At 64.4% G+C, this 57,671-nt stretch carries 48 protein-coding genes and 1 pseudogene (2 of these 49 cut by a window edge); 29 read left to right on the top strand and 20 right to left on the bottom strand.

Annotated elements, in window-relative coordinates:
* The 14 genes from bcsB to FQ755_RS14815 form a co-directional block, all read left to right on the top strand.
* A protein-coding gene (bcsB, locus tag FQ755_RS14880) for a cellulose biosynthesis cyclic di-GMP-binding regulatory protein BcsB (RefSeq protein ID WP_260858589.1) crosses the window boundary here: on the top strand, positions 1 to 2,283 show its 3' portion. The gene continues 234 nt to the left of window position 1, outside the view; the window shows 2,283 of its 2,517 coding nt (coding positions 235-2,517); its start codon lies beyond the left edge, outside the window; its stop codon occupies positions 2,281 to 2,283.
* A 13-nt stretch (positions 2,284 to 2,296) separates the two neighbouring features.
* Entirely contained in the window at positions 2,297 to 6,376 is a 4,080-nt protein-coding gene (locus FQ755_RS14875) for a cellulose biosynthesis protein BcsC (protein WP_186308530.1), read from the top strand.
* A 52-nt stretch (positions 6,377 to 6,428) separates the two neighbouring features.
* A complete protein-coding gene (locus FQ755_RS14870; protein WP_144155396.1) occupies positions 6,429 to 7,079 on the top strand; it encodes an SGNH/GDSL hydrolase family protein in 651 nt (216 codons plus the stop codon).
* A gap of 55 nt (positions 7,080 to 7,134) precedes the next feature.
* Complete coding sequence (locus FQ755_RS14865; RefSeq protein WP_144155394.1) at positions 7,135 to 7,827, top strand: alginate O-acetyltransferase AlgF; 693 nt, start codon at positions 7,135 to 7,137, stop codon at positions 7,825 to 7,827.
* Positions 7,828 to 7,981: 154 nt separating this feature from the next.
* Positions 7,982 to 9,391 (top strand): MBOAT family O-acyltransferase, encoded by a 1,410-nt coding sequence (locus tag FQ755_RS14860; protein ID WP_144155392.1) that lies wholly within the window; start codon positions 7,982 to 7,984, stop codon positions 9,389 to 9,391.
* Between the two features lie 5 nt (positions 9,392 to 9,396).
* Complete coding sequence (locus tag FQ755_RS14855; RefSeq protein ID WP_144155390.1) at positions 9,397 to 10,572, top strand: alginate O-acetyltransferase AlgX-related protein; 1,176 nt, start codon at positions 9,397 to 9,399, stop codon at positions 10,570 to 10,572.
* Positions 10,550 to 12,211, top strand: coding sequence for a glycoside hydrolase family 44 protein (locus FQ755_RS14850; RefSeq protein ID WP_144155388.1), 1,662 nt, complete (start codon positions 10,550 to 10,552; stop codon positions 12,209 to 12,211). The genes FQ755_RS14855 and FQ755_RS14850 overlap by 23 nt, the downstream gene beginning before the upstream one ends.
* A gap of 193 nt (positions 12,212 to 12,404) precedes the next feature.
* Positions 12,405 to 13,277, top strand: coding sequence for a MaoC family dehydratase N-terminal domain-containing protein (locus FQ755_RS14845; protein ID WP_144155386.1), 873 nt, complete (start codon positions 12,405 to 12,407; stop codon positions 13,275 to 13,277).
* Positions 13,274 to 14,506 carry a CoA transferase gene (locus FQ755_RS14840; protein WP_144155384.1) on the top strand — a complete coding sequence of 411 codons (1,233 nt, stop codon included), beginning with the start codon at positions 13,274 to 13,276 and terminating at the stop codon, positions 14,504 to 14,506. The genes FQ755_RS14845 and FQ755_RS14840 overlap by 4 nt, the downstream gene beginning before the upstream one ends.
* Before the next feature lie 54 nt (positions 14,507 to 14,560).
* Positions 14,561 to 15,391, top strand: a complete 831-nt coding sequence (locus tag FQ755_RS14835) for an HpcH/HpaI aldolase/citrate lyase family protein (protein WP_144155382.1) — start codon at positions 14,561 to 14,563, stop codon at positions 15,389 to 15,391.
* 16 nt (positions 15,392 to 15,407) lie between these two features.
* A complete protein-coding gene (locus FQ755_RS14830; RefSeq protein WP_144155380.1) occupies positions 15,408 to 16,205 on the top strand; it encodes an SDR family NAD(P)-dependent oxidoreductase in 798 nt (265 codons plus the stop codon).
* 212 nt (positions 16,206 to 16,417) lie between these two features.
* The gene (locus tag FQ755_RS14825; RefSeq protein WP_144155378.1) at positions 16,418 to 18,028 is read left to right on the top strand and encodes a GMC family oxidoreductase; all 1,611 of its coding nucleotides are present in this window, start codon (positions 16,418 to 16,420) and stop codon (positions 18,026 to 18,028) included.
* 69 nt (positions 18,029 to 18,097) lie between these two features.
* Entirely contained in the window at positions 18,098 to 18,463 is a 366-nt protein-coding gene (locus FQ755_RS14820) for an NIPSNAP family protein (RefSeq protein WP_144155376.1), read from the top strand.
* A 29-nt stretch (positions 18,464 to 18,492) separates the two neighbouring features.
* Entirely contained in the window at positions 18,493 to 19,281 is a 789-nt protein-coding gene (locus FQ755_RS14815; RefSeq protein ID WP_144155374.1) for a 3-hydroxybutyrate dehydrogenase, read from the top strand.
* 52 nt (positions 19,282 to 19,333) lie between these two features.
* Here FQ755_RS14815 and FQ755_RS14810 read toward each other — a convergent pair whose 3' ends face one another.
* A complete protein-coding gene (locus FQ755_RS14810; RefSeq protein WP_144155372.1) occupies positions 19,334 to 20,491 on the bottom strand; it encodes a MaoC family dehydratase in 1,158 nt (385 codons plus the stop codon).
* A 110-nt stretch (positions 20,492 to 20,601) separates the two neighbouring features.
* The gene (locus FQ755_RS14805) at positions 20,602 to 21,546 is read right to left on the bottom strand and encodes a LysR family transcriptional regulator (RefSeq protein ID WP_144155370.1); all 945 of its coding nucleotides are present in this window, start codon (positions 21,544 to 21,546) and stop codon (positions 20,602 to 20,604) included.
* A 363-nt stretch (positions 21,547 to 21,909) separates the two neighbouring features.
* On the opposite strand from FQ755_RS14805, the gene FQ755_RS14800 reads away from it, so the two are divergent.
* From FQ755_RS14800 to FQ755_RS14740, 13 genes are all read left to right on the top strand, one after another.
* Entirely contained in the window at positions 21,910 to 23,142 is a 1,233-nt protein-coding gene (locus FQ755_RS14800) for a CaiB/BaiF CoA transferase family protein (RefSeq protein WP_409937515.1), read from the top strand.
* Between the two features lie 29 nt (positions 23,143 to 23,171).
* A complete protein-coding gene (locus FQ755_RS14795; protein ID WP_260858588.1) occupies positions 23,172 to 24,662 on the top strand; it encodes an aldehyde dehydrogenase in 1,491 nt (496 codons plus the stop codon).
* A 50-nt stretch (positions 24,663 to 24,712) separates the two neighbouring features.
* Complete coding sequence (locus FQ755_RS14790) at positions 24,713 to 25,522, top strand: SDR family NAD(P)-dependent oxidoreductase (RefSeq protein ID WP_144155365.1); 810 nt, start codon at positions 24,713 to 24,715, stop codon at positions 25,520 to 25,522.
* Positions 25,523 to 25,583: 61 nt separating this feature from the next.
* Positions 25,584 to 26,570, top strand: a complete 987-nt coding sequence (locus FQ755_RS14785) for a quinone oxidoreductase family protein (RefSeq protein WP_144155363.1) — start codon at positions 25,584 to 25,586, stop codon at positions 26,568 to 26,570.
* Positions 26,571 to 26,613: 43 nt separating this feature from the next.
* The gene (locus tag FQ755_RS14780) at positions 26,614 to 27,363 is read left to right on the top strand and encodes an SDR family NAD(P)-dependent oxidoreductase (RefSeq protein ID WP_144155361.1); all 750 of its coding nucleotides are present in this window, start codon (positions 26,614 to 26,616) and stop codon (positions 27,361 to 27,363) included.
* 154 nt (positions 27,364 to 27,517) lie between these two features.
* Positions 27,518 to 28,705 (top strand): ABC transporter substrate-binding protein, encoded by a 1,188-nt coding sequence (locus FQ755_RS14775; protein ID WP_144155360.1) that lies wholly within the window; start codon positions 27,518 to 27,520, stop codon positions 28,703 to 28,705.
* Between the two features lie 20 nt (positions 28,706 to 28,725).
* Positions 28,726 to 29,598: a branched-chain amino acid ABC transporter permease gene (locus FQ755_RS14770; RefSeq protein ID WP_144155358.1), complete on the top strand. Its 873-nt coding sequence runs from the start codon at positions 28,726 to 28,728 to the stop codon at positions 29,596 to 29,598.
* Between the two features lie 2 nt (positions 29,599 to 29,600).
* A complete protein-coding gene (locus FQ755_RS14765; protein WP_144155356.1) occupies positions 29,601 to 31,574 on the top strand; it encodes an ABC transporter permease subunit in 1,974 nt (657 codons plus the stop codon).
* Between the two features lie 15 nt (positions 31,575 to 31,589).
* Positions 31,590 to 32,312 (top strand): ABC transporter ATP-binding protein, encoded by a 723-nt coding sequence (locus FQ755_RS14760; protein ID WP_144155354.1) that lies wholly within the window; start codon positions 31,590 to 31,592, stop codon positions 32,310 to 32,312.
* Positions 32,313 to 32,334: 22 nt separating this feature from the next.
* The gene (locus FQ755_RS14755) at positions 32,335 to 33,120 is read left to right on the top strand and encodes a 2-keto-4-pentenoate hydratase (RefSeq protein ID WP_144155352.1); all 786 of its coding nucleotides are present in this window, start codon (positions 32,335 to 32,337) and stop codon (positions 33,118 to 33,120) included.
* A 66-nt stretch (positions 33,121 to 33,186) separates the two neighbouring features.
* Positions 33,187 to 34,857, top strand: coding sequence for an MFS transporter (locus tag FQ755_RS14750; RefSeq protein ID WP_144155350.1), 1,671 nt, complete (start codon positions 33,187 to 33,189; stop codon positions 34,855 to 34,857).
* A gap of 313 nt (positions 34,858 to 35,170) precedes the next feature.
* On the top strand, positions 35,171 to 36,295 hold the full coding sequence (locus tag FQ755_RS14745; protein ID WP_144155348.1) for a zinc-dependent alcohol dehydrogenase family protein: 1,125 nt from the start codon (positions 35,171 to 35,173) through the stop codon (positions 36,293 to 36,295).
* 59 nt (positions 36,296 to 36,354) lie between these two features.
* Positions 36,355 to 38,037 (top strand): MFS transporter, encoded by a 1,683-nt coding sequence (locus tag FQ755_RS14740; protein ID WP_260858587.1) that lies wholly within the window; start codon positions 36,355 to 36,357, stop codon positions 38,035 to 38,037.
* 112 nt (positions 38,038 to 38,149) lie between these two features.
* On the opposite strand, the pseudogene FQ755_RS14735 reads toward FQ755_RS14740, so the two are convergent.
* Together FQ755_RS14735 and FQ755_RS14730 are read right to left on the bottom strand one after the other, a co-directional pair.
* Positions 38,150 to 38,464: pseudogene (locus FQ755_RS14735) on the bottom strand (fatty acid desaturase); the annotation flags it as partial.
* A gap of 273 nt (positions 38,465 to 38,737) precedes the next feature.
* Positions 38,738 to 38,992 carry a hypothetical protein gene (locus FQ755_RS14730; RefSeq protein WP_144155344.1) on the bottom strand — a complete coding sequence of 85 codons (255 nt, stop codon included), beginning with the start codon at positions 38,990 to 38,992 and terminating at the stop codon, positions 38,738 to 38,740.
* 344 nt (positions 38,993 to 39,336) lie between these two features.
* Here FQ755_RS14730 and FQ755_RS14725 point away from each other — a divergent pair, with 344 nt between their 5' ends.
* Positions 39,337 to 39,810 (top strand): hypothetical protein, encoded by a 474-nt coding sequence (locus FQ755_RS14725; protein ID WP_144155342.1) that lies wholly within the window; start codon positions 39,337 to 39,339, stop codon positions 39,808 to 39,810.
* 41 nt (positions 39,811 to 39,851) lie between these two features.
* On the opposite strand, the gene FQ755_RS14720 is transcribed toward FQ755_RS14725, so the two are convergent.
* From FQ755_RS14720 to FQ755_RS14675, 10 genes are read right to left on the bottom strand one after another with little or no spacing between them, the layout of a single operon-like run.
* A complete protein-coding gene (locus tag FQ755_RS14720; protein ID WP_144155340.1) occupies positions 39,852 to 40,871 on the bottom strand; it encodes an XdhC family protein in 1,020 nt (339 codons plus the stop codon).
* A 6-nt stretch (positions 40,872 to 40,877) separates the two neighbouring features.
* Positions 40,878 to 41,570, bottom strand: coding sequence for a hypothetical protein (locus FQ755_RS14715; protein ID WP_144155338.1), 693 nt, complete (start codon positions 41,568 to 41,570; stop codon positions 40,878 to 40,880).
* Positions 41,567 to 42,217, bottom strand: a complete 651-nt coding sequence (locus tag FQ755_RS14710) for an NTP transferase domain-containing protein (protein ID WP_144155336.1) — start codon at positions 42,215 to 42,217, stop codon at positions 41,567 to 41,569. The genes FQ755_RS14715 and FQ755_RS14710 overlap by 4 nt, the downstream gene beginning before the upstream one ends.
* The gene (locus FQ755_RS14705) at positions 42,214 to 43,299 is read right to left on the bottom strand and encodes an XdhC family protein (RefSeq protein ID WP_313957457.1); all 1,086 of its coding nucleotides are present in this window, start codon (positions 43,297 to 43,299) and stop codon (positions 42,214 to 42,216) included. The genes FQ755_RS14710 and FQ755_RS14705 overlap by 4 nt, the downstream gene beginning before the upstream one ends.
* A gap of 8 nt (positions 43,300 to 43,307) precedes the next feature.
* Complete coding sequence (locus FQ755_RS14700) at positions 43,308 to 44,507, bottom strand: vWA domain-containing protein (protein ID WP_144155334.1); 1,200 nt, start codon at positions 44,505 to 44,507, stop codon at positions 43,308 to 43,310.
* Positions 44,501 to 45,394, bottom strand: coding sequence for an AAA family ATPase (locus tag FQ755_RS14695; RefSeq protein WP_144155332.1), 894 nt, complete (start codon positions 45,392 to 45,394; stop codon positions 44,501 to 44,503). The genes FQ755_RS14700 and FQ755_RS14695 overlap by 7 nt, the downstream gene beginning before the upstream one ends.
* Before the next feature lie 15 nt (positions 45,395 to 45,409).
* Positions 45,410 to 46,042, bottom strand: a complete 633-nt coding sequence (locus FQ755_RS14690) for an SRPBCC family protein (protein WP_144155330.1) — start codon at positions 46,040 to 46,042, stop codon at positions 45,410 to 45,412.
* Between the two features lie 45 nt (positions 46,043 to 46,087).
* Complete coding sequence (locus tag FQ755_RS14685) at positions 46,088 to 48,499, bottom strand: aerobic carbon-monoxide dehydrogenase large subunit (RefSeq protein WP_144155328.1); 2,412 nt, start codon at positions 48,497 to 48,499, stop codon at positions 46,088 to 46,090.
* 16 nt (positions 48,500 to 48,515) lie between these two features.
* A complete protein-coding gene (locus FQ755_RS14680) occupies positions 48,516 to 49,040 on the bottom strand; it encodes a (2Fe-2S)-binding protein (RefSeq protein WP_144155326.1) in 525 nt (174 codons plus the stop codon).
* 33 nt (positions 49,041 to 49,073) lie between these two features.
* Positions 49,074 to 49,940: an FAD binding domain-containing protein gene (locus tag FQ755_RS14675; protein ID WP_144155325.1), complete on the bottom strand. Its 867-nt coding sequence runs from the start codon at positions 49,938 to 49,940 to the stop codon at positions 49,074 to 49,076.
* 415 nt (positions 49,941 to 50,355) lie between these two features.
* On the opposite strand from FQ755_RS14675, the gene FQ755_RS14670 reads away from it, so the two are divergent.
* Positions 50,356 to 51,171 carry a LytTR family DNA-binding domain-containing protein gene (locus FQ755_RS14670; RefSeq protein WP_144155323.1) on the top strand — a complete coding sequence of 272 codons (816 nt, stop codon included), beginning with the start codon at positions 50,356 to 50,358 and terminating at the stop codon, positions 51,169 to 51,171.
* 76 nt (positions 51,172 to 51,247) lie between these two features.
* Here the strand turns inward: FQ755_RS14670 and FQ755_RS14665 are convergent, their stop codons facing one another.
* The 6 genes in view from FQ755_RS14665 to hyfB are tightly spaced (at most 3 nt apart) and all read right to left on the bottom strand, a layout consistent with a single transcriptional unit that may run on beyond the window.
* Entirely contained in the window at positions 51,248 to 51,775 is a 528-nt protein-coding gene (locus FQ755_RS14665) for an NADH-quinone oxidoreductase subunit B family protein (protein ID WP_144155321.1), read from the bottom strand.
* A complete protein-coding gene (locus FQ755_RS14660) occupies positions 51,775 to 53,322 on the bottom strand; it encodes an NADH-quinone oxidoreductase subunit C (protein WP_144155319.1) in 1,548 nt (515 codons plus the stop codon). The genes FQ755_RS14665 and FQ755_RS14660 overlap by 1 nt, the downstream gene beginning before the upstream one ends.
* Positions 53,323 to 53,325: 3 nt before the next feature.
* On the bottom strand, positions 53,326 to 54,786 hold the full coding sequence (locus FQ755_RS14655) for a hydrogenase 4 subunit F (RefSeq protein ID WP_144155318.1): 1,461 nt from the start codon (positions 54,784 to 54,786) through the stop codon (positions 53,326 to 53,328).
* Positions 54,779 to 55,438 (bottom strand): formate hydrogenlyase, encoded by a 660-nt coding sequence (locus FQ755_RS14650; protein ID WP_133893182.1) that lies wholly within the window; start codon positions 55,436 to 55,438, stop codon positions 54,779 to 54,781. Before FQ755_RS14650 ends, FQ755_RS14655 begins: the two co-directional genes overlap by 8 nt.
* Complete coding sequence (locus FQ755_RS14645; protein ID WP_144155316.1) at positions 55,439 to 56,389, bottom strand: respiratory chain complex I subunit 1 family protein; 951 nt, start codon at positions 56,387 to 56,389, stop codon at positions 55,439 to 55,441. It abuts the gene before it with no gap.
* A protein-coding gene (hyfB, locus tag FQ755_RS14640; protein ID WP_144155314.1) for a hydrogenase 4 subunit B crosses the window boundary here: on the bottom strand, positions 56,386 to 57,671 show its 3' portion. The gene runs 724 nt beyond the window's last position; the window shows 1,286 of its 2,010 coding nt (coding positions 725-2,010); its start codon lies beyond the right edge, outside the window — the gene reads right to left on this strand; its stop codon occupies positions 56,386 to 56,388. Before hyfB ends, FQ755_RS14645 begins: the two co-directional genes overlap by 4 nt.

The following is a 57,671-nucleotide window of genomic DNA, read 5'->3' as shown; positions in this document are numbered from 1 at the left end:
GCATCCGCCACGTCCGCCACATCCGGCGCATCCGGCGCATCCGCGCAGCCCGCTGACGGTGCGACGCCCGCTGCCGCCACGGCTGGCACGGCGGCTTCATCCACCGTGACCTACACGCTGCAGCAATTGGGCGCTCAATACGCCCTCAACCTGCGCGGTGTCGACGGCAGCAATACGCTGCCGGTCGGCGTGCGGGACGATCAGGTGGTGAGCGGGGCGCGGCTGAATCTGCGCTATGCCTATTCGCCTGCGCTGCTGGCCGATGTGTCGCACATCAACGTGCTGGTCAACGACCAGGTGGCCGCCTCGATCGACGTGCCGAAGAACACGGGCGGTACCGCCCTGCAACGCACGATCACGCTGCCGCCATACCTGTTCACCTCGAACAGCAAACTGCGTCTGCAATTGATCGGCCACTACACCACGCAGTGTGAAGACCCGTTGCATTCGAGCCTATGGGCCAACATCAGCAACAACAGCACGCTGAGCATCGACACCCAGCCGCTGTCGCAGCCCAACGACCTGGCGCGTCTGCCGCGGCCCTTCTTCGACGGCCACGACATCCGCCGCCTGAATCTGCCGGTGGTGTTCGCCGGCAACCCGGATACGGCCGCGCTGGAGGCAGCCGGCGCCGTGTCGTCGTGGTTCGGCGCATTGGCGAACTATCGCAGTGCGGACTTCCCGGTGTCGATCGCCACCGTGCCTGCCAGGGGCAACGCGGTCGTCATCGTCGAAGATCCGGCGCAGGCGGGTTTGGCGGGCGCCCCGCTGCAAGGTCCGACGCTCGCCGTCGTGACCAACCCCAACGATCCCACCGGCAAGCTGTTGCTGGTGATGGGCCGCAACGGCAAGGAACTCAAGCAGGCGGCCGACGCCCTGGTTACCGGCAGCCAGACACTGTCGGGTTCGAGCGCGCTCATCACGCAGTTCGCCGACCTCGTGCCGCGCAAGCCCTACGACGCGCCGCGCTGGCTGCGCACCGACCGGCCTGTGTCGTTCGGAGAACTGATCGATGTGAAACTGCTCAACGTGTCGGGCTACAGCCCGGACCTGATCCGCATCAACACGCAGGTGCCGCCCGACCTGTTCGGCTGGCACGCGCCGAACGTGCCGATCGATCTGCATTACCGCTACACGCCGCAACCTTATATGGTCAACTCGTCGCTGCTGTTCAGCGTCAACGACCAGTTCATGAAGTCGGTGCCGCTGTTGCCGCTCGAACGCATCGAAGGCGGCAGCAAGCTGCGCGCCGAAGTGCTGCCCGACAGCAGCCTGCCGCGCGAGGCGAAACTGGAAGCGCCGCTGGAAACGCTTCTGCAGCCGAATACGCAGTTGCAGTTCCGCTACATGTACGACTACATCAAGCAGGGCGAGTGCCGCGACATCATCATCGACAACGTGCGCGGCGCGATCGATCCCGAATCGACCATCGATCTGTCGCAGTACCCGCACTACATGGCGATGCCGAATCTGGCCGCGTTTGCCCAGGCCGGTTTCCCGTTCACGCGCATGGCCGACCTGTCCACGACGGACGTCGTGTTGGGCGCCAACGCGGGTCCCGCGGAATATAGCGCGTATCTGGCCGTGATAGGCCGCATGGGCGATTCGACCGGTTATCCGGCGCGCGGCGTGACGGTGCTGCGCGGTCAGCGCATCGACGCGATGCCGCCCGGCAAGGATCTGCTCGTGATCGCCTCGGGCGCCGACCAGGCCTGGCTCAAGGATTGGGCGCAGTACATGCCCGCCGCGTATGAGCACAACGCGCAGTTCTCGGTGTCCGATCTGCCGGGCCGCGTGCTGGGCTGGTTCCATGCCAACCCGCGTCTCGATGCCGATGCGAGCCGCCTGTCGCTGGCCTATACCGGGCCGGGCGTGAGCGCCGTGCTGGCGGGCTTCGAGTCGCCGGCGGAAGAGGGCCGCAGCGTGGTGATGATGGTCAGCAACCAGCCCGACGGCCTGCAGGACGCGGTCTCCGCGCTGCTGGACGTGCCGAACTACGACAAGCAGCCCATCCAGGGCAGCCTCGTTTCGATTCGCGGCAAGGAGGTCGATTCGCTCGTCAGCGAGCACTCGTACTACGTCGGCCATCTCGGCATCTGGCGCGGCGTCGACTGGTGGCTGGCGTCGTTCGGGCTGTCGCTTGCCTGGGTGCTGAAGGCGCTAGGCCTCGTCGCGCTCGTGCTGATCGTGCTGGGCCTGTTCTCGTTCTTGCGGCGCCGTCAGGCCCGGCGCGATGCTGAAGCCCTGGAGCGGCTGCGGGCATTGCAGCAACAACAATCATAATCAGGGAAAGTTCATGTTAGTCAGCCGCAGCCGCAACCGGGCATGGATTATCGGACTGATGGTCGCCACCGTGGGCCACCCGGGATGGGCGCAGGAGGCGACGTCCAACATGCTGCTGGAACAGGGCCGCTACTGGCAGGCGCATGACAAGCCCGATCTGGCCGCGCAGTCCTGGTCGAAGCTGCTGCTGACCGATCCGAAGCAGCCCGAGGCGCTCTATGGCATGGGCATGATCGCGGTCGGCCGGCAGCAGTTCGCGGCGGCGAACGACTATCTGGGCAAGCTGCGGGCGGCCGCGCCGGACAGCCGCTTCGTGCCCTTGCTCGAACAGACCGTGCGCCTCGCGGTCGAGCCGGGCAAGTCCACGCTCGCCAGGGCGCGTCAGATGGCGCAGGACGCCGTCAACCAGAACGATCAGGCCGCGCTGTCGGCCGCGATGGCGGAATACAACAAGGCGTTGGGCGGGAAAGCGCCGCAGGGCAGCGTGGCGCGGGAGTATTACAGCTATCTCGGCTATACCAACGGTGGCATCGATCAGGCCATCCAGGGGCTTGGCCGCCTGAACGCCGAGACGCCCAACGATCCGAACACCCTGTTGCCGCTCGCCCAGCACATGGTGCGCGACGAACAGCAGCGCGGGGCCGGCATCGCGATTCTGGAAAAGCTGGCGGCGCGTCCTGACGTCGGCGGCGAAGCGACGGAAGTCTGGCGCAACGTGCTGACCTGGGTCACGCCCACGCCGAAAAACCGCGCGTGGTTCGAAGACTATCTGAAGCTGCATCCCGACGATGACGAAATACGTCATCAGATGACGGCGCCGCGTCCGCTGGCGACACCCGGTCCGGTGGTGGATCCGCGCCTGACACGCGGTTTCGCGGCGTTCAAGGCGGGCGACATCACCACCGCCGAGCAGTCCTTCACCGACGTGTTGCGCGACAAACCCGACAACACCGACGCGCTGGGCGGGCTCGGCCTCGTGCGCATGCAGCAGGGCGATCTGGCGCAGGCGCAGACGCTGCTGGCGCGGGCGGTAGCGCGTCCAGGCGCGGGCGCCAACTGGGCCAAGGCACTGCAATCCGCGCGCTACTGGCTGCTGGTGAACCAGGCCGAGGGCGCGCAGAACGTCGGCGACTTCGCCGCCGCGCGCCGCGAACTCGATCAGGCGCTGCGGCTGGATCCCGCCGAGCCGGGCGGCCGCGATGCGTCGGCGCGCCTGTATGCGGCGCAGGGCGATCTGACGCGCGCCGAAAAGCTGTATCGCGATGTCTTGGCCACGAGTCCGAATAATCGCGAGGCGGTGAGCGGTCTCGTCGAGATCCTCGCGCAGACCGGACGGGCCGATGAGGCGCAGAAGTGGATCGACGGCATGTCGGCCGAGCAGAAGGCCGGCATCGGCGGCCTCGACCGGTTGCGCGCCACGGTCGCCGCCGGCCGAGCCGATGCCGCTGCGCAGCGCGGCGATCTGGCCGCGGCCCGGCACATCCTCGAAGACGCCCAGCGGCTCTCGCCCGACAACCCGTGGATTCGTCTGGAGCTCGCACGCTACGACCTGAAGCAGGGACACGCGGACGAGGCGCGGCAGCTCGTCGACGGCCTGCTCGTCACCAATCCGGACAATCCCGAGGCGCTTTATGCGAGCGCCCTGCTGGCCATGCAGATGGGCGACTGGACCCGCGCTCAGGACACGATGACGCGCATCCCCAGCGCCTCGCGCACGCCGAACATGGTGGCGACGGCGCAGCAGATCGATTTTCAGGTAGCGGTGAAGCAGGCGTCGCAACTGGCGCTCGAAGGTAATCTGGACGACGCGCGCAACATGCTGGCGAGGCTCGAACCGGCGGCGGGTCAAGATCCGGCGAAGGTGGGCGCGCTGGCGCAGGCTTATGTCGACGCCGGCAATACGCCGCGCGCCATGAGCCTCATGCATGGGCTGATGCCGAACGGTCCGAAGGGCGCCGGCCCCGATGTACAACTGGCCTATCTGGGCCTGTTGCTCAAGACCGGCCAGAACGTCCAGGCCGGCAACGCGATGCGCGAGTTGCACGGCGAGACACTGACCGCCGATCAGCGCCAGCAACTCGACGATCTGAACTATCTCTACACCGTGCGGCTCGCCGACCAGCAGCGTCAGCAAGGCGACCTCGCGCTGGCCTACGACACGCTGGCGCCGATTCTCGCCAGGCGGCCCAACGACAGCCTCGCCACGGCGGCGCTGGCGCGCATGTACGCCGCCGACGACAAGTATGACGAGGCGCTGATCTATTACCAGAAGGCGCTCGCCAACGACCCCGGCAATCCAGGTCTGCAACTGGGCGTGGCGTTGGCGGCGGTGCAGGCCGGCAAAAACAGCGTGGCGGACGCGGCATTGAAGCAGGCCGTCGCCCAGGCCCCCAACGATCCCGACGTGCTGGCAGGGGCCGCGCGCATCTACGTCATGCAGGGCAAGACCCGCGAGGCGCAGCCGCTGCTGGAAGCGGCGATTGCCGCCAAGGAAAAGCGGCTCGGCGTGCAGGCGCAGGATACCCACGTGGCGGGCAATCCGTTTGTTCACGACGACGCTGCGCGCCGGCGTCTCGCCCGCAATAGCCGGCCGCCTGCTGCCGATACTTTCGCTGCACAAGCCGCCACCTCGGATGGCGCGCTAGCGGGCGACGGCGCGGCTTTCGGCTCCTCCGCGGCTCCGGCTCTGGTTGCGACTGCGACTGCGACGGCCGCTGCCGCCGGTGCTTCAGGTTCGACCTCGACATCCAGATTTGCCGCCGACCATTCGCCGTCCAACGCGGCATCCGGTCTCCCGACCGTGGCGGGCACGCCGCTCGGCGGCCCGGCGCAGGCGCCGCAAGACACGGTCGCGACGAGCGAGCCTCAGGACGGTTCGCCGTCGCTCGAGGAAATGCGCAGCGAGCTTCGCGATCTGCGCGCGCAGCGGTCGCCGGAAGTCGTGGGCGGCCTGTTCGTGTCGTCGAACAACGCGGCACCCGGCGCCGGGCAGTTGACGAGCGTGCAGGAACCGCTGGAGGGTGTGGTGCCGCTCGACAACGGCAAGCTCTCCATCCGTGTCACGCCGGTCGAGCTCGAAGGCGGCACGCTCGGCACCGACGTCTACAGCGCCAGCCAGTTCGGCGGCGGCCCGGCTGCCACGCGGGCGCAGGAGGCCGGCCGGGTCGCGACATTGGGCAAACAGACCGCTTACGGCGTGGGTCTCGGTTTCGGCTACGCGCTCGGCAACTGGATGGCCGACATCGGCAGCACGCCGCTGGGCTTCAGGTACGACAACGTCGTCGGCGGGGTGACGTTCAGGAACACCATCGACGCCAGCGACGGCAGCTGGTTCAACGTCGGTGCGTCGCGCCGCGCGGTGATGGACAGCATCACCTCGTTCGCCGGCTCCGCCGATCCGCGTTCCGGCCTGAGCTGGGGCGGCGTGACGGCGACCGGCGTGCATGGCGCGATCGGTCTCGACAATCAGGATTACGGCGTCTACGGCTACGGTTCCGGCAAATATCTCGACGGTCATAACGTGCAGTCGAATCTCGGCGCCGAGCTTGGCGCGGGAACGTACTGGTATCTGCATCGCACCAGCGACAGCATGCTGACCGCGGGCCTGAACCTGAGCGGCATGTTCTACGAACACAACGAGAACAACTTCACCTACGGCAACGGCGGCTATTTCAGTCCGCAGCGTTTCTACGCGTTTAATCTGCCGCTCACGTGGGCGCAGCGCTCGGACCGCTGGACCTACAAGCTGCAGGGCGCCGTCGGCGTGCAGTACTACCACCAGTCCGGCGCGCCGTATTTCCCGACCGACAGCGCGTTGCAGGCCGCGGCCGTCTCGGCGGCGTCGGGCATTGGTCTCGCCGACGGCGCGGTTCATCCGGGTCAGTCGTCGACCAGCGTGGGCTATAACCTGCTGGCCACGGCCGAATACCGCTTCACGAAGCATCTGACCGGGGGCGCTTCGGTCGGCGCCAACAACTCGTCCAGCTATCGGCAGTGGGCGGCGGGCCTGTATCTGCGCTATACGCTGGCGCCGCAGACCAAGGCGCTGGATATGCCGGTCATCCCTTATCAGTCGCATTACAACGATCAGTAAGCCGTCACGCTGATCGATCGGACAGTGTTTATTTTTCAGGAGTCAAAGAGTCATGCTTGTTTCCGTTCTTGCTGGTCTCAGCATTCTCATGATTGGCGATAGCCATCTGAGCGAACCCGGTTATCTCATCGACACGCTGCAGGACCAGATGATCGCTGCCGGCGCCCAGGTGCATACCTACAGCGTCTGCGGCAGCATTCCGGGCGACTGGGTGAAGTCCGTGCCGGGCACGTGCGGCGGCGCCGAGCGTAACGGCAAGGCGCCCCTCGTGATCGACCACAACGCCAAGACCCAACCCGTCGATCAGTTGATCGCTGCCAACAAGGCCAACCTCGTCATCATCGTCGAGGGCGACACGATCGGCGGCTATGGCAAGGACGATTTCCCGAAGGCCTGGGCCTGGCAGCAGGTCACCGCGCTCACGCAAGACCTCGCCGCCAGCAAGACGGCGTGCGTGTGGGTGGGGCCGGTGTGGGGCACGGAAGGCGGCAAGTACCAGAAGAGCTTCGCCCGCGTGAAGCAGCTGTCGTCGTTCCTTGCCACCAATGTCGCGCCGTGTCAGTACATCGACTCGACCACGTTCTCGAAGCCGGGCGAATGGGCGACGGTCGACGGTCAGCATTTGACGACGACGGGTTACAAGTACTGGGGCACCGACATCATGAAGGCGCTGGTCAAGCTGCCCGTCGTTCCGCAGAAGTGAGGCGCACAGCCGCGTGCTCCCGCCAGGTCCTGGTTTCCAGAGTTTGAGAAAAAGAATGAACAATGTCCTTTCCCGCCTGTTGTGGTCCGGGCTTGCGCTGTCCGGTCTCGGGCTTTCCACGCAGATGGCCACGGCCGCTGACATTCCGCTGTATCCGACCGGACCGGCGCAGGATTCGTCGTTCGTGCGTTTCGTCGATGGCGGCTCGCACCCGCTCGACGTCACCGCGGCCGGCTCGAACGCGCGTCTGTCGCTCGATGCCGCGAACCCGTCGAGCCACTTTTTTCCGATCGCCGCGGGCAAGCCGGTGGCCGGCACGCTGAGTGCCGGCAGCGCGCGCCAGGAGGTGTCGGCGACGGCGCAGCCCGGTGAGTTCGTCAGCATCGTGGCGCTCGACGGCATGGATAAAGGCGGACTGCATACCGTGACGGTGCGCGAAAAGCCGGACGATTTCAACGCGCTCAAGGCCTCGGTGGCGTTCTATAACCTCGATGCCGGGTGCGCTGCGCCGACCCTGAAAGTGCCGGGCCGCGACATCGTGCTGCTCGACGGCGTGGCGGTGGGGCAAGCCAAACGGCGGCAGGTCAATCCGGTTTCGCTGTCGGTGCAACTGGCCTGCGGCGGTCAGCCGGTGGGGCAACCGCTGAGTCTGGGCACGCTGGTGGCGGGGCAGCGCTATACGGTGATGCTGGTGCCGGCTGGCGCGCACTCGCGCATCTTCTTTGCGAACGACGCGGTGAGCCACTGAGCGCCTTGGCGCAGCTTCCTTGAGACGACGCGGCGCATCGTCGAACCCGGCAGTCTCCGTCTGGTCGTCCCGTTGCGGCGGGAGACGGCGCAGGGTTCGCTGTGTTTGGCGATGGCGCGTCGGCCCAGCCCTCTCTTTCGACTGAGAACGATGCATGGTTTTCGCGTCCCTGGAATTCCTGACGCTGTTTCTGCCGGCCTTCCTCGCGATTTATGTCGCGTCGCCCGCGCGCTGGCGTAATGGCGTGCTGCTGTTTTGCAGCTGGTTTTTCTATGGCTGGTGGAGCCCGGTGTTTCTGCTGCTGTTCATCGCGCTGACCTTCTGGGGCTGGCTCGGCGGCATCGTCATCGACAGGGCGCGGGAGCGGCGCGCGCGCGGCGCATGGCTGGCGTTTTTTATCGTCGTCAACGTCCTGACCTTGTGCTGGTACAAGTACGCCAACATCGTGATCGAAAGTCTCGACAGCGTGCTGACGCTGGGTCATGCGGGGCCGATCCCCTGGCGGCATGTCGCGCTGCCGATCGGGCTGTCGTTCATCGTGCTGCAATCGATCTCCTATCTGATCGACGTGCAGCGCGGCACGGTGCCGGCCGATCGCAGCATGATCCGTTATGGCGCCTATCAGGGAATGTTCGTACACCTGATCGCCGGGCCTATCATTCGCTACGCCTGGGTCAGGCGCGAACTGGTGTCGCGCGAGGTCGGCTGGGACGGCTTCACCGCCGGCGCGCGGCGGCTGATGGTGGGCATGAGCATGAAGGTGCTGGTAGCCGATACGCTCTCGCCCGTGGTCGATGCGATCTTCTCGCTGCACGCGCCCACTTTGGCCGATGCCTGGCTGGGCTGCGGCTTTTACACGCTACAGCTATTCTTCGATTTCGCGGGTTATAGCGCCATGGCGATCGGCCTGGGGCAGATGCTGGGCTTTCGCTTTCCCGAGAACTTCAACCATCCGTATCTCGCCAGCAGCATCCAGGATTTCTGGCGGCGTTGGCATCTGTCGTTGTCGAGCTGGATACGCGACTATCTGTACATCCCGTTGGGCGGCAACCGTCACGGCGAGTGGAAAGCCTGCCGCAACCTGCTGTTGACCATGGCCATCGCCGGCCTGTGGCATGGTGGTGATAGCTGGAACTTCCTGTTGTGGGGCATCGCGCATGGCGCGGCGCTGATGGTGGCGCGTCTGTGGCGCCGTTTCGCGCTGCCGGCCGTGCCGTCGTGGTTATCGCACGTATTGACGCTGCTTTTCGTCATGCTTGCGTGGACACTGTTTCGCGCGCTCGGCTTTCACGCGGCCGTGGCGATGTATCGCGGCCAGTTCGGCCTGAACGGCATCGGCTTGAGCGAGACGTTAAGCGTGCTGCTGCGTCCGATGCATGCGCTGGCGGCCGGGCTGGGTGTCGTCTGTGTGGTGTTGCCGCTGTGGCAGTCCCGTTGGGACAGTCTTCCCGACACGCGCCTGCGTCAGTTGTGGCAGGCGGTGTGGCCGCTGGCGGGCTTTCTGTTGTCGTTCGGGCTGATCGTCGCGCGCGGCGCGGTGCCTTTCCTTTACTTCCAGTTCTGACGCCCATGGAAGATCCCAAGCCGCTACCTCAATTACCCGCCACGCCCGCCGGCAAGGTTGTCGCCGTCATCCTGATGGGCTTCCTGTTCGCTGGGCTGATCGGCAATATCTGGTTCGCGTCCACGACCGGGTCGCTGCTGCCGCATGCCGTGAGCCGGGCGGGCATTCTGGACGGGACCGTATCGAAGGAACTCGCGAGCCGCATGGCAGACATGCCGATTGCCGCCGACGCGGCGCGCGCGCAACGCGCGCTCGGCTGGCTGACGCTGCACGATCTGGGACCACGCGTGCGGCAGGGCTGCCCCGGCTGGCTATTCCTGCGCGACGAACTGAACGTCTATGCCGACGGCGACCGTCATCTGGCGACGCGCGCGGCCACGGTCGCCGCCGTGCAGCGTGAACTGGCCGGTCACGGTGTCGCCTTGCTGGTTGTGGTGGTGCCGGACAAGTCGCGCAGCGAGCCGCAACGTCTCTGCAGTCTGGATCGACCCGCTTCGCTGAACGCGCGCCTCCATGACTGGACCTCGCGTCTGAGCGGCACGGGCGTGCCGGTGCTGGATCTGAGTCCGGCGCTGCACGGCGTGCCGGGCGACGCCTTTTTCCGCACCGACACGCACTGGACCCAGGATGGCGCGGGCGCCGCCGCCCAGGCCGTGGCGCAACGCATCCGCGCGATGGGCGTCCCGCTGGGTTCGAGCAAGCCCGGCTATCGCGTCACCAGCAAGCCGCCCGCGCGCCGCCCCGGCGATCTGGTGCGCCTCGCCGGCCTCGATGATTTGCCGCTCACCTGGCAACCCACGCCCGAGATCGTCGCGAGCCGCGACTACAGCCACGAGGCGCAGGCGGCATCGTCGGCCGACGATCTGTTCGGCGATGCGGATTTGCCCAATATCGCCGTGATCGGCACTTCGTATTCGACGACGTCCGATTTCGTGCCGCAACTGGCCTTGGCGCTCGGAACAGGGGTAGGCAATTTTGCGCGCGAGGGCGCGAAGTTCGGCGGCGCGGCGCGCGCCTATTTCGCGAGCCCGGCTTATGCTCAGACACCACCCAGGCTGATTGTTTGGGAATTGGACGAACGCGATCTGCAATCGCCGCTCGAAGTGGACGATACGGTCGCCGTGCCGCAACCCCGCGCCACCGATTCAGGGACGCCGCATGTCGAATCCAGCACGCTTTAACCGCCGCACCTTGCTGGCGACGATGCTCGGCTCGGGCGCGCTCATGTGCGCCCATCTGCTGATGGCCGCGCCGCTGCCCGTCACGATTACCGTGAACGCCGCAGCCAACCGGCATCCGATCAGCCCGCTCATCTACGGCCTGAACTTCGGGACGGCAGACATCCTGCGGGATTTGCGCGTCCCCATCAACCGCTCGGGCGGCAACACCGCCTCGACCTACAACTGGCGGATCGATGCCCACAACACCGGGCAGGACTGGTTCTTCGAGAGCGTGCCGGTCGACCCAAAAGGTATCTATCAGTATAACGAACGATTCATCGACGCGACCCGCGAGGCCCACGCCACGCCGATGCTGACCATCCCGATGATCGGCAGGGTGGCCCGGCTCGACAGGAACGGCAAGCCGCTCGCCAGTTTCTCGGTCAGCAGGTACGGCAAGCAGCAGGCGGTCGATGCCCACGGTCTGCCCGACGCCGGTAACGGCATCGCACTGGACGGTACGCCGATTAAAAACGACCCGGACGATGCATCGATGCTGGACGATCCACAGAGCCAGCAGGAGCGTATCAATCAACTCGTGCACGGACCCGGCCGCGCCGCCCCGGAGGGTTCGCATTACTACATGATGGACAACGAGCCGAGCCTGTGGCACGTCGACCATCGCGATATCCATCCCATTGGCGAGCATGCCGGCGAGATAGCGAGCAAGGTGATCGCGTATTCGCGCGCCCTGAAGACAGCCGACCCGGCAGCGCGGATTGTGGCGCCGGAAGAATGGGGCTGGACAGGGTATCGCTACAGCGGCTTCGATCAGCAGTATCTGGCCGCCCACGGCGCCGGTACTCCACCGGATCGGGCCAACGAAACGCACGGCATGGATTACGTCCCCTGGTTGCTTGCGCAATGGAAGCAGGCCGGCCATCCCGTCGATGTTTTCAGCCTGCATTTCTATCCGCAAGGCGGCGAATTCACGGGAAACGAAGCGGCGTCGGCAACCGAAGCGCCTGCCGTCGAACTTGCCCGCAATCGTTCTACGCGCGATCTGTGGGACACAAGCTATAAGGACCCGACCTGGATCAATAGCGTGATCGCGTTGATTCCGTTAATGCGGCAATGGGTGGATACCTGGTACTACCCAGGAACGCCGGTCGCGTTGACGGAATATAGCTGGGGCGGCGACATGACCATGAACGGCGCGACGGCCCAGGCCGACGTGCTGGGCATCTTCGGGCGCGAAGGTCTGGATATCGCCACGCGCTGGGGCGTCCTGAATCCGGACATGCCGGTGTACAAGGCGATCAAGCTCTATCGCAACTACGACGGTCAGGGCTCGGGCTTCGGCACCACCAGCGTCGCGGATACGCAGCCGGACCCGGACCAGGTGTCGTCGTTCGCGGCCTTGCGGGACCACGATCACGTCATGACCATCGTGGTGATCAACAAGCAGCTCGATCAGGCAGCGGACGCCACCATTGCGATCAATAATTTCGATGCGTCTCAGGGTAAGGCCGAGACCTGGCAACTCATGGACAACGCCATCACCCGCCAGCACGACACCGACTATGCGAGCGGCAAACTGCACCTGACGCTGCCGCCAAAAACCGTGACGCTGCTGGTTTTGCACGGCGCAGGCGGGTAATCAGCACACCTACCGGGTTCATGACCGGCACCTATGGATGCATGGAGCCGCGGACGCGCGGCTGGCGGAGCTTGGCCGCGTTCGCGCGATCATTGATCGATCAATCCGCATAGTCTGCCTAATAATTTGGTTTGTCAGGCCTGTCGAGTTTCCCTAACCTGTCTGCACATCGACAGATTGGCTGACGCGAGGCATGACCACCGAGACCGCACACGACTGGACCGACCGCATCGAAACGCAGGCCGGTTATTTCGATCGCTTCCGCGCAGCGGCCGCGGCTGCGACGCTGGACGATCAGGTTAGCGAAATATCCGGCGACGCGCCCGAGACGGGCGACCCGCTGCCGCTGCTTTGGCACTGGATGTGCTGCATAACGCCTGCGCCCCTCAGTCAGCTAGGCGCCGACGGCCATCCCATGCGCGGCATCTTTGTTCCGCCGCCCGATCTGCCGCGCCGCATGTGGGCCGGCGGCCGCCTGACGTTTCATGCGCCGCTGCGCGTCGGCGATACGCTGACCCGCACCTCGTCGGTGGCGAGCGTGCGTGAGACGAATGGCCGCTCGGGCAAGCTGCTGATCGTGACGCTGTGGCATCAGTACAGCCGCGGCGCCGAACGACTGATCGACGAACAGCAGGATCTCGTCTATCGCGGCCCGTTGGCGGGCGGTCACGAGACGCCTGCGCCAGGCCAGCCAGCGCGCGACGACGCGCGCTGGCAGCAGCGTGTGCAGCCGGACCCCGTGCTGCTGTTCCGCTATTCCGCCTTGACCTTCAACGCGCACCGCATTCACTACGACCTCGACTATGCGAAGCATACGGAAGGGTACGCGGGGCTCGTCGTGCACGGTCCATTGCTCGCGACGCTGCTCGTGCGGCTGGCCGCACGAACCACCCGCCGCCGGATGACGACGTTCGCGTTTCGCGGTGTCCGTCCGCTTACCGGTATGCAGCCTTTTTTGCTATGCGGCGCGCCGCGTGCGGAAGGCAGCACGGTGGATCTCTGGACGCGCGATGCGCAAGGCCATGTGACCATGGAGGCGCACGCCACTTTCGGAGAGCCGTCGTGAGCTACGATTTTCTGCGCGGCGTGCGCGTAATCGAGAGCTCGGCGTTCATCGCCGCGCCGCTCGCGGGGCTCACGCTGGCCCAATTTGGCGCGGAAGTGATCCGGGTCGACATGATCGGCGGCGGCATCGATTACAACCGTATGCCGGTCGCGCCGTCCGGGCGCAGCCTCTACTGGACGGGGCTGAACAAGGGCAAGAAATCGATCGCGGTCGATCTGCGCAATCCGGCGGGCCGCGAACTGGTCCAGCGGCTCGCGACGGCGCCCGGCCCCGAGGGCGGCGTGCTGCTGACCAACATCGGCGTGCCGTGGCTCGATCACGCGACTCTCGCTGCGCGGCGCGCGGACATGATCAGCTGCACGATCGAAGGCAATTTCGACGGCTCGACGGCGGTCGATTACACGGTCAATTGCGCAAGCGGTTATCCGCTCATCACCGGGACAGGCGATACGCCGGTCAACAACCCGTTTCCTGCATGGGACGCCTGCTGCGCCTACCAGGCGGCAATGGCGATCGCCTGCGCGCTGATGTCGCGCCGGCAGACGGGCGCCGGCAGCGAGTTGCGGCTCGCCTTGTCGGACGTGGCGTTTTCGATGTTGTCGCATCTGGGCGTGATGACCGAAGTGGAGGTGCTGGGCAGCGAACGCGAGGCGATCGGCAATCACATTTATGGCGCATTTGGCCGCGATTTCGTCACGCGCGACGGCCGCCGGTTGATGGTCGCCGGCGTTTCCGCGGGACAGTGGCGCGCGCTCGTCGACGCATGCGGCCTCGCGCCGGAACTCGCGCGACTGGCCGCAGGCATCCCTGCCGACTTCGCCCGCGAAGCCGACCGCTATGCCGCACGCGAGGCGATTGCGGCCGTGTTCGAGCCGTGGTTCGCGGCGCGTCCATACGACGAGATCGCGGCGCTTTTCGAGGCGCGCCGGGTGTGCTGGGGACCCTACCGGAGCGTGCGCGACCTGCTCGCCGACGATCCCCGGGTGGGCGAAGCGAATCCGCTTTACGAACGCATGAGCACGGCGGGCGTCGGCACGCATTGGGCGGCCGGCACGCCGGTGCGCGCGCCAGGTCATCCGCGCACCGCACAGCAGCCGGCGGGGCTGCTCGGTGAACATACCGACGAAGTGCTCGCCGACGTGCTCGGCCTCGATGCGTCCGCGCGTGCGCAGTTGCATGACGCGCACGTGGTGGCGGGCCCGCAGGCCGATCCCACCGCCTGCCGCTGATGCCCTGACCCCATGCTCCCACCACGCACGCTCACTTCCTGAAACTTTGCCACGATGAATCCAGACGACCTGCGTTCATGCCTGTTCGTGCCGGCTACACATCCTGAACGCTTCGACAAGGCCATGCGCAGCGGTGCGGATGGCGTGATCCTCGATCTCGAGGATGCCGTGGCGCCGGCCGCGAAAGCACAGGCGCGCGAAGCGGTGCGCGGCTGGATGGACGCGGGCGGGCGCGCCCTGGTGCGAGTCAACCCGCCCGGCAGCGCGTGGTTCGACGACGACATGGCGCTGTGCGACCGGCAAGGCGTGCTTGGCGTCGTGCTGCCGAAAGTCGGCGACCCGCGCGACCTGGAACGGGCGGCGAGCTGTCTGCGAGAGCGCAAGCCGTTTTTGCCGCTGATCGAATCGGCGGCGGGCGTCGCGAATGTCGAACGGATTGCCGCATGGCAGGGCGTGGCGCGGCTATTGTTCGGCCCGGTCGATCTGGCTGCCGACCTCGATCTGCAGGGCAACGAGGACGCGCTGTTGTACTTTCGCTCGCGGCTTGTGCTGGCCTCGCGCGTGGCCGGAATCGGCGCGCCGCTCGACGGCCCGTCGCTCGAGTTCCGCGACCTGCATGCCGTGCAGCAGGCGAGCGACTACGCGCGGCGCCTCGGCTTTGGCGGCAAACTGTGCATTCACCCGGCGCAGGTGCCGGCGGTGAATCGTGCGTTTACGCCGGACGACGCGGAGTACGCGTGGGCGGAGCGGGTTGTCGACGGTGCGCGTGGCGGGGAAGGGGTATTCATGGTGGACGGACAGATGGTCGATGCCCCCGTCATTGCGCGCGCCCAGCGGATTCTTGCGCGGGCGGGGCGCGCGCCGCGCTCCGATACGGGTCATTAGCGAGGACGACGTCGATATGTCAGGAGAACGAATCGATGTGCCGCGCGCGGCTCAACGATCCACGATGCTGCGCGGCAGGACGGCGCTGGTGACGGGTGCGAGCGAAGGCATCGGCGCCGCGATTGCGCTGGCATTGGCGGGCGTGGGCGCGAACCTCGTGCTGGTGGCGCGCACAGCCGGCAAACTCGACGAGATGGCGCGACATGCGCGCGCAGCCGGCGCGGGCCGCGTGAACGTCGCGCCGGCTGACGTCACGTGCAGCCACGCCATGCGCACGCTGATCGATGGTCTCGACGGGCTCGATATCGTGGTCAACAACGCGGGGACCAATTTCCCAGGTCCCTTTGTCGAGGTGTCCGACGACGAGCTCGACCTGATGCTGCGGCTCAACGTGCGCTCGTATTTCGTGGTGGCGCAGGCCGCCGTGAAACGCATGCTCGCTCAAGGGCCGCGCATGACCGACGCATGCGTGATCAACGTGAGTTCGCAGATGGGACACGTGGGCGCGCCGCAGCGCAGCCCGTACTGCATGACCAAGCACGCGATAGAAGGGCTCACGAAAGCCATGGCGGTGGAGCTGGCGCCGCAGCGCATTCGCGTGAACAGCATTGCACCCACCTTCATCGATACACCGCTGATTCGCCGCATCGTCGATACACCCGCGAAGCAGCGCGAGATGGTTGCAAGGATTCCGTTAGGCCGTCTCGGCCAGATCGAGGACGTTGCGGGCGCGGCGCTCTATCTGGCCTCTCCCGCAGCGGCGATGACGACCGGCACCTGTATGCGCGTGGACGGCGGCTGGACCGCGCAATGAATCGTGCAATGAGCCGCGTAATAAGCAGCGCAATGAGCCGCGCAATGTGCGGCACGATGAACGCACGCAACGGGTGCAGCGGCGATTGATCGGCCAGATTGCAGAATGGCTCACATTATTGCGCTGGTCAGGTCGAGGCGACGACCGTAAAGTAACGTCACAACATGAAGCAGCCCGAAGCGTGGCGTGCCATAAGGAGCGAGACACAGCAGATGGACACGAAGCAATACGATTACATCATCGTGGGTGCGGGATCGGCGGGCTGTGTGCTGGCGAACCGCCTGTCAGCCGATGCGCGCACCCGTGTGCTGCTGCTCGAGGCGGGGCCGCCCGACAGCAAACTGTGGATCAGGATTCCGGCCGGCATGACCCGCCTCATTTCCGACCCCGGCGTGAACTGGCGCTATACCACCAGCAGCGAGCCGGGCCTGAACGGCCGCATGCTGGCCTGCCCGCGCGGCAAGACGCTCGGCGGGTCGAGTTCGATCAATGGCCTCGTTTATATGCGCGGCCATCCCGACGACTACAACCATTGGCGCGAACTGGGCAACGCGGGCTGGGGCTGGGACGACGTGCTGCCGTTCTATCGCCGCAGCGAATGCTACGAGGGCGGCAGTACCGCGTATCACGGCGCCGACGGCGAACTGAGTGTCGAGAATCTGAAAGCGCCGCATATTGCATCGCGGGCATTTGTGGAAGCGGGCCAGCGGATCGGCGTGCCGTTGAATACGGATTTCGGCGGCGCGACGCACGAGGGCATCGGTTTTCTGCAACTGAATCTGCGCCAGGGGGTGCGTGAATCCGCCTCCAGCGCGTTCCTCACGCCCGCGAAGCATCGGCCGAATCTCGACGTGCAGGTCAACGCCCATGTGCTGAAAGTGCTCACCGAGGGCCGGGTCGCGACGGGCGTCGTATATCGCCAGGGCGGTGTCGAACAGCGCGCGCTGGCGGGCGAAGTGATTCTTTCGGGCGGCGCGATCAATTCGCCGCAACTGCTGATGTTGTCGGGGATCGGTCCGGCGCAGCAACTGCGCGGGTTCGGGATCGATGTCGTGCACGATCTGGCGGGTGTCGGCGAGAATCTGCACGATCACACCTACGTGCATTATCTCGCGGAGGTTTCGCCGGAGTTCTCCATCAACCGCAAGATCTCGTCGAATCTGCGCGTGCTGCCGCATGTGCTGCGCTATGTCTTGACCCGCAGCGGCTTGCTGACCAGCGCGGCTGCCCAGGTCGGCGCGTATCTGCGCTCGCGTCCCGGTCTGACGCGGCCCGATCTGCAACTGCAATTCCGGCCGTTCAGCATTCTCGTGCGCAAGGACGGCCGCATCACCGCGGAAAATGTTCCGGCCGTGACTGCCTCGTGCAGCCAAAGCCGGCCGAAGTCGCGCGGCAGGCTGTCGCTCGCCGCCGCCGATCCGTTCGCGCCGCCGCAAATCCTCTTCAACTATCTGACCGACAGCGAGGACTGCCGCGTGCTGATGTCCGGCGTGCGCTGGATGCGGCGGATGTTTGCCGCGTCGCCGTTCGTCGAGCACGTCGTGAAGGAAACCGTGCCGGGCGGCGGCGTGGATTCGGACGACGAGCTGCTGGCGTATCTACGCGCGAATGCCCAGCCGATGTATCACCCGGTGGGTAGCTGCAAGATGGGGCGCGACGGCATGTCGGTGGTGGACGAGCGCTTACGGGTACATGGCATCGAGCGGCTGCGGGTGGTGGATGCGTCGGTGATGCCGGCCATTACCTCGGGCAACACCAATGCGCCGACCATCATGATTGCGGAAAAAGCGTCGCAGATGATTCTGGAGGACGCGCACGGCTAGCCGGCGCCGCCGCGGTACGCGGCGTCGTTTTCGGAAAACGGACATTCACACCATTTAGGAGAGCAGATCATGTTCGTGGAAGAGCGTATCTATACCCTTGTACCCGGCAAGGCGCCGGACTTTCTGAAACTGTACGAGGAAGAGGGCATGGCGATCCAGGCACGGCACTTGCCGTATATGGTCGGCTATTACTCGTCGGAGATCGGCACGCTGAATCTGATCGTCCATCTCTGGGCATTCGACGACATCAACCAGCGCGTCAAGCTGCGCGAGCAGATGGTGGCCGACCCCGACTGGCAGGACTATCTGAAGAAACTGATGCCGCTGATCGTCGACCAGCAGTCGCGCATCCTGCGGCCGGCGCCGTTCTTCGTCGAGCGGCTGCAGACGCTGGTGGAGGCGAGCAAGACCGCGCGCGCCCGGGTGGCGGCCTGAATTAGCGGCTACGTCCAACGGGAAACCTCATGAATACGCTGAACAACAAGGTCGCGCTCGTGACGGGCTCGACCAGCGGCATTGGCCTCGGCATTGCCGCCTGTCTCGCCGAAGCGGGCGCGGACCTGATGATCCACGGCTTTGGCGATGCGGCGAAAGTCGCCGCGCAGTGCCGCGACCTCGCGGAACGTTCGGGCCGGCGCGTCGTGCATAGCGCCGCCGACGTGACCGACCCGGCGCAAGTACGCGCGATGGTCGAGCAATGCACGAACGAACTCGGCGCCGTCGACATTCTCGTCAACAATGCAGGCATCCAGTACACCTGTCCCATCGACGAATTTCCGCAAGAGCGCTGGGACGCGATTATCGCCACCAATCTGTCGGCGAACTTTCACGCGATCAAGGCCGTGTTGCCGCAAATGCGCGCGCGCGACTGGGGGCGCATCGTCAACATCGCGTCCGCGCACGCGCTGGTTGCGTCGGTGACGAAATCGGCCTACGTGGCGGCGAAACACGGCGTGATCGGTCTGACGAAAGTCGTGGCGCTGGAGACCGCCAAAAGCGGCGTGACGTGCAATGCCATCTGCCCGGGGATGATCCTGACGCCGCTCGTGCAAAAGCAGATCGACGACTGGGCTGAACGCGACGGCATCACAAAGGACGAGGCGCAGGCGCTGATGATTGCCGAGAAGATCCCCACCGGTCAGTTCCAGACCGCGGAGCAGATCGGCGCGCTGGTGGTGTTCCTGTGTTCGGAGCCGGCCGGCCAGATTCGCGGCGCCGCGATGCCGGTAGATGGCGGGTGGACGGTTCAATAGCCTTATAGATAGCGCTGTAGCCCTATAGCCCTGTAGCCGCCCACCCTGCGGCTCATTCGGCGCGCGTCCGTCCGTTCGGCCGGCGCGGCATCGCCACCGTGTAGTCGAGATCGAGCACCACCGCCGGATGCCAGCCTGTCGTGCCGTCCTCGTGACGGGTCCTGGCGCCGGGAACTTCAGTGGGCGCGAGATTCTTCAGGCCGACCAGCCGCAGCCGCAAGGCGCCGACGTCGGCGCGGCCCGGCAATTTCCATTTGTCGAGCACTTCTGAATACGCGTAAAGCGTGTCGCCGCCGACCGTGGGCGCGACGTGCGTGCCGCCATTGATCGCCAGCACGCCGAGGACGTTTTCGAGGCCGTCGTAGGCGAGCGAACGGCACACCGACATCGTATGGCCGCCATACACGAGACGCCGCCCGGTTGGCGTGTGCTGCATCGCCAGCGCGTCGAAGTGCGGCCGCGCATTGTTCTGATAGAGGCGCGTGGCCATCATATGCTCGGCTTCTTCGATGGTGGCGCCGCTGGGGTGATCGATTCGTTCGCCGATTGCGTAGTCGTCCCAAACGTCGGCGGAACCGGTTGCTTCACGCAGGTTCTCGAGCGCTTCCGCCGAGAGCAGGCGCGCGCACGCTACCAGCAGGTTCGGCGCAATATGATCGAGCAGGTCGGGCACGTGCTGATCGCGGGCGCTGGTGGTGGAATCCGCCGCGTGCGCCGTTTTTTGCGCCGTTTTATGGACCGCTTTATGCACCATCACCCAGCGCACCCAGCTGAGCACCGCGTGGCTGTCTTCGCGATAACAGGTCGAGCGCACGTAAACGATGCCGCTGCGGCCGTTCGAATTTTCCCGCAGGCCGATCACGACGCTCTCGCAATGCAGCGTATTGCCGGCGAACACCGGGTTCAAAAAACGCGCTTCCGCATAGCCAAGATTGGCGATCGCGTTAAGCGAAATATCCGGCACCGTTTTGCCGAAAGCCATGTTGAAGAGCAACAGATCGTCGATAGGCCGGCTTTCGAAGCCCAGTTCGCGCGCCACCACCGCCGACGAATGAGTCACGTGGCGGCTGCCCGTGAGCGCTGTGTAGACGGCGGCGTCGCCATCGGTGATGGTGCGCGGCGTGCCGTGCCGGATAACCTGGCCGAGACGGAAATCCTCGAAGAAGCGGCCGGCGCGATGCTTCGCGGTTGAGGTGCCTTTGCTCGTCATGTCGTCGAATGGCCCTGGGGACGGAAGATGTCTGCCGGCCCACTTTAACGGCTGTGCCATCCCGCTGACAATTGACGTTATTGCGTCGATTATGCGGATTGTCAGCTTAATCAGTCGTGCGCGAGCGCGGGCCGGTTGTTGACGGGGCCGCCGATCAATTGCTTGAGCAGTTGCACGAGCCGTGTCGAAGCCGGCGAGAGGTTCTGGCCGCGCATGGTGATGATGGCAATCTGCCTGGAGAGGGGCGGGTTGACGATGCGTAGTACCCACGTCGAGGGATCGATGCGCGGCGGCAGCGCGATCTCCGGCAGGATCGCCGCGCCGAGACCCGCATTCGCCATCGAGATCAGCGTCTGTGCCTGGGCGAACTGATAACGCGTCGTATACGACAGATGCTGCTGGTTCATGACTTCCTCCAGCATCGCGCGCAGCGCAGTAGCGCGATTGAGCACGAGCAGCGGCATGTTGGTGAGCGTGGCGAGGTCGATGGTCTTGCGGCTCGTCGTAATGAAGCGTTTGGGCACGATGGCGTAGAAAGGATCGGTCAGGATGGGCTCGAAGCGGAATTCCGCATGATTGACCACTGGCCCCACGCCAAAATCCACCTCGCGTTTGCTGATGCTGTCGAACAGCGCCTCGGAGGTAACCTCCTGCACGAAGACGTCGACGCCCGGATATTCGCGCTCGAACTCCGCCAGCACCGCGGCAAGCCGCGTTTCCGCGATGGTCGGCGAGCACGAGAGCGAGACGCGGCCGCGCCGGATGTCCGCGAGTTCGTGTATGCGCCGCAGTCCCGACTCGACTTCGAGCAGGGCGCGCCGCGCGCATTCCAGCAGTTCGGTGCCTTCGTCGGTGAGCCGCACGCTGCGGGTGGTGCGGTGAAACAGGTCGACGCCCAGCTGCAATTCGAGTTGCCGTATCTGCGAACTGATCGCGGACTGCGATTTGAACGACTTCTCGGCGGCAATCCGGAAGCTACCGTGCTCGGCGACCAGGAGGAAGGTTTGCAGCAGCTTCAGATTGATGTTGCCAGGCGATCGGGCTGAGGGCGTCATGCTGGAGCTCGGGAGTCATCGATTGAATCGGATAATAGGCTCGATCGTGCGGTTTGTCCGCTTCATCGGCATGCCTAATGATTTTCCCTGGTGAGCCGCTAGGCGCATGCATATCGACGATGGCTCATGCTGTCCGGATTGACAGACGCGCGTCAGCATCGCGCCATGTGAGGCCGTCGCCAAGCCTTGCGGCGGGCGGCTACCTGGGGTTTCTCCCCAACTGCTGCCGCTTTGATTGTGCGGACAGATCGCATAATTCAAAAGATAAATGCGTTTGTTGGTTCCAATCCTGAATCGTAAAGTTTGCTTCATCGAAGGCGCCCCCGGCGCGACGCGGACAACGAACAGGAATCGACGATGGCATTGGAAACATCGGCTGAAGCAGGGAGCGTGCTGAACGATCTGAAGCCTGGCGCGCTCGCGGGTCTCAAGGTGCTCGACATCGCGACGTTCGTTGCCGCGCCGTTCTGCGGCACCATTCTCGCGGACTTCGGCGCCGAGGTCATCAAGATCGAACAGCCTAAAACCGGCGATTCGCTGCGCCAGTTCGGCACCGTGACCGAATGTGGCGACAGCCTCGTGTGGCTGAGCGAATCGCGCAACAAGAAGACCGTCACCCTCGATTTGCGCAAGCCCGCCGGCGCCGAGGTGTTTCGCAAGCTGGTCGCGCAGTCCGACGTCGTGCTCGAAAACTTCCGGCCCGGCACGCTTGAGCGCTGGGGACTCGGTTTCGAGGCGTTAAGCGAAATCAACCCGCGTCTCATCATGCTGCGGATCAGCGCCTACGGGCAGACCGGACCGAAGCGTGAGGAGCCCGGCTTTGCCCGCATCGCACACGCATTCGCCGGACTGTCATGGCTGGCCGGCGAACGCGACGGCCCGCCGGTCGTGCCGGGCTCCACCTCGATGGCCGACTATATCTCGGGCATGTGGGGCGCCATTGGCGTGCTGACCGCGGTGCAGGCCCGCACGACGAGTGGGCGCGGCCAGTTCATCGACATTGGCCTGTACGAGTCGGTGTTTCGTCTGCTGGATGAAATTGCTCCGGCCTATGCCAAGTACGGCAGCGTGCGCGAGCGCATGGGCGCCGACACCGTCAACGTCGTGCCGCATAGCCATTACCGGACCGCAAGCGGCGAGTGGGTGGCGCTCGCCTGCACCAACGACAAGATGTTCGAGCGCCTCGCGGTCGTCATCGGGCAGCCGGAACTCGTCGAGCAGTTTCGCACCAGCGCGATTCGCGTCGCCAACCGTGCTCAGGTGAACGCGCTGGTGGCCGACTGGGTCGGTAGTCGCAACTTGCCTGACGTGCTTGAGTTGACGCGCGAAGGCGGCGTGCCCTGTGCGCAGATCTATTCGATTCGCGAGATATTCGAAGACCCGCAATACGAGGCGCGCGGCAATCTTTTGCACATCGACGATCCACGCGTCGGCAAGCTGGTGGTGCCGGCTTCGGTGCCGAAAATGTCCGCGACGCCGGCGCAGTTTCGCCACGCGGGCCGCGCGCTGGGCGCCGACAACAGCGAGGTCTACGCGAGCTGGCTCGGGCTCGACGAGGCGGACCTGCGCGCGTTGACCGATGCGGGCGTGATCTGAACGGTTGATCCAACGGGAGCAGTACCACGATGAATAGCGACTTGCAGCAGTACCGGATGTATATCGGCGGCGAATGGGTCGAAGCCGCCGACGGCGCGACGTTCGAAACCATCGATCCCTATGCGCAGAAGCCGTGGGCCGTGCTGCCGCGCGCCGGCAAGCTCGATGCGGCGCGCGCGGTCGACGCAGCCAGCCGGGCGTTCAACGGCGGCGCATGGCCAAAGCTGAAGGCGAGCGCGCGCGGTTTGCTGCTGCACCGCCTCGCGGATCTGATTGCACGCGACGCCGAACGCCTCGCGCGGATCGAAGTGCGCGACAACGGCAAGCTGATCAACGAAATGCGCGCGCAGGTCGCCTACCTGCCCGAATACTTCCGCTATTTCGCAGGTCTCGCGGACAAGATCGAAGGCGCCGTGCTGCCGATCGACAAGGCCGATACTTTCAACTACACCTGCCACGAACCGCTCGGCGTGTGCGTGGCGATCACCGCGTGGAATTCGCCGCTGCTGCTCGCAGTCAACAAGCTGGCGCCGGGGCTGGCAGCGGGTAACACGTTTGTGCTGAAGCCCTCGGAGTTCACCTCGGCGTCCGCACTCGAACTTGCAAAGCTCTTCGAGGAAGCCGGCTTTCCGCCGGGCGTGCTTAACGTCGTGACCGGCTATGGCGGCGAAGTGGGCGCGCCGCTGGTCGAGGACCGCCGGGTCGCGAAAATCGGCTTCACCGGTAGCGAGACCGGCGGCCAGAAAATCTACGAGGCGGCCGCGCGCGACTTCAAGCACGTCACACTCGAACTGGGTGGCAAGTCCGCCAACATCGTGTTTGCTGACGCGAATCTCGACAATGCGGTGAAGGGCGCGATCTCCGGAATTTTCGCCGCGACCGGGCAGACCTGTGTGGCAGGCTCGCGCGTGCTGGTGCACGAGAGCATCTATGACGAGTTCGTCGAGCGGCTGGTGGCGTTCGCCCGCACCGCGCGCATGGGCGACCCTCAAGAGACCACGACCCAGGTCGGTCCGGTGACCACGCCGCCGCAATACGAAAAGATCCTCAAGTACATCGAAATCGCCAAAAGCGAAGGCGCACGCTGCGTGTTGGGCGGCTCTCCCGCGCAGCGCCCCGAATGCGGCGCGGGCCAGTTCGTCGAGCCGACGATTTTTGCCGACGTGCGCAACGGCATGCGCATCGCCCAGGAAGAAGTGTTCGGCCCGGTGCTGAGCTGCATCCGCTTTCGCGACGACGACGAAGCGGTCGAGATCGCCAACGACAGCCTGTACGGCCTCGCCGCAGGTGTGTGGACCAGCGATCTGCGGCGCGCACTGGAACTGCCGAAGCGGCTGAAAGTGGGCATCGTATGGGTCAACATGTATCGGGCGGTCAGCTACATGTCGCCGTTTGGCGGATACAAGCGCTCGGGGTTGGGCCGCGAGAACGGCATCGACGCGATCCGCGAGTATCTGCAGACCAAGAGCGTCTGGATTAGCACTGCTCAGGAAACGCCCGATCCGTTCGTGATTCGCTAAACACGCAACCGACGCCCATTCACCCCTTTAACTGCGAGCCGATATCCACCATGTTTCCGACCAGCGCCCCGAATTCCGCTAGCGGCGACCTTGAACCCACGCTGCCGTTTCGCATCGACAACCAGATTGCGCTCGTCACGGGCGCGGGCCGGGGAATCGGCGCGGCCATTGCGCGCGCGCTTGCCGATGCCGGTGCGCAGGTCGTGCTGGTGTCGCGCACGCGCACCGAACTGGAAGCGGTGGCCGCGCAGATCGAGCGGCGCGGCGGCCATGCGCGCGTCGCCGTGTGCGACGTGACCGATAGTACGGCCATGCGGGCCTTGATCGACGGACTGGAGAGGCTCGATGTGCTCGTCAACAACGCGGGAACCAATATTCCCGAGCCGTTCGTCGAGGTATCGGACGCCCATCTCGACAGCGTGCTCGATCTGAACGTGCGGGCGTACTTCGTGGTTGCACAGGCGGCGGTGCGCAAGATGCTTGCCGATCCGGAACGTGCGGCGCGCGGTGGGGCAGTCGTCAACATCTCGTCGCAGATGGGACATATCGGCTCGCCGAACCGCACCGTGTACTGCATGACCAAGCATGCGGTGGAAGGGCTCACCAAAGCCATGGCGGTCGAACTGGCGCCGCAACGTATCCGCGTGAACTGCATTGCGCCGACTTTCGTCGACACGACGCTGGTGCGCAGCATCGTCGATACCGAGGAGAAGTACGACTTCCTCGTATCGAAGATCCCGCTCGGTCACATGGCGGACGTGCGCGACATCGCGGCGGCGGCTGTTTATCTGTGTTCGCCCGCGGCCGCGATGGTGACCGGCACGTCGTTGCTGGTGGATGGCGGCTGGACGGCCCAGTGAATCCGAACGATCAACCCGACTGGCCAGGTAACAAGCGGGCTAGTCTGTCTGGAGCGAATTGATGAGCAGAACTACAGGACGTCTCGTTGTCGAGCAAACCGGAGGACCGGAGGTCATGCAATGGGTCGAGCAGGCGGCCCAACCGGTCGGCCCGGACGAAGTGCGGGTGCAGCATGAGGCGATCGGCGTCGACTACATCGACACGCAGATTCGCGCCGGCGAGATGCCGGCCACGCTGCCCACCGGCATCGGCTTTGCGGCGGTAGGCAAGGCAAGCGAAGTTGGCGCGAACGTACAGCACATCAAGCAGGGCGAGCGGGTCGCCTACATGTATTTCACCCCCGGCAGTTATGCCGAGGAACGGGTCGTGCCGGCGGAGCGCGTAGTTGCGCTGCCCGATCAGACGCTTGCGCCGGATCTCGCGGCCGGCGCGCTGTTTCGTGGCCTGACCGCGTGGTACCTGTCGACACGGCTGCGTCCGATCGAACGCGGCGACGCGGTGCTCGTGCATGCGGCAGCGGGCGGTGTCGGCCTGATGCTCACGCAATGGCTCACGCATCTGGGCGCGACCGTGATCGGCACGGTCGACACCCAGCCGAAAGCGGACGCGGCGCGCGAATTCGGCGCGAAGCACGTGGTGGTGATCCCGGAACAGGACTTCGTCGCCAAGGTAAAGGACGTGACCGGCGGCAAGGGCGTGGCGGTCGTCTACGAAAGCATCGGGCGCGCCACCTTCGAAGGATCGCTGGACAGCGCGCGGCGCTTCGGACTGATCGTCTCGTTCGGCTGGCCGTCGGGCGATCCGGGTCCAGTCTCGCTGATGCATTTGCGCAGCAAGGGTTCGCTGTTCATCACGCGGCCCACGGTGACGCAATACACGGCGGACGCGGCCGATTTCCGCGCCGGCGCGGCCGCGTTGTTCGGTCTTGTTCGCGACGGCGTGCTGAAGGTGAAGGTCGGCAACAGCTACCCGCTGCGCAACGCGGCACAGGCGCATCGCGACATTGTCGCGGGCCGCACGCTTGGCTCGGTCGTGCTGATCGCCTAGCCGTTCGCGGGATTCATAACCATCACAAGCAGGAGACGAGGCGATGTTACTGGACGGCAAGACAGCAATCGTGACGGGGTGTGCATCGAAGAAGGGCATCGGCTGGGCCACTGCGCGACTGTTCGCGCAGCACGGCGCGCGGGTTGCGTTGCTCGATCTGCGCGAGGAAGATGCGCGCGCGGCAGCTGCGGCGATCGGCGACCAGCATCTTGGCTTTGCGTGCGACGTGCGCGATGCGCGGCGCTGCGAACAGGTAGTGAAGGACGTCGTCGAGACGTTCGGCGCAGTCGACATCCTCGTGAATAACGCGGGCGTCAGCCAGGCGCATCGCCTGATGGACAGCACGATGGACGACTACGAACTGGTGCTCGACGTCAGTCTGCGCGGCACGTTCAACATGTCGCGGGCAATCACGCCGCATTTTCGCGGCCGCCGCAGCGGCGCGATCGTCTGTATGGGGTCGCTCGCTGCGCAGCGCGGCGGCGGCGTGCTGGGCGGTCCGCACTATGCCGCGGCGAAGGGCGCGGTGCAGGCGCTCGCCAGGTCGATGGCGCGCGAGCTTGCGCCGGACGGCATTCGCGCCAACGCGATTGCGCCAGGCCTGATCGATACGGATCTGCTGATCGGCAAGATCACCGATGAAGGCAAGGCGGCCGTGGCGGCCGGCACGCCGCTCGGGCGCCTGGGCACCGCGCAGGACGTGGCGAACGTGTGCCTGTTCCTCGCTTCCGATCTGTCGGCCTATGTGACAGGTGTCGTACTCGATGTGAACGGCGGATATCACATTCACTGAACGCATCGGCGGATGGGTGTTGTAGCGTGCTTTGCCAGGACCCGCGGTCAGCGGGTCATATAAAAAAACCGCACAGGATGCGGTCACGCAAATAACTTGCATGGGACCGGAGTCGGCGCACAGGCGCCCGCGCCGGTCGACACAGGAGACAGTCATGTTGAGCAAACGGAATCTGTGCTGGGTCATCGCCACGGCGACGGCCTGCTTCACCATCGCGACGCATGCCGCGGAGCCGATCAAGCTGGGCGTGTCGGGGCCGTTCACGGGCGGCTCCGCACCGATGGGCATTTCGATGCGTAACGGCATCAAGCTCGCCGTCGACGAAATCAACGCCGCGGGCGGCGTGCTGGGCCGGCCGCTGGTGATGGTCGAGCGCGACGACCAGGCGAACAACGCGCGCGGCCTGCAGATCGCTCAGGAGCTGGTGTACAAGGAGCACGTGGCGGCGAGCGTCGGCATCATCTCCACCGGCGTGATTCTGGCGAGCCAGAAGGTCTATCAGGACGCGCAGATTCCGCTGCTGACGCCAGGGCCGAGCGGCACCCAGGTCACGAAGGTGTTCATGACACCGGCCTACCCGAAGAGCTATGTATTTCGTGTGTCGCTGGTGGACCGGATCCAGGCCGGCATGATCGCGAACGAGGCGATCAACCGCGAGCATCTCACCAAGGTGGCCGTATTCGCCGATTCGTCGAACTACGGCCAGCTCGGCCGCGAGGATATGACGGCGGCGCTCGCCAAGCTGAACATCACGCCGGTAGATGTCGAGAAGTGGAACCAGGGCGACGTGGACATGACCTCGCAGGTGCTGCGCGCGAAGACCGCCGGCGCCCAGGCGTTGCTGACCTACGGCGAAGGGCCGGAACTCGCGCAGATCGCCAACGAGATGGTGAAACTCGGCTGGAAGGTGCCGATGATCGGCAGCTGGACGCTGTCGATGCCGAACTACATCCAGCTCGCGGGTCCGAATGCGGAAGGCACGCGCTTCCCGCAAACCTTCGTCGCCGACGGTTCGCCGCGCCGCCAGGCGTTTCTCGAGAAATACGAGAAGGCATATCACACCAACTACATTCCGGGCGCGGTATGGGCGGCGCAAGGGTATGACGTGGTCTACCTGATGGCCGCGGCCATGAAGCAGGCTGGAACGACGGACGGCCCCCAGGTGCGCGACGCGCTCGAGAACCTGAACACGAAGATCGACGGTCTCATCATGACCTACGACCATCCGTTCTCGAAGACCGACCATGACGCGATTCGCGATGGCTCGGTTGCCGTGATGGCCGAGATCAAGGGCGGCCACGTCGTGAAGATGGACGAGGCTCAGGCGCAGGCCGCGCGCTGACGCGCCACTGGACGATCCAAATGAACGTCATCCTGCAGATTATCGTGAGCGGGTGCGCGGTGGGCATGATCTATTCGGTCACCGCGTTCGGCTACCAGCTCACCTTCGCCACCTCCGGCACCATGAATTTTGCCCAGGGCCAGGCGTTGGCGATCGGCGCGTTGTCCGGGCTCACCATCATGGAATACGTGGGCAGCTACTGGCTGATGATTCCGCTCGTGCTGATCGTGGGCGCGGTGGTCGGCGTGATCACCGAGCGTATCAGCGTGCGGCGCTCGATCGCGGCGAAAAGCGAAGGCTGGATCATGGCGACTATCGCGCTCGGCATCATCATGACCAACGTGGCCGAGAATCTCTGGGGGACCGACGACCTGAAGTTTCCGTCGCCGTTGCCCGACACGCGCATCACCATAGCGGGCGCGAGCATCCTGCCGATGGAACTGCTCGTGATCGTCGGCGCGCTCGCGTTGATGGCGGCGGTCGAGCTGTTCAACCGCAAGACCATCTACGGCAAGGCGGTGGTCGCGACCGCCAGCGACGCCGATGCGGCCGCGCTAATGGGCATCAACACACGGCTCGTCGTCACGTTTTCGTATGCGCTGTCGTGCATGAGCGCCGCCTTCGCGGGCATTCTGATCGCGCCGCTGACGGTGGCGGGTGCCGACATGGGCGCCACGCTGGGCCTCAAGGCATTCGCTGTGGCGATCATCGGCGGGTTGACGTCGGGCTTCGGCATCATTGCTGGCGGTCTGATTCTCGGCGTCGTCGAGACCTTCACTGGCTATTACGTGTCGAGCGGCTATAAGGACGTGCCGGGTCTGCTGTTGCTGCTCGCGGTTCTCGCCGTGAAACCGGCCGGCCTGTTCGGCCGTACCTCGATCAGGAAGGTATAGCGATGAATCGCTCGAAAACCTTCGCCGGCTGGCTGTTCTTCGCTGCGCTCGCGGTCTTTCCGCTTGTCAGCAGCAATCCGTATTACACGCATCTGCTGGTAATAATCGGTATTTATGCAGTCCTGATCTTTGGGCTCGACATCGTGGTTGGCTATACCGGTGAGGTGTCGATCGGCCATGCGGGGCTCTTCGGTATCGGCGCCTATACGACCGGTATTCTGCTGACGAGCGCCGGCTTGTCGGTATGGCTCGCGGTGCCGGCGGCCCTGGTGGTGACGGCGCTATTTGGTGCGATTCTGGCGGTGCCGTCGCTGCGCCTGACCGGCCCCTATCTGGCGATGGTCACGCTCGCGTTCGGCACCATCGTGCAGATCCTGCTCAACGAGATGGATTTTCTCACCAATGGCGCGCAAGGACTGGCGGTCGGCAAGCCGGTGATCGCCGGACATCTGGTGAGCGCCACGGACTTTTACTACGTTGTCGTTGTGATCGCGGCGCTGGCGATGCTGGTGGTTTCGCGCATCCTGTCGTCACATTACGGACGCGCGTTTCTCGCGCTGCGCGGCAGTCCGGTCGCGGCGGACTGCATGGGCGTGTCCGTGTATCGCTACAAGGTGATCGCCTTCGTCATCAGCGCGGCGTTTGCGGGACTGGCGGGCTCGCTCTACGGGCTCTCCGAGGAATACATCGCGCCGAACACGTTTTCGATGGAGCTGTCCACGCTATTCCTTCTGGCGGTCACGCTGGGTGGACGCCGTTCGCGGGTCGGCACGCTGATCGGCGCGACCACCATCGTCGTGCTGCCGAATCTGCTGTCGGACGTTGTGCTGTTCCGCTGGCTCACCGTCGTGCTCGCCGTGCTGGTGGTGCTGCTCGTGGCGCATGCATGGCGCACCCGCCGCACAGCGTGGCAGACGCTGCTGGCGCCGGTAATCGTGATGGCGGCGTTCGTCGCGTTTGCCTTCACGCTGACCGATATCGTGAGCCAGCGTCTGACGATTTTCGGCCTGATGATTCTCGGCGTGGTCTATTACCTGCCGGATGGCATTGCCGGTTACGTGCGCGATTTCGCGGCCAACTGGCGCGGCGTGCTTTCTTCCTCCGAGCCGCAGGCGCCGGTCACGGTGGCGGTCGGCGCGTGGAGTTCGGCGCGTGCCGCACGGGATGCCGCGGCGAGCGCGCAGCCGGAGTGCGTGCTCGACCTGGAATCGATCGTGATGCAGTTCGGCGGCCTGCGCGCGCTCAACGACGTGTCGTTGCAGGTGAGGCGCGGCACCGTGCACGGCCTGATCGGCCCGAACGGTTCCGGCAAGAGCACGATGATGAACGTGCTCACCGGTGTCTACGCGGCGACGAGCGGCAATATCCAGTTCAACGGCGAGCGTTGCGATGGATTGAAACCCGCACGCATTGCGCAGCGCGGCATGGCGCGCACCTTCCAGAACGTGCAGTTGTTCGGCGAAATGAGCACGCTCGATAACGTGCTGGTCGGACTGCATCAGATGTTTCATTCGAATCTGATCGACGTGATCTTTCATACGCCGCGCTTTCGGCGCGAGGAGCAGGCGGCACGCGCGCGCGCCGCGACGCTGCTGGGCTTTGTCGGCATGCAGGAGTTCGCGGCGACCCGCGCGCGGGATCTGCCGTATGGCCGGCAGCGGATGCTGGAGATCGCGCGTGCGCTCGGCACCGAGCCGTCGCTGCTGCTGCTCGACGAACCGGCTGCGGGCCTGCGTCCGAACGATCTGCCGGAACTGCGTCAGATGATCGAAAAGATTCGCGAGCACGGCATCACCGTAGTGCTGATCGAGCATCACATGGACCTGGTGATGGCGATTTGCGATCAGGTGTCGGTGCTCGATTTCGGCCAGAAGATCGCTGAAGGGCCGCCCACCAAAATCTCGCATGACCGCCGCGTGATCGAGGCCTATCTGGGCGCGTCCGCTATCACGCCGGCCGTCAGCGGCGCGGCCTAGCAAGGAGACACCCGCATGCTTACTGTAGAAGCCGCTCACGCCGGTTACGGTTCCACCGAAGTGCTGCACGGCATTTCGCTGAGCGTCGGCAAGGGCAGTGTCGTCAGCCTGATCGGTTCGAACGGTGCGGGCAAAACTACGACGATGCGGATGATTTCCGGAATGCTGCACGCGAAAGCCGGGCGCGTATTGCTGAACGGCGCCGATATCACCGGTCTCGACGCGCATCGCATCGCGCGGCTGGGGCTCGCTCACAGCCCGGAGGGACGGCGCGTATTCCCGACGCTCTCGGTGCACGACAATCTCGAACTGGGCGCGTTTTCGCGCTTTATCGGCGCGCGCAGCAAGGGCGATATCCGCCAGGACCTGGAGCGCGCCATGGACCTGTTCCCGGTTTTGCGGCGGCGCGCCGCGCAACTGGCGGGCACGCTGTCCGGCGGCGAGCAGCAGATGCTCGCCATGGCGCGCGCGATCATGCTCAATCCCGAGGTCGTACTGCTCGACGAGCCGTCGATGGGTCTCGCGCCGCTGCTGGTCGACGAAGTATTTAGGACTATTGAGCGCCTGCGCGAGCAAGGCGTGACGATGCTGGTGGTCGAGCAGTTCGCGGCGGCCGCATTGCAGGTAAGCGATTACGGCTATGTGCTGGAGAACGGCCGGATCACGATCGAAGGGCCGGCCGCGAGCCTGCGTGACAACGAAGCGGTGCGGGCGGCCTATCTGGGTGGCATGCATTAACTGATCGAGGCAGGGAGCAAACGTGAACGAGCAACATCTGAACGAAGCGGCCAGCACGCTGTGGGGCCATTTCAACGGCGCGACGCACTTCGACGCATTGCCGGCGGCTTGCCGGCCGGCGAGCCGCGCCGAGGCCTACGAGGTGCAGCGCGAGGTGGCGCGGCTGTCGGGGCGATTGGTGGCCGGCTGGAAGATCGCCGCGACCAGCGTGGCGGGGCAGAAGCATATCGGCGTGGACGGGCCGATCGCTGCGCGGCTGCTGTCCGAACGGGTGATCGCGGGCGGCCTCGTGATTCCAATGGAAGGCAACGTGATGAACGTCGCCGAGGCGGAATTTGCGTTTCGTCTGAAGCACGCACTGCCGCCGCGCGCCGAGCCGTATCGCACCGACGAGGTGATGGCCGCGGTGGGCACGCTGCATCTGGCCATCGAGGTGCCGGACTCGCGCTATCACGACTTCGCGAGCGTGGGCGCATTGCAACTGATCGCCGACGGTGCCTGCGCATCATGGCTCGTCGTGAGCCCGGCAACCCAGGCGGATTGGCGCGCGCTCGATCTGGTCGGCCATCAGGTGCGTGCCTATCGTAATGGCGAACTGGCCGGCGAGGGCAGCGGGGCAAACGTGCTCGGCGATCCGCGCATTGCGATGACATGGCTCGCGAACGAGTTGCGCAGCATCGGCGAAGGCCTGCAGGAAGGGCACATCGTGACGACGGGAGCCTGCGTCGCGCCGATGGCGGTTGCAGCCGGCGATTCGATGGAAGTGGACTTCGGCGTGCTCGGTAAGGTGCAGGTGGGGTTCGTCTGACGCAGTGTCCGGCAAGAGACGCACGTTTAGCGGCAACAGAGCGGGACCGTTACAGGAGACAGCATCATGGACGCGAGTTTGGTACGGGGCAGCCTTGAGCTATCGCGCAAGGACAAGCGGGCAATGGCGGGCGCGGTGGCCGGGACCGTGTTCGAATGGTACGACTTCGTGCTGTACGGTTCGCTCGCGGATGTGATTGCCGCGAACTTCTTCACCGGCATCGATTCGGGTACGGCGTTCATCTTCGCGATGATGACCTTCTCGGTCGGCTTTGTCGTGCGTCCGCTCGGCGCGGTGGTGTTCGGCCGGCTCGGTGACATGGTCGGGCGCAAGAAGACGTTCATGATCACCGTGTCGTTGATGGGGCTCTCCACCTGCGCGGTGGCGTTCACACCGGGCTATGCGACGATCGGCATTGCCGCGCCGGTGATCCTGATTCTCGCGCGCCTGCTGCAAGGTTTCGCGGTCGGCGGCGAGTTCGGCGGCGCCGCGACCTATGTGGCGGAGCATTCGCCGCAGCGGCATCGTGGCCGCAATACGGCGCTGATCCAGGCAACCGCCTCGACCGGCCTGCTCGGCGCCCTGATCGTGACCATCGTGACACGCATTGCGACCGGCGCGAACTTCGCGGTGTGGGGCTGGCGCGTGCCGTTTTCGCTGTCTATCGTGCTGCTGGTGGTGTCGTTGCTGTTGCGCCGCCGCATGGACGAGTCGCCGGCGTTCGAGAAGGTGCGCAAGGCCGGTACGCTGTCGCGCGCGCCGGTGCGCGATGCATTGCGCGGACGCAATCTGCGCCAGATGCTGGTCGCATTGTTCGGCATCTGCGGCGGCATGACGGTGGTGTGGTACGTCATCGTGATCTATCCGATGTTCTTTTTGACGCGGGTTTTGCGGGTCGAACCGAACACGTCGAACCTGATCGTCGCCATTGCGATGATCGCGGCCGTGCCGTTGCTGTATGGCTGCGGCGCGTTGTCGGACCGCTTTGGCCGCAAGCCGGTGCTGCTGGCCGGCTACGTGCTGGCGGCGCTCACGCTGTTCCCGGTGTTCCGCACCATCACCCACTATGCCAATCCGGCGCTTGCGCAGGCGCAGGCAGCGAGTCCCGCCGTGATCCATGCCGATCCGCGGCAGTGCGCGTTCATGTTCGATCCGGTGGGCGTGCGCACCTTCAGCAATGCCTGCGATATCGCCCGCAAAACCCTCAGCGGCGCCTCGGCGAACTACTCGGTGGTGGCGGCAGCGCCGGGGGCGCAGACCACCGTGACGATCGGCGACGCGCAGATTGCCGGTTTCGATCCGGCCGGACAGGACGCGGCCGGCCTTAAGTCGCAGGCCGCCGGTTTCAGCAAGGCGCTCGGCGCCGCGCTGGTGAAAGCGGGTTATCCCCTGAAGGCCGATCCGCAGCAGTTCCATTTCTTGCCGGTGCTGTTGCTGGTGCTGTTTCTCGTGTTCGTGATGAGCCTGACGTATGCGCCTATCGCGGCGATTCTGGTCGAAATGTTCCCGACGGAATTGCGCTACACATCGATGTCGATTCCGTTTCACGTCGCAAGCGGCTGGATTGGGGGCCTGCTGCCGGCGCTGTCGTTCGCGATTGCGGCGGCGCGCGGCAACATCTACGCGGGGCTGTGGTATCCGCTGTTCTGGACGGTGCTGGCTATCGTCGTTACCTTGTTCACGTATCGCGAATCGCATCGGATCGACATTTTCTCGACGGCGCAGGAGCCGCGGTAGCGTCGGCTGGCGCACTTGCATTTGCATGAGCGGCGGGGGCGTCGCGCGCGCGTTCGAGCGGAAATAGCAGGCCAAAAAGGCTGCCGGGTTATCCCGGCAGCCTTTTTTGTTTCCTGCGCGCGGCCTCACGCTGTCGTTTTTCAGACTATAAATGTATTGGACTATTCTTGACCGATTGTCGGACAAGAATATAATTGACGTATCGGTAGGTTCGAGACGAAGAGAGGCCGCGCGTTTTTGCCTGTGTGTTGGTCCGCAGACATCAGGCGCTGAAGCCGGCTCTCGAGACATTTCCACTGAGGAGACACATACGATGAAAATCCGCGCTGCCGTACTGGCCCGATCCGGGCTGCCGACGCCCTACGCCGAGACACAGCCGCTTGCTATCGAGACCGTGGACCTCGCGCCGCCGGGCCCCGGCGAGGTCTTGATCCGGATCGCCGCAGCCGGCATCTGCCATTCGGACCTGTCGGTAGTCGAGGGTTTGAGGCCCAGGCCTTTGCCGATGGTGATCGGCCATGAGGCAGCAGGTGTCGTCGAAGAAGTCGGTCCGTATGTGACCGATCTGCAGCCCGGCGACCACGTCGTGTCCGTGTTCGTCGCCGCCTGCGGCCATTGCAATCCCTGTGCGAGCGGGCGCCCGGCGCTGTGCGAGCCCGGCGCGCTTGCAGGTACGGCCGGTGCGTTGCTGGGCGGCGGTCGGCGGCTCTCGCGCAACGGCGAAGCGCTGAACCATCACTCGGGCATCTCCGCATTCGCCGAATATGCAACCGTCTCGCGGCATTCGCTCGTGAAAGTGGACCGGGAAATCGCACTCGAAGAAGCGGCGCTGTTCGGCTGCGCGGTGCTGACCGGCGTCGGCTCGGCGGTGAATGCCGCGCATATCGCGCCCGGTTCGTCGGTGGCGGTGATCGGACTGGGCGGTGTCGGCCTCTCGGCGCTGCTGGGCGCCCTCGCGGCCGGCGCCTCGCGGGTCGTGGCGATCGACGTGAACGCGGACAAGCTGGAACTGGCGCGCGCGCTCGGCGCAACCGATACGTTCGACGCGAAGTCGGAGCACGTCATCGAAGCTGTACGCGACGCGACGCAGGGCGGCGTCGAAGTGGTGATCGAAACGGCGGGCGCGGGTGCCGCGCTCGAACTCGGTTACGCAATCGCGCGACGCGGCGGCGAACTGGTAACGGCCGGGTTGCCGTCGCCATCGACCCGCTTTGCGATCCCGGCGGTGTCCCTTGTCGCCGACGAGAAATCGATTCGCGGCAGCTACATGGGCAGCAGCGTGCCCTCACGCGACGTGCCGCGCTATCTCGATCTGTACCGGCGCGGCCGCTTGCCGGTAGACCGGCTGGTCACGCACCGGCTGCCGCTCGAGGACATCAACATCGGCATGGACCGCTTGCGCGAGGGCAAGGCAGTGCGGCAGATCGTGACGATGTAGCAGACCAGACAGCGCACAGCACGGCGCTTTCCAGACAAAACCAACAGGAGACAAAGACGATGATAGGCTCGGAAGCGGTCAGCGCCGGCAACGGCGCGCAGGTATCGGAAGGGATGGGCACCTCGACAGTGCGGGTGATTGCGGCTGCCGCCATCGGCACGGTGTTCGAGTGGTACGACTTCACGCTGTACGGTTCGCTGGCAACGGTGATCGCGAGCCGCTTCTTCGCCGGCGTCGATCCGGTGACGGGCTTTATCTTCGCACTGCTTACATTTGGCGTCGGGTTTATCATGCGGCCGGTCGGCGCCGTGGTGTTCGGCCGGATCGGCGATCTGATCGGCCGCAAACGCACGTTTCTCGTCACCATCACCATCATGGGTATCTCGACGGTCGGCGTTGGTTTATTGCCCAGCTACGCGACGATCGGCATCGCCGCGCCGGTGATGCTGATCGGACTGCGCATGCTGCAAGGGCTCGCGCTTGGCGGTGAGTATGGCGGCGCCGCCACCTATGTCGCCGAACACTCGCCGAAAAACTGTCGTGGCTTCAACACTTCGTGGATCTCGTCGACAGGCACCGTCGGCCTGCTGATGTCGTTCGCCGTGGTGCTCGTGACACGCGTGCTGACGGGCGATCACTTCGACACCTGGGGCTGGCGCGTACCGTTCATTTTCTCGGTCCTGCTGCTGGCGATTTCGGTGCGCATCCGCATGAAGATGGAGGAATCGCCGGCCTTCCGGGCGCTGAAGAACGAGAACCGTCTGTCCCGTTCGCCGCTCAAGGATACCTTCCTCGACTGGGCGAACGTCAAGCGGTTGCTGGTCGCGCTCTTCGCGATCTGCGGCGGCATGACCTGCGTGTACTACACCGCGGTGCTGTACCCGAGTTTCTTTCTGACTCACACACTGAAGGTCGATCCCACCCAGGCCAACATTGTCGTCACGCTGGCAACATTGGTCTGCGCGCCGCTCTTTCTCGTATCGGGCTGGTTGTGCGACCGCTTCGGCCGCAAACCGATCCTGATGATCAGTTTCGTGCTGACCGCGCTTACGCTGTTCCCGATTTTTCACGCCATGACGCGCTATGCGAACCCGGCTCTGGCCCAGGCACAGGCGAACGTGCCCGTATGGGTCGCGGCGGATGAGCAGTCATGCTCATTCATGTTCAACCCGATCGGCTCGCGGCGTTTCACGACGTCGTGCGACATCGCGCGCGAGGCGCTGACCGAAGCGGGCGTGAGCTACGAGACGCGCAGCGCGGCGTCGGGTCAACCGGCGAGCGTGCATATCGGCGAGCGTGTCGTCGCGGCTTACGATGCAACAGGCCTCAAGGCCGGTGACGTCAAGCCGAAGTCGGCCGAGTTCGCTGCGCAATTGCGAGGTGCGCTGGATTCGGCCGGGTTTCCGCGCAAGGCGGCGCCCGAGCAGTTCAACAAACCGATGGTGTTCCTGTTGCTGGTGGTCCTGCTCGCGCTCATGACACTCGCATTGACGCCGACGGCACCCGCGCTGGTCGAAATGTTCCCGACGCGTATCCGCTACACCTCGATGTCGTTTCCGTATCACTTTGCCAGCGGCTGGATCGGCGGATTGTTACCTACCATCTCGTTTGCGTTGTCGGCACAGCAGGGCAACATCTACTTCGGATTGTGGTACCCGGTGGCATGGATCGTCGGCTCGTTTGTTATCGCGCTGCTATTCCTGAAGGAGACGAAAAACGTCGATCTCGGTGCCGACTTCTGACAGGTCACGCGCAGCGCCAAAGCGTCTCGCCGGGGCCGTCCCGGTATCAGGACACGCTGGTTTCCAGCGTGTCTTCGATGTTTGCGCGAATGGCATGGGAATATGGACAACATTACCCGGAATTCTGCGACCGACGGATCTGGAATGCGGGTTTATCAGGACTTCCTGGCAAATTGCCCGCGTACCCTAAGCCTTCGAGACGGTTTGTCCAGTCGACACTGACATTGGTCAGGTCGCCATGGGCCGGATGCGCAACGGGGGCGAATGCATAAAACCGCAGCCATTCGCTGTAGCCTCTTACGAGAAATCCGCCGGACCGTTCCAGGTATTGCTGGCGGTACGTCTCATACACGTCCCGCAGCGCATACCAGGGCACATGCGGCAGATCGTGGTGGACCGCGTGATAGTTGTTGTTCAGAAACATGATTAATACATATAACAAATTGTTTTATATGAATATTTTGAAAAATAAAAAGGAAAATGGATTTTTTTACCCGCAATTTACCCGCCCGACTGGGTTGTAGGCCCGGCGACGGTGAATCCGATTACGGCCGCAATCACCGGAGAAATTTGGCAGATCGACGAGACGCTCCGGGGCCACTTGCATTGGAGATCCGCTTGCCCGAGCAGAGGGCAAATCAACACGCCGATAGCGTTCGCTGTTCGATTCTGAGCGGTCCCTGGCACGTTTGCGGCCAGCTCAGGCATCGAGTCCAGTGAATCTGTTCGCGCTGAGGGTGGCTGCGATCGGGCGTCGCATGCGGGCACCCGATGGATCGAGCATGAAGATCGCGTAGTCATTGACCGCATCGACGAGTAGTCGGAAGCTTCCATTGGTCGGCAAGCGTTCAGACGGAGCGTGCGCGGTGATGACCGCGTCCTTCTTTTTCTTCCCGGGATCAGAAGCGGGATGGGCGTGGATGGCAATGCGCCGGTCGGTGGCCCTCAGGCGCATTGAGCGCGCGCGAGGCGAACGAACCGCTGTAAATGGCCGTTTCTTCGGCGCAATTATCGGTTGCCTGAACTTGAAGCAGCATTGATTCTGAACAAAATTTGCCAATCGCCTGAAAGGGCTATTGACGAGATTGCAGGGTGGTCGGGCGATCTTCCATTTGCCCTGCACATAGGGTCAGGGGAGACGGTCCCCTGACCAGACGGCGTAATTCAGGTGATCTGTGCAAGTCGTTATATTTGGTTGTATATTACGATGTCATGTTCGCTCGACAGCGGTTATCCGAAGCGAGAACTCCCATGCATGGTCAACGATTTCATCGTGCCCGCACGCCGGGTGCGGAAAACATGAAGCACTCTGCATCCGAACAGGTGTCCGGCAGCGGTGCCCCTCGCGTGCGCCTGGCCGAACTCGATCCACATATTCACTGTTCGGTGATCGGCACGTGCCTCGGCAGCGCTGAGCTACGCGATATCGTCGCGCGCTTCGCCGGGTTCGATGTCCATAAGGTAAGCGACTTCGAACTCCATCACGCGGCTGTGCAAATCGCTGCCGAAGGCGGGCGGGGCGCCGAGGTCCTGCATGATGTGCTGGACCATCGTTACGACGAAGAAATCAGGCGCTTCGAACGCGCGTGCGATGAAAGCGAGTTGTGCCAGCTATGGAGCGCGGTGCACCGAAGCGGCGAGACGGCTGGCGCTTATTGGGCGCTGATGACGCATCCGCGTGCGACGTGTGAATTGCGCCAGCGTATCCTTGGCGACCTGCACGGACTCACCTATGTTGCGACCGATTCGTCACAGGCGCTCGACGCCGATTGATCGCATCGGCCGCGCCGCGCGACGCGCGAAAGCGGACCGCGCTACACGGTCGAAAGCGAGTCGATGCAACGCCCACGCTCTATCAATTGCGGTTCGGGAATCGATCGGCGCTGCAAGATCGGCACCTGATATTTGACCGCGGTGATCTCCGCCAGGATGGAGATCGCCATTTCCGCCGGCGTGCGCGAGCCGATGAAGAGGCCAATGGGTCCCTGCAACCGGTTGACCTGTGCACGCGTCAGGTCGAATTCCAGCAGACGTTCCCGGCGTTTTTCGGTGTTGATGCGGCTGCCCAACGCGCCCACATAGAAAGCCGGTGATTTCAACGCTTCCATCAAGGCCATGTCATCGAGCTTCGGATCATGGGTCAGGCCGATGATCGCGGTATGGACATCAATCTGCAGTTCGACAATGACATCGTCGGGCATGCCGCGCGACACCGTGACACCGGCTACGCCGAATGTTGCGGTAAATTCCTCGCGTGGGTCGATCACCACAACCTCATAGTCGGCGCCGATCGCAATCTGGGCGACATACTGCGACAGTTGGCCCGCGCCGACCAGTACCAGGCGCCAGCGCGGACCGTGAATTGCCCGCATGACGTGACCATCGAACGACAGCGTGTCGGTGCGATCCGCGTCGTGCAAGGTCGACTTGCCCGTATCCAGATCCAGTAGACGCGCCGTGAGTTTCCTCGCTGCCGTGCGTTCGAGCAGCATTCGCAGCACCTCGGCTTCGGGATGGGGCTCGACGACAAGACGCAGCGTTCCCCCGCAGGGCAGCCCGAAGCGCGCAGCCTCTTCACGGGAGACGCCGTAAAGGACGCTCTGCGGCAACGTGGCAGCGAGGATGTCGCGACTGACGCGATCGATCAGGTCGTCCTCCACACATCCGCCGGACACCGAGCCGACTAGCTGGCCGTCGTCGCGAATCGCGACCCATGCGCCCAGCGGCCTGGGCGCGGAACCCCACGTTTGCACGACGGTCGCGAGCGCAACTCGGCGCCCGGCCGAGAGCCATTCGACGCAGGTCTTGAGGACGGCGTGATCGGTGCTGTCCATAGTAGATCAGGCGGGCAGGATCGAGATTCCGCGCAGTCGTTTGCCGGCGCGATTGAATGCCGTATGAGCGGCCATGCCCCAAACCATTCCCGCGAACATGCCGCCGAGCATGACGATCGCGCTCTGCCCCGACGCCGGAGCTCCGATGAGTCCCATAGCCCAACGCTCGCAAAGCATCGAGCCGACGGTCATGCCGGCGAGCATCCAGACCGAACAGATAGCGTGACGCAGGAGGTCGACGCCCAGCGATGGACGCGTTCCGGGTCCCGTCATTCCCCTCAGGGATACGGCGCCGAGTCCTGCGGACAACATACCGATGTGCATCGCGGGCAGCCTGCTCCAGTGCAGGTACGAAACCTGGAGAAAGCCGGGTGTGCCATCCGCGCCGCATTGCGACGTGATCAACGCCAGACCGGGTCCGCGGACGTCCAGTGCCAATCCCGCGAGCATACCGAACGTTCCGAGCAGCAACATGTTTCGCGACATTTCCGCAGCGGGATCGGTCGACAACAGACGGCGCAGCGCCACCCAGCCGGCGAGGGCGAGGCAGGGCGCAAGCGCAAGCCACGGCCGTTCTATCTCGCCAGGCCGAAGCGCTGCCAATGCAGCCCAGGGACCAACGACCACGGCAATCCACGCAGGACTCGAATCTCGCGCTCGCCTGAACGCCGTCGGAATGGCCAGGGAACGCGGCTTCATGTCGAAAGCCTGTCAGGAACCGGCTCTGGCGCACATTCCAGCCGCGCGAGGACGCGAGCGTAATCTTCGGGCGTATCCATGTCGAGCGCAAACCGATCGTGCCTGGCTTCATGGACGAAGACCTCGTCGGGATGCTCCGCGATCAGTTTTTTGCAGCCGGGGTTCACATGTCCGCTGACGACCTCCGTCGCGTAGCTTGCCGAAAATGCCACCGGGTTGCCACGCTGTCCGTTGCATGAAGGCACCAGGATGGAGCCATAGGGCATCGTGCTGTAGGCGTCGATCAGTTCGCGGTAGTCGCCGGGCTCGAGCAGGACCTGGTCGGCAAGGCACACCAGAACGACGTTGCACGGCGCGTTGAGCGCGGCCACGCCTGCCGCGACCGAGGTCATCTGCCCCTGCTCGTAATACGGATTGAACTGGAATCTCACTGGCAAGCCGTCGAGCGCCTCGATGACGGCACGACCGTTGAAGCCGGTCACGATCACGATTTCTTCGGGACCCGCCTCGAGCAGCGCGCGCACGGTACGCCTGATCGCGGGTTCGCCATCGATCGGCAGCAGCAGTTTGTGGCGGCCCTGCATCCGTGACGAGGTGCCCGCCGCCAGCATCACGGCGGAGAATGCCGGCGCCGTTGTAGTGTTCATACGACCTCCCGTTGTCGTCGATCTTCGACGATCGCCAGATATTTGTCCGGTGCGCGTTCGAATTCCAGCTTGCACCCGTCGCAGCAGAAATACACGCGCTGTCCGCCGGCCTCGACGACGTGCCTCGCCGACGCGATATCGACGGCCATCCCGCATACGGGATTGACGTAGCGTGCGGGCGGCTCGACCGACGCCATGGCTTCGCACGGCGGCACCGCGGGCAGTACGGGCAGCACGTCAGCCCCGGCGGCGTGAAGGTCCGTTGTATCGGCCGCGGCCTGCTCCAGCGTCCGGCGCAACGTCACGAGTCCCGCCACGGCGCCGAGCGCGATTTCCTGCGGCGTGCGCGCATGAATGTGAGGTCCGGCCGGTGCATGCAGCGCGGCGAGCCGCTCTTCCGGGATACCGCGGACGCGCATCGTGTCGCGCAGCTGGTCCGCCTTGCGCTGGCTTGCGATCAGCAGCACGGCTGCCGCCGAGGTTCGCAAGGCGGCCTCGAGCGCCTCCTCGTCGCGCTCGCCCTGAGTGGCGACGAGAATCAGTTGCGGCTTCAGCAGGCGCAACGTGTCGGCATCGAAACCCTGGATGACCCGGGGTATGCCGAGTGGCGCAAACGGCTCGGTGACGCTGGCCGCGGCATGGACGCGCAAGCCCATCCGTTGCGCCAGCACGCAGGCTTCGAGGGCGGCGGGCGCCGAGCCGAGTATGAGCACGGCCGGCGCGGGCACCGACGGCTGAATGAAGAGTTCGATCGTGCCGTTGCTCGCGCAGGGCATCGCATGATGCTCCACGCCAGGTTCCGGCGCGACCTCCGAATTGCTGATGCGGATCAGCTTCGGTTGTCCCGATCGCATCGATTCCTGCGCGGCCTGGACCACGATCGAGCGGGAACAGCCGCCGCCGATCCAGCCATGCAGCGTGCCGTCGCTTTCCACCACGGCTTGCGCGCCGACCCACGTCGAGGTGGGCGGCAGCGCCCGGATTACCGTGGTCACGGCGAACAGGCGAGCTTCTTCGGTCAGCCTTTGTTCGAGCTGGATCAGCTCATCGGAATTGATCGCGGAACCGGTTGCGGAGTTCATGGCGCAGCTCATTGCAAAACGGACAACACGTGCGGCAGCACGCGCTCGAGACTGGCGAGATCGCTAGCACCGGTCATGAGGTCGAGATAAGGCATGGCGGCTGCCATGCCGACGCTGCTCGGCGTGAATCCAGGGCGCTCCGCAAGCGGATTCAGCCAGACGATGCACCGGCAGCGGCGCCGCATCCTGCGCAGCGCCTGCTGCAGGAGCGCCGGGTCGCCGGCATCGTAGCCGTCGCTGACAATCATGATCGCGGTGCGCGAGTGCAGCAGCGCAGCCGCGTGCCGCTGGTTGAATTCGTCGAGACTGTCGCCGATGCGCGTGCCGCCGGCCCAGCCGGCCGAGAGCAGTTGCAGCCGCTCCTGCGAGCGCCACGGGTCGGGGTCGCGCAACGCCTGCGCAATACCGACGAGCCGGGTGTGGAAAATGAAACAATGGACGTCGGACAGGCGTGCGCTGATGACCCGCGCAAGCCGCATAAAGAAGAAGCTGTACAGGCTCATCGAACGGCTCACGTCCAGCAGCATGACGATGCGCGGCCGCACGCGCTGCTTGCGGCGCCACGCGAGTTCCAGCGGTACGCCGCCGTGAGCCACGCTCAGGCGGATGGTGCGTGCCATGTCGATCAGACGGCCTGACGCCGCACGCCGTTCGCGGCGCATCTGCATGCCGCGCAGCCGCTGCACGAAGCGCCTGATGGCTTCGTCGATGGCGAACAGTTCGTCGGGCCGGTTCAGGTGGCGAAAATCCGCATGCATGAGCGACGTGTCACGGCTCATGCCGTGCTCGGCCGTCTTGCCATCGGCCTGGGCGGCATCGGTGCCGTGGCCAACCAGGGATAGCGGGGTGCCTTCGCTGCGATCGCGTGCTGTGCCGTCGCCATGGGTCGTCAGCTTGCCCGCGCCGCCCACACGCGTTTCGACCAGTGCGTGGCGATTCGGCGCGAGGAACCAGGCATCGAAGAGCTCATCGAAACGCCGCCATTCCTCGGCGCGCGAGCAAAGCCACGCGCGCAGGCTCCAGCGCAACAGCAGGCTGTCGAATTGCCCGGTGCGTTGCGCGACGTCCATCGCCGCGGCCATGTCGCTGCTCGTTACATGAAAGCCGTTCTCGCGCAGCCATCCCGCGAAGCCGACATAGCGGGACATCATGGCGTCAGCCAGTTCTTGCGGCGCCGAGTCGGTGGCGCAAAGGCTATCGGTTAGCATGCGGCCGCCAGTCGTTCGACCACCGGACGCGTAAAGCCTGCCTGGTCGTCGCGGGTCTTCACCAGCGCCGAGAGCGAATCCATGATCCGGTCGATACCCTCTTCGTCGAAGGTGCTCACGCCGAGGCGCAGGAGCGCTGCCGCCCAATCCAGCGTTTCGGCGATGCCGGGTTTTTTCTGGATGTCCATCTGCCGAACCGCCTGCACGAATTCGACCACCTGCTGTGCCAGTTTGGCCGGCATCTCCGGCGCCTGTGCGCGCACGATCGCCAGTTCCTTTCCGAAGTCCGGGTAGTCGACGTAGTGATACAGGCAGCGGCGGCGCAGCGCGTCGGAAATCTCGCGGGTGCCGTTGGAGGTCAGGATCACGATGGGCCGCTCGAGCGCGCGGATCACGCCCAGCTCCGGAATCGAAATCTGGAAATCGGACAGCAACTCGAGCAGATAAGCTTCGAATGCTTCATCCGTGCGGTCGATTTCATCGATCAGCAGAACAGGGGCAGGGGTTGTCGTGATCGCTTCCAGCAAAGGGCGCTTGAGCAGATAGCGCTCGGAGAAAATGTCCTGCTCCTTGCTCGATAGCGGCCGGCCATCCTGCTCGAGCAACTTGATGGCGAGAAGCTGATGCTGGTAATTCCACTCATACAGCGCCGAATGGACATCAAGACCTTCATGGCACTGCAGCCGGATCAGGCGCGTGTCCGACAGCCGCGAGAGTGCCTTGGCGACTTCCGTCTTGCCCACGCCTGCCTCGCCTTCGAGCAGCAGGGGCCGCCGCATTTCCAGCGTTAGCAGCAACGTGGCCGCGAGGCTGCGCTCGGCGATGTAGCCGTGACGTTCGAGGCGCTGCTGCAGGTCCAGCACGTTGCTCATGCGGTCCGTGAACATGGCGGGCCTCGTCGCTCAGGCGGTCTTGCGAGAGAACAGTCCGTGCAGCCAGTCACGCAGGACCGCCCACGCAAGCGCGAGTCCGTTCAGCTCGGCGGAGCGGGCGGGGGCCGGCGCGACGGGCGCCGCTTGTGCGGTGGCTCCCACTGCCGCCGCCGCGGGATCATCGGCTGACGGCGTGGCTTGCGGCGCATCCGCGCTCTGGGCCAATGCGGCGAAGTTGGCGACGAACTGCTTGAGGATCTGGTCGGCCACCGTGTTCATCATCCGGCCGCCGAATGCGGCCGCCTTGCCGCTCATTGCAACTTCGCTTTTGCCGGCCAGCTCGCACGTCGCGCCACTCGCCTGCACGGTCGCGACGAGATCCATCGATGCGCCGGACGTGCCGGTCGAATCCGAACCCTTGCCGACGAGATGCAGGGTGCGCTGCGCCGCGTCGAGTTCGAGGACTTCGATATTGCCCTTGAACGACATCGCGGCCGGTCCGATCTTCACGGTGACCGTGCCCTTGTAATGCGTCGCGTCCACGCGCTCGGTGATCCTCGCGCCGGGCATGCAACCGCCCACCGCCTCGATGTCCTGCAGGCACTGCCATGCGGCATCCGCCGTGGCTGCCAGAGGAAATACCTTTTCGATGACGACTTTCATTGAATCATCCCCTGTCTGTCCGGATCGTCCGTCCGGACCCGCACGCTACTGCCGGGCGAGTCCGAGCGAGCGGCTTTGCTGCCACACGCGGTACGCGTTGTGAGGCATGTTCATGTGGGTGACGCCCAGATGAGCGAACGCATCGACCATGGCCGAGGTAAAACACGGAATCGAGCCGACGTGCGGCGATTCCGCCACGCCTTTCGCGCCGATCGGATGGTGAGGTGACGGTGTCACCGTAAAATCCGTCTCCCAATGCGGTGTTTCCACCGAGGTCGGCACGAAGTAGTCCATCAGCGTGCCGCCCAGCAGATTGCCGGCCTCGTCGTAGGGCAGTTCCTGTCCCATCGCGACGGCGAAGCCTTCGGTCAGGCCGCCGTGAATCTGCCCTTCGATGATCATTGGATTGATGCGTGTGCCGCAGTCGTCGAGCGCGTAGAAGCGCCGCACCCGCGTTTCACCCGTATAACGGTTGACATCGAGCACGCAGAGGTAGGCGCCGAATGGGAACGTGAAGTTGGGCGGATCGTAGTAGTCGACCGCTTCCAGGCCCATCTCCATGCCTTCCGGCACGTTGTTGTAGGCGGCCCATGCCACCTGCTTGAGCGTCTTGAACTGTTCGGGTGAACCCTTGAGCACGAAGCGGTCGAGGTCGAACTCGACGTCCTCCGGGCTCGCTTCGAGCAGATGGGCGGCAATCTGGCGGGCCTTCTCGCGAATCTTGTGCGACGCTCGCGCAACCGCCGCGCCGGCGACCGGCGTGGAGCGCGATCCATAGGTGCCGAGTCCGTAGGGCGCGGTGGACGTGTCGCCTTCCTCGACCGTGATCAGCGAAGCGGGAATGCCGGCCTCGGAGGCGATGATCTGCGCATAGGTGGTCTGGTGACCCTGGCCCTGCGTGATCGTGCCCATTCGCGCGATAGCCGAGCCGTCGGGATGCACGCGAATCTCGCAGGAGTCGAACATGCCGACGCCGAGGATGTCGCACATCTTCGAGGGCCCGGCGCCGACGATCTCAGTGAAGGTGACAATGCCGATACCCATGAGCCATTCGGCGCTCGCATCCGCGCGCCGGGCGGCCTGCTCGGCGCGCAGGGCAGGGTAGTCGACGGCGGCCAGAACTTTCTTCAGTGCAGGTTCATAGTCGCCCGAATCGTAGTCGAGCCCGAGCGGCGTGGAGAACGGAAACTGGTCCTTGCGGATGAAATTGCGCAGACGGATCTCGGCCTTGTCGATGCCCAGCTTCTGCGCGAGGACGTCGACCATGCGTTCGATCAGATAGACCGCCTCGGTTACCCTGAACGAACACCGGTACGCCACGCCGCCCGGAAACTTGTTGGTGTAGACGCCATCGACCGACACGAACGCGTTGGGAATGTCGTAGGAACCCGTGCAGACATGGAACATGCCGGCGGGCCACTTGGTCGGGTCCGCGCAGGCGTCGAACGCGCCGTGATCCGCGGTGACGTGCACGCGCAGCGCCTTGATCCGGCCGTTGCTGTCTGCGGCGAGTTCGCCTGTCATGTGATAGTCGCGAGCAAACGCGGTGGAACTGAGATTCTCGGCACGCGACTCGATCCACTTGACCGGCCGTCCCAGCACGATCGAGGCCACGATCGCCACCACGTAGCCAGGATAAACCCCCACCTTGTTGCCGAAGCCGCCGCCGATGTCCGGCGAGATGATGCGGATCTTCGACTCCGGAATCGAGGACAACATGCCGACCACCGTGCGCACGACATGCGGCGCCTGCGAGGTGATATAGACCGTCAGGTCGCCGCGGACCTTGTCGAACGACGCCACGCAGCCGCAGGTCTCGAGCGGACACGGATGCACGCGCGGGTACAGCATCTCCTGCCGCACGGTTACGTCCGCGTTGTCGAAGACGCGCGCGGTCTTGTCCTTGTCGCCGACGTTCCAGGTGAAAATGTGGTTCGGATGCGTGCGGGCGCCGTGCGCGCCAGTCTGTTTGTCGCGGATGTCTTCGCGGATCACGGGCGCATCGGGCTCGAGCGCCTTCAGCGGGTCCACGACCACGGGCAGCTCCTCGTATTCCACTTCCACCAGTTCGGCCGCGTCGGCGGCGATGTAGCGATCGTCGGCCACGACGAATGCGACTTCCTGGTTCTGGAACACGACTTTCTCGTCGGCGAGCACCGCCTGGACGTCGCCCGCGAGCGTGGGCATCCAGTGCAGTTTGAGCGGCTTGAGATCGTCCGCCGTCAGCACCGCGTGCACGCCCGGGTGGGCGAGGGCGCGCGACTTGTCGATTTTCAGTATTCGGGCATGCGCGTACGGGCTGCGCACCATCGCACCGAACAGCATGCCGGGCATCTTGACGTCGTCGACATAGGTGCCCTTGCCCTGGATGAAGCGCGGATCCTCGCGGCGTTTGCGCGAGCAGCCCATGCCTTCCAGCGCGGCGAGACGATCGAGATTGGCGTCGATATTTCCCATTACGTTTCTCCCGATATCAGTGCGCTGAGACTTCCGCCATAAGCGGATGCGAAGTCTCGACCGCTTCGCCGCGCAGCCTGGCGGCCGCATATTGCACCGCTTTCACGATGTTCTGATAACCGGTGCAACGGCACAGATTGCCTGCCATCCAGTAGCGGATTTCCTCTTCGCTCGGGTTCGGGTTTTCCTGTAACAGGCGATAGGCGCGTGTCAGCATGCCAGGCGTGCAGAAGCCGCATTGCAGACCGTGTTCCTGCATGAAGCCCTCTTGCAGCGCATGCAGTTCGCCGCCTTTGGCGAGCCCCTCCACCGTCAGCAGTTCCGCCTCGTCGGCTTGCACCGTCAACAGGGTGCAGGACTTGGCCGACATGCCGTTCACGTCCACCGTGCACGCCCCGCAGTGGGATGTCTCGCAACCGATGTGCGGGCCCGTGTGCAGGCACTTTTCCCGCAACGTGTGGATCAGCAGCTCGCGCGGCTCGACCACCACGTCCGTTTGCGTCCCGTTCAGCCTGAACGACACCATGACCTTCTTGCTCATCTCATGTCCCCTCGGTATATGCCGGTACGTTTCTCACTGCGTGGCCCCGGTAAGCGCCGTGCGCAGCGCGCGCCGCGTCATCTCGCCCGCCATCGCGGTCTTGTATTCGATATCGCCGCGCAGATCCTCCGCCGGCTCGCAGATGCTCATGGCGAGCCGTGCGGCTTCGTCGATGGCGGCCTCGTCGAGCGGCTTGCCCAGCAGCGACTGTTCCGCGCCGCTCGCGCGTAGCGCGGTCTGCCCGACATTGGTCAGCACAATGCGCACGTCGCTCACTTTGCCGCCTTGCAGGCGAAGCGTGACCGCCGTGGCGGCAGTGGCGAAGTCGCCTGTCTTGCGCTTGAGCTTGGCGTAGCAATAGCCCGTTCCCGGTGCGGGCACCGGAATGCGGATTTCGGTCATGATCTCGCCGGCCCCTAGTTGCGTCATGTAGGTGCCGAGGAAAAAGCCGTCGGCCGGCACGACGCGCTCGCCGTGCTCGCTGGCGAGCACGAACGACGCATCCAGCGCGATCATCAGCGTGGGATGGTCATTGCCGGGGTCTCCGTGCGAGATGTCACCGCCGATCGTCCCCCGGTAGCGCACCTGCGGATCGGAAATCTGGCGCGCGCCTTCCACGAGCAACGGACATTTCTTCTGCAGCAGGGTCGACCAGATCAGCTCGTTCTCGGTCGTCATCGCGCCGATGCGTATTTCATTGCCGGCTTCGCGGATGCCCTTGAGCTCCGCGAGTTTTCCCAGGTCGATCAGGTGGCCCGGCTCGGCGAACCGAAGCTTCATCATGGGTAGCAGGCTGTGGCCGCCTGCCAGCAGTTTCGCGGTGTCGCCATGCTCGTTCAGCAATGCGATGGCCTCGGACAGGCTGCGGGGAGCGTGGTATTCGAAAGGACGAGGTATCACGTGGGTCTCCTGGCTTTTATCGGCCGGCGAACGGGAGCATCACCGGCCGGTATGTCGTAAGCATTTCACAGGACGCCGCAGCAATTCAACGCGAGTTCTTCAACGGCGGAATAGGCGCGCCAACTGTCGGCTAGCCGGCGTGAAATACGATCAGTCTGTTGTAGAACAGCGTGTAGCCGACGCCCGGGCGCAGGTCATGCCGGCCACGGCCACCAGAACCGGTTTCCCCGACTGACGAAGCAGTACACTCCGCTCAGGGTTTCACAACGCAACGCAGCAATTCAACGCCATTTTCCCGAGCGTCGCTTTGCTAGCTCCAATCACCGGAAAACTTGCGTGAAATTTGGAAAAGGCATACAAAAGTCAAAAATCGCCACGCAAGCGAAGAAAATCCCATTTGTGCAGGAGACGCCGAATGAACCCGTTGGACCCAGCCCCGGCATCGACGCTGCCAACGTCCGAGCCACGCCGCAATGAGACCTTCCAGCACAAGCTGGAGCAGTTCAATCCGGGGATGGTCTGGCTCGATGCTCAGGGTCATGTGACCGCGTTTAACGACGTGGCGGTTCAGATACTCGGGCCGGCGGGCGAACAGTCTTTGGGAGTGGCGCAGGACAGGCTGTACGGCATCGACGTGGTCAACCTCCACCCGGAGAAGAGCCGTGACAAACTGCGCTTCCTGCTGCAATCGCAGGATCCGGGCGGCTGCCCGGTAAAGTCACCGGCGCCCGTCGCGATGATGATCAATATTCCTGACCGGATACTGATGATCAAGGTGTCCAAAATGATGGGCAAAAACGGAACATGCGGCACCTGCATGATTTTCTACGATGTGACCGATATCACAACCGAGCCGGCGGAGTATGCGCAGACGAGCGGGGCGGCTGGTCCACGGCGCCTGTTCAAGATTCCGGTCTATCAAAAGAACCGGGTCATCCTGATTGATCTGAAGGACGTCGTGCGGTTCCAGGGTGATGGCCATTACACGACGATTTTCACGAAGGACGATCATTACCTCTCCAACCTGTCTCTGGCTGATCTTGAGCTTCGCCTCGACAGGGGCGTTTATCTGCGCGTCCATCGCAGCCATATCGTCAGCCTTGCCCATGCGGTCGAGCTGGTCAAGGCGGAAGAGAGCGTCAACCTGGTGATGGCCGATGCGCAACGGACATCGGTGCCGGTGAGCCGTTCGAGGGCGGCTCACCTGAAGGATATGCTCGGCGTTATCTAGGCGCAGGAGTCAAACGCGCAGCCGTCCCGCCAATCGCGGCATCGTGTCCGGTATGAGCATCAATCCGCCCCGCTGATCACGTCGAGAACGTTGCGCGCTTGACCTGAAGCGCCGTGAGAATGCCTCGCAGAATGTCGATGGGCGGTGGCGGGCATCCCGGGATCGTCACGTCCACAGGAAGCAGTGTCGAGAGTGGCCCGCAGACGGCATAACTGTCCCGGAACATGCCTCCGGTACAGGCACACTCGCCAGCGGCGACAACCAGCTTGGGATGAGGCGTTGCCTCGTAGGCCTGCCGTACGGCCTCTCTCATGTTCAGCGTCAACGGGCCGGTAACGAGCAGCATGTCGGCATGGCGCGGGCTCGCAACAAAACGAATGCCCAGGCCCTCGATGTTGTAATAAGGATTGTTGAGTGCGTGGATTTCCAGCTCGCAGCCGTTGCAGGAGCCGGCATCGATTTCGCGGATGCACAGTGCCCGGCCGAGCACGTCGAGGATCTCCTGCTGGATCTGCCGGCTTTCGGTATGCCATGCGTCGTCGCCTTGCGGTACGCGTTCGTCCGGCGTACTGGTCCGCGCAATCTGTTTGAGAAGTTGCCACATTACAGGTCGTGTCCCGCGTAGTTCAGATTGAACGACTTGTTGATCAGCGGGAAATCGGGAACGATATTGCCGATGATCGCGTGTTCCAGCGCCGGCCAGTTTTGCCATGAGGGGTCGTGGCAGTGGCAGCGCGAAATGGTCCCGTTTGCCCCGGTCTCGAGGGCGACAAACACATCGCCGCGCCAGCCTTCGATCCAGCCCACTCCGCGGGACGGCGGCGGGTCGTGGTCGAGCGTTGTGACGATGTCTCCAGCAGGCAGACCGGCGAGGAGCGTCTGGATCAGCCGGATGGACTCGTAGATCTCGCCAAAGCGGATCGCGACGCGGGCGGCCACGTCCCCGCGCCCGTCGCTGACCATCTGCGCCTGAACCTCGTGATAGGGCGCGTAGGGGGGATCGATCCGCACGTCGGTTTTCCGGCCGCTGGCCCGCCCGACGAGCCCGCACACGCTGAAGTGCTCCGCCACCCTTGCGGAGAGCACCCCTGATCCCGCGAAGCGATCCTGCAGCCCCGATTGATCCTCGTAGATGCGCTGCATCACGTGGACCTGCGCGTCGATCTGTTCGCACTGCGTCAGCATGGCGGTGACGAAGCGGGCGTCGAGATCCGTTGACATGCCGCCGGGAACGATCCGGTCCATCAGAAAACGATGTCCGAAAGCCCGATCGTTCAGGCGCAGCCAGTCTTCTTTCAGCCGGGAAAACTGTGCGAGGCCATAGCCGAAGCCCGCATCATTGCCGAGCGCGCCCAGGTCGCCCAGGTGGTTGGCAATGCGCTCGCGCTCGAGCAGCAGTGCACGCAACCATTGTGCGCGCGGCGGAATCCGTGCATCAAGTGCCCGTTCAACCGCCATGCAATAGGCCCACGCGAAGGCGACCGTCGTGTCCCCGGCAATGCGCCCGGCCAGCCGGTGTCCGAGCAGCAGGGGCGTCTGCTCGAACAGCTTTTCGATGCCGCGGTGGGCGTAGCCCAGCCGTTGCTCGAGTCGCAACACTTTTTCGCCGACCACCGAGAAGCGAAAGTGCCCAGGCTCGATCACGCCTGCGTGGATGGGCCCGACGGCAATCTCATGCACCCCGTCTCCGGCGACCGGCACGAACGGATAGTCGGCTTCCTGCGACTCGAACCGTTCGGTTCCGGCGGAGCGCTTTTGCAACGGATGGTAGTCCGCCGGCCAGTTGCCGTGGTTTAGCCATGGCCGTGTATCGCTGGCGCCGATCGTATGCAGTCCGAGCAGATCGTGGACCGCCCGTTGCATGCGTATTGCGCAAGGGAAGATGGCCGATAGATCCGGATATCCTTCTTTCTCTGCCGGCAACTGCAACCAGAGAATACCGTCCTCCAGCGCATAAGCCGCGGAGATCACGAATGTGCCCGCCGCCTCTTCGGCACCCCACAGCGAGATTAGCCGCCCGCCGCTTTCGCGCGCGGCCCTGGCCGTTCTCGACCATGTATCGGAATCGACTCGCGCCAGAAACGCAGACGATCTGCCGGTGAATGTCGACAGACGGATCGGGTTGGGAAGTTCAAGCGCTTCGATGCGCATGTGTCACCCCGCAATCATCGCCGCCGCCTGCCGATACCACGTCGCAAGATACGGCGGAATATAGAGCCCCAGCATCAGGCCGAGGCCGAGATGGACGAATACCGGCAGCAGCGCCGGCGAGTGCTCAAGAGGCTTGACGGTCGTGTCGCCGAACACCATGCCTTGCACGCGCGAAAAGATCGCCGCGAATGCGACGGCCAGCGCCAGCAACAGGAAAGGCGTGCTCCACGGCAGTCTGCTCATGGCGGTGGTCAGGATCAGGAATTCGCTCGCGAACACGCCGAATGGCGGCATGCCCACGATGGCGAGCGTGCCCAGCATCATGCCCCAGCCGACCGTTGGACTCACGCGCAGTAATCCACGGATGTCGTCGATGGCCTGGCTGCCCGCCTTCTGGGCGGCGTGTCCGACGGTGAAGAAGATCGCGGACTTCACCAGCGAGTGAACCGTCATGTGCAGCAGCCCCGCAAACGTCGCGATGGGACCGCCAAGCCCGAAGGCGAATGTCATCACGCCCATATGCTCGATCGACGAATACGAAAAGAGCCGCTTGACGTCTTTCTGGCGGAACAGCGAGAAGGTCGCAACCAGCACCGAGACCAGTCCGAAACCCACCAGCAGATGTCCGGGCAAACCGTTCTGCAGGGCGCCATCAGCCAGCACCTTGCAACGCAGCACCGCATAGAGCGCAACGTTGAGCAGCAGGCCAGACAGCACCGCGGAGATCGGCGTCGGACCTTCGGCATGCGCGTCGGGCAACCAGTTGTGCATCGGCACGAGACCGACCTTGGTGCCATAGCCGATCAGCAGAAACACGAACGCGAGTGAAATGATGGTCGGATCGAGACTGCCCTTGACGGCATTCAGACCGGTCCAGAGCAGCGCATCGCTACCGCCGAGCTGCCGGCTCGCGGCCAGATAGAGCAGGATTGTGCCGAACAGCGCCTGGGCGATGCCGACGCCGCACAGAATGAAGTACTTCCATGCGGCTTCGAGGCTGGCCGCGGTGCGATAGACGCTGACCAGCAGCACGGTCGCGAGCGTGGCGGCTTCCATCGCGACCCACAGGATACCCATGTTGTTGGTGAGCAGCGCGAGCAGCATCGCAAAGATAAAAATCTGGTACATGCTGTGATAAAGACGCATGCGCGAACCGGTCATCCTGCCGCGGTCGCGCTCGACGCGCATGTACGGCCGCGAAAAGATCGAGGTCGTCCAGCCGACGAAGGCCGTCAATGCGACCAGGAATACATTGAGCGGATCGACAAAGAAGAGTTTACCAAGTGCGAAAGCAGGTCCGTGCGCGACGGTCTGAGCCGCGAGCAGCATTGCGGCGGCCAATGTCAGGAAGCTGAACCCAACGTTAAGCTCTGCAGCGAAATGGCGATGCCCTACGAGCGCGAGGCACCCGCCAGCCAGCAGCGGGATCGCGAAAACGAGCAGCAGTACCCAGGCCTCAGTCATCTTTGAGCTTTTCGAGGTGGTGTATGTCCAGGCTGTCGAACTGCTCGCGAATCTGGAACATGAATACGCCGAGAATGAGGATGCCGACCAGCACGTCCAGTCCGATGCCGAGTTCGACGATCATGGGCATGCCGTTGGTGGCCGCCGCTGCGGCGAAGAACAGGCCGTTTTCCATCGACAGAAAGCCGATCACCTGCGGTATCGCCTTCGCGCGCGTGATCATCATCATGAACGACAGCAGCACGCATGCGAGGGCAATGCCGAGCGTGCCGCGCGCCACCGACGATGCAAGCTGGCTGACCGGCGACGCGACGTTGAACGCGACGATCACGAGCACGATGCCCACCAGCAGGGTGGCGGGAATGTTGAGGAGCGGCTCGACGTCGGTCTTCACGTTGAGCCGCTGCACCAGCCTGTAGAGAATCCACGGAATCAGACCGACCTTGAGCACCAGAGTCAGCGCGGCAGAGATATACAGGTGCACGTCGGCCGTCACATATCCGAGGACCAGATTCGCGGATACCAGCGTCAGGCCCTGCAACGTGTAGAGGTGGATCAGCGACAGGATGCGGCGCTGGCTGAGCATTGCAAACGACAACAGCAGCAGGATGGCCGCCAGAAAATTGATGATCTGCGTGGCGAAGCCGTGCATTCACGCCCCCAGCAGAAAGTGGACGAGCATGCCGATGACGGCCAGCAGGAACGCCGTCGCGAGAAACTCAGGGACGCGGAAAATACGCATCTTTGCATTGCTTGTCTCGACGACCGCAAGCGCGGCGGCGCCCACCAGCAGCTTGACGAAGAGCGCCGGGATCGCGAATAGCAGCGCCGTCGGATTGCCCGCTTCGGCGATGCCCCACGGAATGAAGAGCGCCAGGCCAATGCAGGAGTACGCGAACAGTTTGAGGCTCGCGGCCCATTCCATCAGCGCGAGATGCCGCCCGGAATATTCGAGGATCAGCGCCTCGTGGATCATCGTGAGTTCGAGGTGGGTGGTCGGGTTGTCGACCGGTAGACGCGCGTTCTCGGCAAGCGACACCATCGTGAACGCAATCCCAGCAAATGCCAGGCTCGGATAGATCGCCAGTTCGCGGTGATCGAGCGTGGCAACGATGCTGGTCAGCAAGGTGGACTGCGTGATCAACGAGGCCGAAAACAGCACCATCAGCAACGCGGGTTCCGCGAGGAAGCCCACCAGCATTTCGCGGCGCGCGCCGAGCGTGCCGAACGCGGTGCCGATGTCCATCGCGGCCAGCGAGAGCGTCACGCGTGCCAACGCGAAGAGGCCCACCAGCGCGATGGCGTCAGCGGCCGGCGACAGCGGCAGGTCGGTTGAAAGCGTCGGCACGATCGCGCAGGCGAGCGTCATGCAAGCCCACACAACGTATGGCGCACCGCGGAATATCGGGCTGGCGTGACTGGCTACCACGGACTCCTTGTTGAACAGCTTGTGCAGCATCCGGTAAGGCTGCCAGATGCTCGGCGCGCGACGGTTCTGCAGCCGGGCGCGGCACATGTTGACCCAGCCCGTGAGCAGCGGAGCGGCCGCGAGTGCGAGCAGGATTTCGAGCCCCTGCGAGAGCAATCCCGAGAGCGTGATCATCGTCTCACCAGCATCAGCAGTACGATCAGCATAACGAAGCTGTGCATCAGATACACGGCAATGCGGCCGGTCTGAAGCCGCCCCGCCAGTGCCGCGATGCGCATGATCAACCGTTCCAGCGGGGCGTAGATCAGGGGCCACGCGCGATCCGTCACCGTGACGCTGTACACGGGGTGTTCGTCGAACGGTGAAGGAAGACGCCGCTCGATTTTGAAGAGCGGCGTGAAGATTTCGCGGATGGGCTGCCCGAACCCTTCGGCGGTGTCCTGCATGCGCGCGGTCACGAACGGATAGCCGCAGGCCCACGGCGCGGCGCGCCTCAGGCGTCCATGGTAAAGACGGCGGACCAGCAGCCACGCGAGCCCGCAGCACGCGAAGAGAAACAGCAGGAAAATCGCCGGCATGTAGCTGGCCCGGTTTACGCTGGTGGGCGCAAGCAGCAGCCAGCCATTCTTCGCGACGGCTGCTCCGATGCCGGTCCCCACCAGCATCTGGGTGACGCGATCCAGCACGGCCACGAACTGCACCGGCAGAAGCCCGAGCAACACGCAAATCCCCGCCAGCCAGACGAAGCCGACCCGCTCCCAACGGCTGGCGTCATGTGCCTCTGCCAGCTTCGTTTCGCGCGGCTGACCGAGGAAGACGATGCCGAAGAACTTGACCATCGTGTAACCCGCAAGCGCGGCCACCAGCGCGATCAACGCGGCGAGCAGCGGCACCACCATATTCAGGAACGGGTTCGGCAAGCCCGGCGTGAACAGAAAACTTTGCAGCAGCAGCCATTCGGAGACGAAGCCGCTCAGCGGCGGAAGCCCGGCGCTGGCAAACGCGCCCACGAGTGCCGCCCATGCAGTCCACGGCATGACGCGGATCAAGCCGCCCAGACGGCCGAGATTGCGTTCGCCTGTTGCATGGAGCACGGACCCCGTGCCGAGAAACAGCAGGCTTTTGAATGTCGCGTGGCTAGCGATCTGGTAGAGCAGGGCGGTCAACGACAGCGTGGCCAGCGTGTTCATTCCGTACGCGCGAAACAGGATCGCCAGTCCCATGCTGACGAACATCAGACCGATATTGTCGATCGACGAGTACGCAAGCAGCCGTTTCATGTCCGTCTGGATGGCGCTGAAGACGACGCCGAAGAGGGCGGTAAAGAGTCCGAGCGCCAGCATGAACACGCCCCACCACCATAATTGGACGTGCAACAGATCGAACACTGTGCGCAGCACGCCATAGAGGCCGGCCTTCAGCACGAAGCCGCTCATGAGTGCCGAGACGGGCGAGG

It is taken from the genome of Paraburkholderia sp. BCC1885 (assembly GCF_900996235.1).
Lineage (GTDB): Bacteria > Pseudomonadota > Gammaproteobacteria > Burkholderiales > Burkholderiaceae > Paraburkholderia.
Note: the sequence above shows the minus strand (reverse complement) of the source record. Positions and strands in the feature narration are given on the sequence as shown.

Coding starts and splice junctions, on each gene's coding strand:
- FQ755_RS14875 (WP_186308530.1), top strand. CDS start 2,297: ATGTTAGTCAGCCGCAGCCGCAACCGGGCATGGATTATCGGACTGATG.
- FQ755_RS14870 (WP_144155396.1), top strand. CDS start 6,429: ATGCTTGTTTCCGTTCTTGCTGGTCTCAGCATTCTCATGATTGGCGAT.
- FQ755_RS14865 (WP_144155394.1), top strand. CDS start 7,135: ATGAACAATGTCCTTTCCCGCCTGTTGTGGTCCGGGCTTGCGCTGTCC.
- FQ755_RS14860 (WP_144155392.1), top strand. CDS start 7,982: ATGGTTTTCGCGTCCCTGGAATTCCTGACGCTGTTTCTGCCGGCCTTC.
- FQ755_RS14855 (WP_144155390.1), top strand. CDS start 9,397: ATGGAAGATCCCAAGCCGCTACCTCAATTACCCGCCACGCCCGCCGGC.
- FQ755_RS14850 (WP_144155388.1), top strand. CDS start 10,550: ATGTCGAATCCAGCACGCTTTAACCGCCGCACCTTGCTGGCGACGATG.
- FQ755_RS14845 (WP_144155386.1), top strand. CDS start 12,405: ATGACCACCGAGACCGCACACGACTGGACCGACCGCATCGAAACGCAG.
- FQ755_RS14835 (WP_144155382.1), top strand. CDS start 14,561: ATGAATCCAGACGACCTGCGTTCATGCCTGTTCGTGCCGGCTACACAT.
- FQ755_RS14830 (WP_144155380.1), top strand. CDS start 15,408: ATGTCAGGAGAACGAATCGATGTGCCGCGCGCGGCTCAACGATCCACG.
- FQ755_RS14825 (WP_144155378.1), top strand. CDS start 16,418: ATGGACACGAAGCAATACGATTACATCATCGTGGGTGCGGGATCGGCG.
- FQ755_RS14820 (WP_144155376.1), top strand. CDS start 18,098: ATGTTCGTGGAAGAGCGTATCTATACCCTTGTACCCGGCAAGGCGCCG.
- FQ755_RS14815 (WP_144155374.1), top strand. CDS start 18,493: ATGAATACGCTGAACAACAAGGTCGCGCTCGTGACGGGCTCGACCAGC.
- FQ755_RS14810 (WP_144155372.1), bottom strand. CDS start 20,491: ATGACGAGCAAAGGCACCTCAACCGCGAAGCATCGCGCCGGCCGCTTC.
- FQ755_RS14805 (WP_144155370.1), bottom strand. CDS start 21,546: ATGACGCCCTCAGCCCGATCGCCTGGCAACATCAATCTGAAGCTGCTG.
- FQ755_RS14795 (WP_260858588.1), top strand. CDS start 23,172: ATGAATAGCGACTTGCAGCAGTACCGGATGTATATCGGCGGCGAATGG.
- FQ755_RS14790 (WP_144155365.1), top strand. CDS start 24,713: ATGTTTCCGACCAGCGCCCCGAATTCCGCTAGCGGCGACCTTGAACCC.
- FQ755_RS14785 (WP_144155363.1), top strand. CDS start 25,584: ATGAGCAGAACTACAGGACGTCTCGTTGTCGAGCAAACCGGAGGACCG.
- FQ755_RS14780 (WP_144155361.1), top strand. CDS start 26,614: ATGTTACTGGACGGCAAGACAGCAATCGTGACGGGGTGTGCATCGAAG.
- FQ755_RS14775 (WP_144155360.1), top strand. CDS start 27,518: ATGTTGAGCAAACGGAATCTGTGCTGGGTCATCGCCACGGCGACGGCC.
- FQ755_RS14770 (WP_144155358.1), top strand. CDS start 28,726: ATGAACGTCATCCTGCAGATTATCGTGAGCGGGTGCGCGGTGGGCATG.
- FQ755_RS14765 (WP_144155356.1), top strand. CDS start 29,601: ATGAATCGCTCGAAAACCTTCGCCGGCTGGCTGTTCTTCGCTGCGCTC.
- FQ755_RS14760 (WP_144155354.1), top strand. CDS start 31,590: ATGCTTACTGTAGAAGCCGCTCACGCCGGTTACGGTTCCACCGAAGTG.
- FQ755_RS14750 (WP_144155350.1), top strand. CDS start 33,187: ATGGACGCGAGTTTGGTACGGGGCAGCCTTGAGCTATCGCGCAAGGAC.
- FQ755_RS14745 (WP_144155348.1), top strand. CDS start 35,171: ATGAAAATCCGCGCTGCCGTACTGGCCCGATCCGGGCTGCCGACGCCC.
- FQ755_RS14740 (WP_260858587.1), top strand. CDS start 36,355: ATGATAGGCTCGGAAGCGGTCAGCGCCGGCAACGGCGCGCAGGTATCG.
- FQ755_RS14730 (WP_144155344.1), bottom strand. CDS start 38,992: ATGCGCCTGAGGGCCACCGACCGGCGCATTGCCATCCACGCCCATCCC.
- FQ755_RS14725 (WP_144155342.1), top strand. CDS start 39,337: ATGAAGCACTCTGCATCCGAACAGGTGTCCGGCAGCGGTGCCCCTCGC.
- FQ755_RS14720 (WP_144155340.1), bottom strand. CDS start 40,871: ATGGACAGCACCGATCACGCCGTCCTCAAGACCTGCGTCGAATGGCTC.
- FQ755_RS14715 (WP_144155338.1), bottom strand. CDS start 41,570: ATGAAGCCGCGTTCCCTGGCCATTCCGACGGCGTTCAGGCGAGCGCGA.
- FQ755_RS14710 (WP_144155336.1), bottom strand. CDS start 42,217: ATGAACACTACAACGGCGCCGGCATTCTCCGCCGTGATGCTGGCGGCG.
- FQ755_RS14705 (WP_313957457.1), bottom strand. CDS start 43,299: ATGAACTCCGCAACCGGTTCCGCGATCAATTCCGATGAGCTGATCCAG.
- FQ755_RS14700 (WP_144155334.1), bottom strand. CDS start 44,507: ATGCTAACCGATAGCCTTTGCGCCACCGACTCGGCGCCGCAAGAACTG.
- FQ755_RS14695 (WP_144155332.1), bottom strand. CDS start 45,394: ATGTTCACGGACCGCATGAGCAACGTGCTGGACCTGCAGCAGCGCCTC.
- FQ755_RS14690 (WP_144155330.1), bottom strand. CDS start 46,042: ATGAAAGTCGTCATCGAAAAGGTATTTCCTCTGGCAGCCACGGCGGAT.
- FQ755_RS14685 (WP_144155328.1), bottom strand. CDS start 48,499: ATGGGAAATATCGACGCCAATCTCGATCGTCTCGCCGCGCTGGAAGGC.
- FQ755_RS14680 (WP_144155326.1), bottom strand. CDS start 49,040: ATGAGCAAGAAGGTCATGGTGTCGTTCAGGCTGAACGGGACGCAAACG.
- FQ755_RS14670 (WP_144155323.1), top strand. CDS start 50,356: ATGAACCCGTTGGACCCAGCCCCGGCATCGACGCTGCCAACGTCCGAG.
- FQ755_RS14665 (WP_144155321.1), bottom strand. CDS start 51,775: ATGTGGCAACTTCTCAAACAGATTGCGCGGACCAGTACGCCGGACGAA.
- FQ755_RS14660 (WP_144155319.1), bottom strand. CDS start 53,322: ATGCGCATCGAAGCGCTTGAACTTCCCAACCCGATCCGTCTGTCGACA.
- FQ755_RS14655 (WP_144155318.1), bottom strand. CDS start 54,786: ATGACTGAGGCCTGGGTACTGCTGCTCGTTTTCGCGATCCCGCTGCTG.
- FQ755_RS14650 (WP_133893182.1), bottom strand. CDS start 55,438: ATGCACGGCTTCGCCACGCAGATCATCAATTTTCTGGCGGCCATCCTG.
- FQ755_RS14645 (WP_144155316.1), bottom strand. CDS start 56,389: ATGATCACGCTCTCGGGATTGCTCTCGCAGGGGCTCGAAATCCTGCTC.